This is a genomic window from Nocardia nova NBRC 15556 (assembly GCF_001613005.1).
Lineage (GTDB): Bacteria > Actinomycetota > Actinomycetes > Mycobacteriales > Mycobacteriaceae > Nocardia > Nocardia nova.
In genome coordinates, this window is record NZ_BDBN01000067.1 from 1 (window position 1) to 56,114 (window position 56,114).

The 56,114-nt window shown below is 66.1% G+C and carries 56 protein-coding genes (1 of these 56 running past the window's edge); 26 read left to right on the plus strand and 30 right to left on the minus strand.

The window, feature by feature from the left end:
* Positions 1 to 4 precede the first annotated feature (4 nt).
* Both NN2_RS24730 and NN2_RS24735 read left to right on the plus strand, forming a co-directional pair.
* Positions 5 to 370, plus strand: coding sequence for a MerR family transcriptional regulator (locus tag NN2_RS24730; RefSeq protein WP_063910865.1), 366 nt, complete (start codon positions 5 to 7; stop codon positions 368 to 370).
* Between the two features lie 2 nt (positions 371 to 372).
* Positions 373 to 588, plus strand: coding sequence for a hypothetical protein (locus NN2_RS24735; RefSeq protein ID WP_156511447.1), 216 nt, complete (start codon positions 373 to 375; stop codon positions 586 to 588).
* Between the two features lie 187 nt (positions 589 to 775).
* Here the strand turns inward: NN2_RS24735 and NN2_RS24740 are convergent, their stop codons facing one another.
* Positions 776 to 1,045 carry a hypothetical protein gene (locus NN2_RS24740; RefSeq protein WP_156511448.1) on the minus strand — a complete coding sequence of 90 codons (270 nt, stop codon included), beginning with the start codon at positions 1,043 to 1,045 and terminating at the stop codon, positions 776 to 778.
* A gap of 55 nt (positions 1,046 to 1,100) precedes the next feature.
* Here NN2_RS24740 and NN2_RS24745 point away from each other — a divergent pair, with 55 nt between their 5' ends.
* Both NN2_RS24745 and NN2_RS24750 read left to right on the plus strand, forming a co-directional pair.
* Entirely contained in the window at positions 1,101 to 1,340 is a 240-nt protein-coding gene (locus tag NN2_RS24745; protein WP_063016305.1) for a hypothetical protein, read from the plus strand.
* 54 nt (positions 1,341 to 1,394) lie between these two features.
* Positions 1,395 to 1,589, plus strand: a complete 195-nt coding sequence (locus NN2_RS24750; protein WP_063016307.1) for a hypothetical protein — start codon at positions 1,395 to 1,397, stop codon at positions 1,587 to 1,589.
* 722 nt (positions 1,590 to 2,311) lie between these two features.
* Here the strand turns inward: NN2_RS24750 and NN2_RS24755 are convergent.
* From NN2_RS24755 to NN2_RS24770, 4 genes are all read right to left on the minus strand, one after another.
* A complete protein-coding gene (locus NN2_RS24755) occupies positions 2,312 to 2,746 on the minus strand; it encodes a hypothetical protein (RefSeq protein WP_156511449.1) in 435 nt (144 codons plus the stop codon).
* Between the two features lie 125 nt (positions 2,747 to 2,871).
* Complete coding sequence (locus tag NN2_RS24760) at positions 2,872 to 3,231, minus strand: hypothetical protein (RefSeq protein ID WP_063016311.1); 360 nt, start codon at positions 3,229 to 3,231, stop codon at positions 2,872 to 2,874.
* Positions 3,232 to 4,327: 1,096 nt separating this feature from the next.
* Positions 4,328 to 5,158, minus strand: coding sequence for a glycosyltransferase family 2 protein (locus tag NN2_RS24765; protein ID WP_063016313.1), 831 nt, complete (start codon positions 5,156 to 5,158; stop codon positions 4,328 to 4,330).
* Positions 5,159 to 5,244: 86 nt separating this feature from the next.
* The gene (locus NN2_RS24770; RefSeq protein WP_082857236.1) at positions 5,245 to 6,204 is read right to left on the minus strand and encodes a glycosyltransferase family 2 protein; all 960 of its coding nucleotides are present in this window, start codon (positions 6,202 to 6,204) and stop codon (positions 5,245 to 5,247) included.
* Positions 6,205 to 7,477: 1,273 nt separating this feature from the next.
* On the opposite strand from NN2_RS24770, the gene NN2_RS24775 reads away from it, so the two are divergent.
* The gene (locus NN2_RS24775; RefSeq protein WP_063016315.1) at positions 7,478 to 7,870 is read left to right on the plus strand and encodes a hypothetical protein; all 393 of its coding nucleotides are present in this window, start codon (positions 7,478 to 7,480) and stop codon (positions 7,868 to 7,870) included.
* A gap of 67 nt (positions 7,871 to 7,937) precedes the next feature.
* On the opposite strand, the gene NN2_RS24780 is transcribed toward NN2_RS24775, so the two are convergent.
* The 3 genes from NN2_RS24780 to NN2_RS24790 all read right to left on the minus strand — a co-directional run bounded on the left by NN2_RS24780 (position 7,938) and on the right by NN2_RS24790 (position 10,736).
* On the minus strand, positions 7,938 to 8,423 hold the full coding sequence (locus tag NN2_RS24780; protein ID WP_063016397.1) for a pyridoxamine 5'-phosphate oxidase family protein: 486 nt from the start codon (positions 8,421 to 8,423) through the stop codon (positions 7,938 to 7,940).
* 412 nt (positions 8,424 to 8,835) lie between these two features.
* Complete coding sequence (locus NN2_RS24785) at positions 8,836 to 9,432, minus strand: SMI1/KNR4 family protein (protein WP_063016317.1); 597 nt, start codon at positions 9,430 to 9,432, stop codon at positions 8,836 to 8,838.
* A 26-nt stretch (positions 9,433 to 9,458) separates the two neighbouring features.
* Entirely contained in the window at positions 9,459 to 10,736 is a 1,278-nt protein-coding gene (locus NN2_RS24790; protein ID WP_156511450.1) for a DNA/RNA non-specific endonuclease, read from the minus strand.
* Between the two features lie 244 nt (positions 10,737 to 10,980).
* On the opposite strand from NN2_RS24790, the gene NN2_RS24795 reads away from it, so the two are divergent.
* A complete protein-coding gene (locus NN2_RS24795; protein ID WP_063016399.1) occupies positions 10,981 to 11,382 on the plus strand; it encodes a hypothetical protein in 402 nt (133 codons plus the stop codon).
* A 144-nt stretch (positions 11,383 to 11,526) separates the two neighbouring features.
* On the opposite strand, the gene NN2_RS24800 is transcribed toward NN2_RS24795, so the two are convergent.
* Positions 11,527 to 11,844: a hypothetical protein gene (locus NN2_RS24800; RefSeq protein ID WP_063016321.1), complete on the minus strand. Its 318-nt coding sequence runs from the start codon at positions 11,842 to 11,844 to the stop codon at positions 11,527 to 11,529.
* A 135-nt stretch (positions 11,845 to 11,979) separates the two neighbouring features.
* Here NN2_RS24800 and NN2_RS24805 point away from each other — a divergent pair, with 135 nt between their 5' ends.
* The 6 genes from NN2_RS24805 (at position 11,980) to NN2_RS24830 (ending at position 18,158) form a co-directional block, all read left to right on the plus strand.
* Complete coding sequence (locus NN2_RS24805) at positions 11,980 to 13,551, plus strand: DNA cytosine methyltransferase (protein WP_063016322.1); 1,572 nt, start codon at positions 11,980 to 11,982, stop codon at positions 13,549 to 13,551.
* A gap of 42 nt (positions 13,552 to 13,593) precedes the next feature.
* Positions 13,594 to 13,953 carry an ASCH domain-containing protein gene (locus NN2_RS24810; protein ID WP_245658840.1) on the plus strand — a complete coding sequence of 120 codons (360 nt, stop codon included), beginning with the start codon at positions 13,594 to 13,596 and terminating at the stop codon, positions 13,951 to 13,953.
* 287 nt (positions 13,954 to 14,240) lie between these two features.
* Positions 14,241 to 14,888, plus strand: a complete 648-nt coding sequence (locus NN2_RS24815) for a hypothetical protein (protein WP_063016324.1) — start codon at positions 14,241 to 14,243, stop codon at positions 14,886 to 14,888.
* Positions 14,889 to 15,067: 179 nt separating this feature from the next.
* Entirely contained in the window at positions 15,068 to 15,874 is an 807-nt protein-coding gene (locus NN2_RS24820; protein ID WP_156511451.1) for a hypothetical protein, read from the plus strand.
* Positions 15,875 to 16,157: 283 nt separating this feature from the next.
* Positions 16,158 to 16,655 (plus strand): hypothetical protein, encoded by a 498-nt coding sequence (locus NN2_RS24825; protein WP_156511452.1) that lies wholly within the window; start codon positions 16,158 to 16,160, stop codon positions 16,653 to 16,655.
* Between the two features lie 18 nt (positions 16,656 to 16,673).
* Complete coding sequence (locus NN2_RS24830; RefSeq protein WP_063016330.1) at positions 16,674 to 18,158, plus strand: ROK family protein; 1,485 nt, start codon at positions 16,674 to 16,676, stop codon at positions 18,156 to 18,158.
* A 5-nt stretch (positions 18,159 to 18,163) separates the two neighbouring features.
* Here NN2_RS24830 and NN2_RS24835 read toward each other — a convergent pair whose 3' ends face one another.
* On the minus strand, positions 18,164 to 18,490 hold the full coding sequence (locus NN2_RS24835; RefSeq protein WP_063016332.1) for a hypothetical protein: 327 nt from the start codon (positions 18,488 to 18,490) through the stop codon (positions 18,164 to 18,166).
* Positions 18,491 to 18,875: 385 nt separating this feature from the next.
* Between NN2_RS24835 and NN2_RS24840 the strand changes: the two genes are divergently transcribed.
* Positions 18,876 to 19,184, plus strand: a complete 309-nt coding sequence (locus tag NN2_RS24840; RefSeq protein ID WP_063016334.1) for a hypothetical protein — start codon at positions 18,876 to 18,878, stop codon at positions 19,182 to 19,184.
* A gap of 177 nt (positions 19,185 to 19,361) precedes the next feature.
* Here the strand turns inward: NN2_RS24840 and NN2_RS24845 are convergent, their stop codons facing one another.
* Complete coding sequence (locus NN2_RS24845) at positions 19,362 to 20,324, minus strand: tyrosine-type recombinase/integrase (protein ID WP_245658841.1); 963 nt, start codon at positions 20,322 to 20,324, stop codon at positions 19,362 to 19,364.
* 415 nt (positions 20,325 to 20,739) lie between these two features.
* Between NN2_RS24845 and NN2_RS24850 the strand changes: the two genes are divergently transcribed.
* Positions 20,740 to 21,531: a TetR/AcrR family transcriptional regulator gene (locus NN2_RS24850; RefSeq protein WP_156511453.1), complete on the plus strand. Its 792-nt coding sequence runs from the start codon at positions 20,740 to 20,742 to the stop codon at positions 21,529 to 21,531.
* Positions 21,532 to 21,792: 261 nt separating this feature from the next.
* Here NN2_RS24850 and NN2_RS24855 read toward each other — a convergent pair whose 3' ends face one another.
* Positions 21,793 to 22,437, minus strand: coding sequence for a hypothetical protein (locus NN2_RS24855; protein WP_156511454.1), 645 nt, complete (start codon positions 22,435 to 22,437; stop codon positions 21,793 to 21,795).
* Positions 22,437 to 22,745: a PadR family transcriptional regulator gene (locus tag NN2_RS24860; protein WP_063016340.1), complete on the minus strand. Its 309-nt coding sequence runs from the start codon at positions 22,743 to 22,745 to the stop codon at positions 22,437 to 22,439. The genes NN2_RS24855 and NN2_RS24860 overlap by 1 nt, the downstream gene beginning before the upstream one ends.
* 78 nt (positions 22,746 to 22,823) lie before the next feature.
* On the opposite strand from NN2_RS24860, the gene NN2_RS38240 reads away from it, so the two are divergent.
* From NN2_RS38240 to NN2_RS24875, 3 genes are all read left to right on the plus strand, one after another.
* Complete coding sequence (locus NN2_RS38240; RefSeq protein WP_063016343.1) at positions 22,824 to 23,369, plus strand: hypothetical protein; 546 nt, start codon at positions 22,824 to 22,826, stop codon at positions 23,367 to 23,369.
* Positions 23,366 to 24,412, plus strand: a complete 1,047-nt coding sequence (locus NN2_RS36550) for a pentapeptide repeat-containing protein (protein WP_218022057.1) — start codon at positions 23,366 to 23,368, stop codon at positions 24,410 to 24,412. The genes NN2_RS38240 and NN2_RS36550 overlap by 4 nt, the downstream gene beginning before the upstream one ends.
* 209 nt (positions 24,413 to 24,621) lie before the next feature.
* Complete coding sequence (locus NN2_RS24875) at positions 24,622 to 25,260, plus strand: nuclease-related domain-containing protein (RefSeq protein ID WP_063016347.1); 639 nt, start codon at positions 24,622 to 24,624, stop codon at positions 25,258 to 25,260.
* Positions 25,261 to 25,302: 42 nt separating this feature from the next.
* Here the strand turns inward: NN2_RS24875 and NN2_RS24880 are convergent, their stop codons facing one another.
* Positions 25,303 to 25,971, minus strand: a complete 669-nt coding sequence (locus tag NN2_RS24880) for a GNAT family N-acetyltransferase (protein ID WP_156511455.1) — start codon at positions 25,969 to 25,971, stop codon at positions 25,303 to 25,305.
* Positions 25,949 to 26,752 carry a hypothetical protein gene (locus NN2_RS24885; RefSeq protein ID WP_156511456.1) on the minus strand — a complete coding sequence of 268 codons (804 nt, stop codon included), beginning with the start codon at positions 26,750 to 26,752 and terminating at the stop codon, positions 25,949 to 25,951. Before NN2_RS24885 ends, NN2_RS24880 begins: the two co-directional genes overlap by 23 nt.
* A 276-nt stretch (positions 26,753 to 27,028) precedes the next feature.
* Between NN2_RS24885 and NN2_RS24890 the strand changes: the two genes are divergently transcribed.
* A complete protein-coding gene (locus NN2_RS24890) occupies positions 27,029 to 27,583 on the plus strand; it encodes a hypothetical protein (protein WP_063016353.1) in 555 nt (184 codons plus the stop codon).
* 225 nt (positions 27,584 to 27,808) lie between these two features.
* Here the strand turns inward: NN2_RS24890 and NN2_RS24895 are convergent, their stop codons facing one another.
* Together NN2_RS24895 and NN2_RS24900 are read right to left on the minus strand one after the other, a co-directional pair.
* Complete coding sequence (locus tag NN2_RS24895) at positions 27,809 to 28,030, minus strand: hypothetical protein (protein ID WP_063016355.1); 222 nt, start codon at positions 28,028 to 28,030, stop codon at positions 27,809 to 27,811.
* Between the two features lie 24 nt (positions 28,031 to 28,054).
* On the minus strand, positions 28,055 to 28,414 hold the full coding sequence (locus tag NN2_RS24900) for a hypothetical protein (RefSeq protein WP_156511457.1): 360 nt from the start codon (positions 28,412 to 28,414) through the stop codon (positions 28,055 to 28,057).
* A 287-nt stretch (positions 28,415 to 28,701) separates the two neighbouring features.
* On the opposite strand from NN2_RS24900, the gene NN2_RS37410 reads away from it, so the two are divergent.
* Positions 28,702 to 28,875 (plus strand): hypothetical protein, encoded by a 174-nt coding sequence (locus tag NN2_RS37410; RefSeq protein WP_156511458.1) that lies wholly within the window; start codon positions 28,702 to 28,704, stop codon positions 28,873 to 28,875.
* Between the two features lie 85 nt (positions 28,876 to 28,960).
* Here the strand turns inward: NN2_RS37410 and NN2_RS24905 are convergent, their stop codons facing one another.
* The 9 genes from NN2_RS24905 to NN2_RS24945 are packed head-to-tail and all read right to left on the minus strand — an operon-like array spanning position 28,961 to position 38,214.
* Positions 28,961 to 29,254 carry a hypothetical protein gene (locus tag NN2_RS24905; RefSeq protein WP_063016359.1) on the minus strand — a complete coding sequence of 98 codons (294 nt, stop codon included), beginning with the start codon at positions 29,252 to 29,254 and terminating at the stop codon, positions 28,961 to 28,963.
* Complete coding sequence (locus NN2_RS24910; protein ID WP_156511459.1) at positions 29,251 to 31,413, minus strand: hypothetical protein; 2,163 nt, start codon at positions 31,411 to 31,413, stop codon at positions 29,251 to 29,253. The genes NN2_RS24905 and NN2_RS24910 overlap by 4 nt, the downstream gene beginning before the upstream one ends.
* Before the next feature lie 12 nt (positions 31,414 to 31,425).
* Positions 31,426 to 31,665, minus strand: a complete 240-nt coding sequence (locus tag NN2_RS24915; RefSeq protein ID WP_063016364.1) for a hypothetical protein — start codon at positions 31,663 to 31,665, stop codon at positions 31,426 to 31,428.
* 29 nt (positions 31,666 to 31,694) lie between these two features.
* The gene (locus NN2_RS24920) at positions 31,695 to 34,646 is read right to left on the minus strand and encodes a toprim domain-containing protein (protein WP_063016365.1); all 2,952 of its coding nucleotides are present in this window, start codon (positions 34,644 to 34,646) and stop codon (positions 31,695 to 31,697) included.
* Positions 34,643 to 35,389, minus strand: a complete 747-nt coding sequence (locus NN2_RS24925) for a DUF4913 domain-containing protein (RefSeq protein ID WP_063016367.1) — start codon at positions 35,387 to 35,389, stop codon at positions 34,643 to 34,645. The genes NN2_RS24920 and NN2_RS24925 overlap by 4 nt, the downstream gene beginning before the upstream one ends.
* A complete protein-coding gene (locus NN2_RS24930) occupies positions 35,386 to 37,290 on the minus strand; it encodes a type IV secretory system conjugative DNA transfer family protein (protein WP_063016369.1) in 1,905 nt (634 codons plus the stop codon). Before NN2_RS24930 ends, NN2_RS24925 begins: the two co-directional genes overlap by 4 nt.
* Complete coding sequence (locus NN2_RS24935; protein WP_063016371.1) at positions 37,290 to 37,775, minus strand: WhiB family transcriptional regulator; 486 nt, start codon at positions 37,773 to 37,775, stop codon at positions 37,290 to 37,292. The genes NN2_RS24930 and NN2_RS24935 overlap by 1 nt, the downstream gene beginning before the upstream one ends.
* A complete protein-coding gene (locus NN2_RS24940) occupies positions 37,772 to 37,996 on the minus strand; it encodes a hypothetical protein (RefSeq protein ID WP_063016373.1) in 225 nt (74 codons plus the stop codon). The genes NN2_RS24935 and NN2_RS24940 overlap by 4 nt, the downstream gene beginning before the upstream one ends.
* Complete coding sequence (locus tag NN2_RS24945; RefSeq protein ID WP_245658842.1) at positions 37,996 to 38,214, minus strand: hypothetical protein; 219 nt, start codon at positions 38,212 to 38,214, stop codon at positions 37,996 to 37,998. Before NN2_RS24945 ends, NN2_RS24940 begins: the two co-directional genes overlap by 1 nt.
* A 311-nt stretch (positions 38,215 to 38,525) precedes the next feature.
* On the opposite strand from NN2_RS24945, the gene NN2_RS24950 reads away from it, so the two are divergent.
* Both NN2_RS24950 and NN2_RS38075 read left to right on the plus strand, forming a co-directional pair.
* Positions 38,526 to 39,377: a P-loop nucleotide/nucleoside kinase family protein gene (locus NN2_RS24950; protein ID WP_369689971.1), complete on the plus strand. Its 852-nt coding sequence runs from the start codon at positions 38,526 to 38,528 to the stop codon at positions 39,375 to 39,377.
* Positions 39,374 to 40,651 (plus strand): hypothetical protein, encoded by a 1,278-nt coding sequence (locus tag NN2_RS38075; protein ID WP_174555011.1) that lies wholly within the window; start codon positions 39,374 to 39,376, stop codon positions 40,649 to 40,651. The genes NN2_RS24950 and NN2_RS38075 overlap by 4 nt, the downstream gene beginning before the upstream one ends.
* A 2,342-nt stretch (positions 40,652 to 42,993) precedes the next feature.
* Here NN2_RS38075 and NN2_RS36560 read toward each other — a convergent pair.
* Positions 42,994 to 43,800, minus strand: coding sequence for an inositol monophosphatase family protein (locus tag NN2_RS36560; RefSeq protein ID WP_218022059.1), 807 nt, complete (start codon positions 43,798 to 43,800; stop codon positions 42,994 to 42,996).
* A gap of 157 nt (positions 43,801 to 43,957) precedes the next feature.
* Between NN2_RS36560 and NN2_RS38715 the strand changes: the two genes are divergently transcribed.
* Positions 43,958 to 44,104 carry a DUF6011 domain-containing protein gene (locus tag NN2_RS38715; protein ID WP_245658844.1) on the plus strand — a complete coding sequence of 49 codons (147 nt, stop codon included), beginning with the start codon at positions 43,958 to 43,960 and terminating at the stop codon, positions 44,102 to 44,104.
* Positions 44,105 to 44,163: 59 nt separating this feature from the next.
* Here NN2_RS38715 and NN2_RS24975 read toward each other — a convergent pair whose 3' ends face one another.
* Both NN2_RS24975 and NN2_RS24980 read right to left on the minus strand, forming a co-directional pair.
* Entirely contained in the window at positions 44,164 to 45,033 is an 870-nt protein-coding gene (locus tag NN2_RS24975; protein ID WP_063016383.1) for a ParB/RepB/Spo0J family partition protein, read from the minus strand.
* Entirely contained in the window at positions 45,033 to 45,740 is a 708-nt protein-coding gene (locus NN2_RS24980; RefSeq protein ID WP_063016385.1) for a nucleotide-binding protein, read from the minus strand. The genes NN2_RS24975 and NN2_RS24980 overlap by 1 nt, the downstream gene beginning before the upstream one ends.
* 507 nt (positions 45,741 to 46,247) lie before the next feature.
* Here NN2_RS24980 and NN2_RS38080 point away from each other — a divergent pair.
* From NN2_RS38080 to NN2_RS25000, 4 genes are all read left to right on the plus strand, one after another.
* Positions 46,248 to 48,008: a hypothetical protein gene (locus NN2_RS38080; RefSeq protein WP_174555012.1), complete on the plus strand. Its 1,761-nt coding sequence runs from the start codon at positions 46,248 to 46,250 to the stop codon at positions 48,006 to 48,008.
* 310 nt (positions 48,009 to 48,318) lie between these two features.
* Positions 48,319 to 48,819 carry a MobC family plasmid mobilization relaxosome protein gene (locus tag NN2_RS24990; RefSeq protein WP_063016387.1) on the plus strand — a complete coding sequence of 167 codons (501 nt, stop codon included), beginning with the start codon at positions 48,319 to 48,321 and terminating at the stop codon, positions 48,817 to 48,819.
* Positions 48,820 to 48,826: 7 nt separating this feature from the next.
* A complete protein-coding gene (locus NN2_RS24995; RefSeq protein ID WP_063016389.1) occupies positions 48,827 to 50,563 on the plus strand; it encodes a relaxase/mobilization nuclease domain-containing protein in 1,737 nt (578 codons plus the stop codon).
* Between the two features lie 301 nt (positions 50,564 to 50,864).
* Entirely contained in the window at positions 50,865 to 52,097 is a 1,233-nt protein-coding gene (locus tag NN2_RS25000) for a hypothetical protein (protein WP_156511460.1), read from the plus strand.
* 83 nt (positions 52,098 to 52,180) lie between these two features.
* Here NN2_RS25000 and mobF read toward each other — a convergent pair whose 3' ends face one another.
* Positions 52,181 to 56,114 carry the 3' portion of a MobF family relaxase gene (gene mobF, locus NN2_RS39000; protein WP_063016393.1) on the minus strand. It continues 800 nt past the right edge of the window, so the window shows 3,934 of its 4,734 coding nt (coding positions 801–4,734); the start codon falls outside the window, past its right edge — the gene reads right to left on this strand; the stop codon is at positions 52,181 to 52,183.

The following is a 56,114-nucleotide window of genomic DNA, read 5'->3' on the forward strand; positions in this document are numbered from 1 at the left end:
TCTTGTGCAACTACCCAACCCCCACCCCGCCGACGGTCCCAAGGCCGCCGACAAACTCGACGACGACGATTACCCCGCCTATTCGATGGGACGCGCCGCGGAAATCCTCGGTGTCACCCAAGCGTTCCTGCGTAGCCTCGACGCCGCGCAATTGCTGACCCCGCAACGATCGGGCGGGGGGCACCGCCGTTACTCGCGCTACCAGCTGCGTATCGCCGCGCGCGTGCGTGAACTCGTCGATGCCGGCAACGGCCTCGACGCCGCGTGCCGCATCGTCATCCTCGAAGACCAGCTCGCCGAGGCCCGACGCCTCAACACCGAACTGCAGCACACCCTCGATCAGCACAGCAACCCCACAGAGACGACGTGAACGTGCCCGACACACGCACCGGCCACATGGATGTCTTCCTCCCTCAGGCGCTGGAACCCGCCGTCCTCGACGCAGTGATCCGCCTCAACGTCACCTCCGCCCTGGCCCGCACCGGCGAATCGCCCGTCACCATCGAGTACGGCACCGGCCGGCCACATTCGCCAGGGGTCACCTGCTGGCCGGTCACCTACACCACCGACACGGAACAACCCCGCTGACAGTCGGCAGCAGCTCCGCACACCTTCTCGGTCGGACAACGAACTCGGGTCAGATGCCGCCCAACTCTCGCCCTCACCGCAGGGCGAGCACTGCAACTGCGGGCTCGCGCCACGGCCGGCGAACCCGGAAATCGACGCTGGCCACCGAGTGCAGCATCAGCCGCGAAACCGCGAAAAATCTGCGCAGTTACGTGGGGCTTTGGTTGGTGTCGACGAATTCGAGGTCGGATTCGCGTTCCCATGTCCAGAGGTTTCCCGGCCACCACACCACGACCCAGTCCGTCCCGCCGGTAGGCGGGGTTTTCGACCACACCGCAACGAGTTCGCCGGAGGTGTGGTCGAAGTCTGTGCGCACCACGGCGGCATGCCCGGCGGGGGCGACGTAGCCGACCCGGTCGGCGGAGGCCAGGCCGGCGCGCGACTTCAACCGGATCCGGGTACGCGGCGCAACGGGCATCGGTTGAGCTTGTCACCTGCGTCCGCGGCGAGGCTCGGGTGGGATAGTCGCGGGTATGGGCGAGGAGATCGCGGTAGGAGATCGCATCCAGTGGTGCGCTGACATCGACGGCCGTCCCGTCGAGCCCGGCGATTCCGACGCACGGACGTACAACGGGACCGTCGACAGCGTGCACCGGCATCCGGACGACGCCGGCCGGATCGTGGCCTATCTCGTGCGTTGTCGGGGCGGGGTCAGCGGCACCTATCTCGCCACCGTGCTGCCGGAGCATCGGCCGACCGTCATCGAGTTGTAGACGTCCGGCTCGACGCTGGACAGACCGTCCAGTCGGGTCTCGTATTGTTGACGTGTGCTGGAAGTGGGTGCCCTGGTCAAGAAGTCGGCAGACAGCGACCACGTCTTCGAGATCGTGGAGATCGAAGACGACGCGCGGGCGCTCATCGCCCCGACCGGCGAGACCGCTGATATGCCGGGTTCGTACGCGTATTGGTGGCCGCTGCGCCTGCTCACCCCCGCCGAGGGCGACGCCCCACCGGGACAGTGAGTTCCCGACTCCGCTGCGCGCGCAGCCGGTTTCGGCGCGCGATCTGCGGCCGCCCGTAGATGCGGGCCAGCAGGTTGCGCATCCGGGCCTGAGTCCAGCGTTCGGCGACCTCGGGGTGTGGTTGTGGATTGGTCATGTCCGTACGACGCCGTGCGGGCGGAACTGGTTGCCCGCCGTCGACAGACGCACCCCGTTCGGGCCGAAATCATCGAGCCGGAGCAGCGGAATGGGTTCGGCGCGAACGCTATACGCGCTGAGGAGACGAGGGGCCCGGCGGCTCGGATCCGCCGGGTCCCTCACTTGTTCACCGTAGAAGATGGCCATCGGCTCTGCGGGTGAAACCGGTAGTGCTGGTGGCGGTTGCGGGTGCTGTGAGACTGTGCCGGTCGAGGGTTTGCTGACTCGGTGCCATGCGCTAGGTTGTGGAGCGTCACAACATCACACGCTGTCGGGGCGGCGCTTTCGCCGATGTTTGGTGTGTGCCACGGGTTTCCGCGGGCCGGGTTTGCCCAAGCCTGGCTTGTTGTGCCCTCGAGGTCCTCATTGAGCCGGGGAATCGAGGGACCGGAAGGCCCGGTGCCGGCGAGGGAGCCCTGCCACTGGTCATCTCACGCCGGCACCGTGTCCAGCCGGGAAATCGCGGGCCACGCTACCACTTCCACCTCATCGCCGCGGATGGCCGCGCAGCCGCGGCCGAGATGGTCTCTTTCGCCCGGTGCGCTCTACATGAAGGGCCACAGGTCGGCGTCGCGGTGGGTGTCGTGTCGCAGTCGGGGATCGTCGGGCGGGCGAAGCCACCGGACCGGTACCTGGATGGTCTCGAGTGACGGGACACGGGCGGGGTGTCCGGTGTGGTCGACCAGCATTCCGATGACCCGGTAACCGTGTCCCGGCGAGATGCCGAGGGCGGTGGCTTGGGTGTCTGTGAGCGCGATGTCGGTGTGGGCGCGTTCGACCAGCCGCAGCCCTTGAACGGTCACCGGTTTCGTGTCGCGGTCGATGCTGGTGACGGTGATCTGGAACCGGGTGCCGGCCAAGAGCCGGGCCACCCACATCGGTGTCCCTGGCAGCTCGCGTTCTGGGTAGCGGGCGATCGGTAGCCGGTGGGGGACTAGGACCACGTAGGTGTGCCCGATCTGCACGTCACGGGCTCGCACATCTTCCAGAGTGGTCTTTGCCCGTGTGAGGGCGCAACGACGCACCAGATTCCACCTTTATGCTGAGCGATGCCGGGCCCGGCCAACATGAGCGGAACTCTCGGTGCCGGGCCCGGACCAAACCTTCAAGCGCGGCGGCGGTAGCGGTCTCCGGCGTCGAACCAGTCGCTGAGCCACAGCGCGGCGGTAGCAGCATCGGTCCCGGCCGATAGGCCGGTCTCATGCCACGTGCCGGCATCCTCGTCGCGGCAGCGGTAGTGCCAGCCCAGAGCGTCGTACATGACGACGGCCAGGTACTCACACGCCGGGGTGCGGGGCGCGCAGGTGACGGTGAAGAATCCGCGGCCGGCGCCGACACCGGGTGGGAACAGCCCGACATCGAGATCGCGGACGCGTAGACCGAACGCGGCCGCGATCGCGGTACGCGCCGCCAGCGCCTTCTTGGTAAGACTCACCGCGACCACGATCACCACCGTCGCGTCCATGAACCGGCTAACCCCGCGCGGGCGGCGGGTGCGCTGCGCCGCAGCAGGGTCGCGGCGGCTCCCCCGGCGGGGGTGTTGGGGCCGGGGGAGCCGCGCTTTCTCCACGGTCTCGCTCCGCGCGAGCGGGACCGGAGTGGTGAGTCGGAGATTTGTTCCGACCTCCTTCGGGCGCCGCGGAACACAGGGGGTAGCCATGTCGCTGGGCCCGGGGCTACTCACGAGCCCGACCCGAGAGGGTATGCGCAGCAACCGCCCCGCGACTATGAGGCAGAACACAAAAATAGACAAATGTGGTTGTACTCACTCGATTCTGGCGATCAACTCGCCCCTGCGGAAGACAGTGCGTCGGCCGCCGAACGGCGGTGTGCGGGATGGGGCCTGCCACGCCACGTGCTCGGGGGAAGCGTCGGCCCCGGCAGGCCCCAGCGTCGAGTCGCAGGCGGCTCACAGTGCCCGTTTGCGACGCCGATGCCAACGTGACAAGTCCCTCCTTCACGCGGCGAGCCGACCGTATATCGGTGCTCGCACATCCGTCCAAAGGCTCAGCCACTGAGCGCCAGGCGATTCGCGCTGCGAAATGTGGTCCAAACAGGCTCTACGCCACAAGGATTGGTGCCACGTTTGTGAGAAAGATCGCCCGAGACCTCACTCCCGCCGGGGCCAGGCGAGTAGGGGGCGAAGTGGTGCGCTACCTGGTTGCGGCTACACGTCGGTGCACACGAGTACGGGTCCACCTCACCCGGCGTTCGCTGGGCGCTGCGGCTCGGCAGGGCGTCGCTGTGGGAGCCGCTAAGGCTGGGTCGGCGGGGCGGGCGGGGTCGACGGTGTGGCCCCGCCCGCGCGTCGGTGTCTGGCCTCGCCCTGGATGGAGGGGAGCTGGGCGAGGTGGGGTCGTCTGGGTGACGGCCCGCGGACACAGGAGCCGAATGCCACGTATCCGGCGATTGAGGAAACCGGCGCACACCAGGTGTGCGTGGCACCGAGCCTCAGCTCCCGGACCGCGAAACTACCCGCATCGCCGCATCGGCGCAGCCGTTTCGGCCCGGATCCTGCGCTGAATTCCCACGTCCCCGTGGAGGATTGGCTGGTGGCTGGGTCAGTGGCCGGTGGCCGAGATCCTTTGGGCGCCGGGGCGCAGCCGGAACCGGTGGTGTTCGAAGTCCCAGAACCGGTAGATCGGCCATTGCAGGGTGTGGGACAGGCAGGCGGCGGCGATGATCAGCCGGTGCTGGGGGCGGATGCGGAATCCGTGGTGTTCGATGGTGGCCAGGCCGATGTGGTGGAACTGCCATTGCCGGCGGGGGCTGGTGCGCCGGCGCCGGGCGGAGGTCTGCGCACGCATCGAAGTCAGCTGGTCGATGCGCAACCCCCGCAAGGTCAGGCACAACGCCAGATCCAGGTCCTCGGCCACGTCGGCGCGGGTCTGCACCGCATCGCGCACCTGCTCCCATGCCTCGCGGCGCAGGGCCATGTTGGGGCCGTACATGTTTCCGACGGGGCCGCCGAGTTTGCCCAGGCGCAGCAGCAGTTGCTGGCCGAACCGCAGGAAGAACCCGATCGGGGAATCGTGGTAGGTGCACAGCCCGGTCACCGCAGCCGTGTCCGGGTGGGTGGTGAGGTAGTCGCGGATGGTGGCGGCCCAGTCGTCGTCGACGAGGGTGTCGGCGTCGGTGCGGGCGATCACCTCGCCGCGCGCTTTGTCGAATCCGGCGTTGCGTGCCGCGGGGATGCCGCGCACCGGTTCGTGTAGCAACTGCACCTTCGGGTGGCGGCCGGCGAACTCGTAGACCACCTGGGCGGTGCCGTCGTCGCTGCCGTTGTCGACCACGATCACCTCGTCGACAGCGTCCTGGGCGACCAGCCGGGACAAGGTTCGCTCGATGACGCGAGCTTCGTTGAGAGCGGGAACTACCACCGACAAGATCATCGAACATCTCCTGGTGCGAGGAATGGTTGGACGAATCGAGGAAGGGGATCGGCAGTCACGCGGTCGGGCGGGTGTGGGGTGAGTTCTCAGACGGTCATGCCGAGGTCGGATCCGTTGTCGCTGTGGTGGTTTTGCGGGGCCGAGCGGGTGTGCTCGGTGTGGTGGGCGGCGCAGTGGGGGCAGCCGTGGGCGCGGTGGTGGTGCACGGTGGAGGTGCGGGGAGGCGAGGGGTGCAGGGTGAAGCGGCGGCGCCCGAAGTTCCAGAACCGGTAGATCGGCCATTGGAGGGTGTAGGCCAGCCACGCTCGCACGATGAGCACGTGGTGCCCGGGCCGGATGAGGTAGCCCTGGTTGGCCAGGGTGCGCAGTCCGCACTGCTGGTATTGCCACCACTGGCGTGGAGGGGTGCGGTATCGGCGCGCGGAGGTGCGTGCGTGCATGTGCACGGGGCGGTCGATGCGCAGGCCGTGCTTGCTCAAACACAGCGCGAGGTCGAGGTCTTCGACGATGTCGGCGCGCATGCAGACCGCTTCCCGGACTTGTTGCCAGGCGCTGGCGCGGATGGCCATGTTGGCGCCGAACATGTTGGCGACGGTGCGTGCGGGGCGGCCGCGTCGTTGTTGCAGTCGCACAGCGGTTTTCAGGACGAACCCGACAGGTGAGTCGTGAAAGCTCAGCGGACCGGTGAGGGCGGCGGTGCCGGGGTGGGCGGCCAGGTGGTCGCGGATGGCGCGAGCCCAGCCTGGTGCGACGAAGGTGTCGGCGTCGGTGCGGGCGATGATCTGCCCGCAGGCGTGGTCGAAGCCGGTATTGCGCGCCCACGCGATTCCCGGGCGGGGCTCGTCGAGCACAACGATCCGGTCATGGCGGCGGCTGTAGTCGGCGGCGATCGAGGCGGTGGCGTCGGTGCTGGCGTTGTCGACGACCACGATTTCGTCGATCTCACGCTGCGCCAGCAGCCGGTCGAGCACCGCGGCGATGGACCGTTCCTCGTTGAACGCGGGAACGACGACCGACAGCACCGGCGTGGAATCTGGCAGGGGCACAACAGCTCCTGATCTGTCTGGGTACAGGGAAACAACACGCACCAATTGCACGGCAACGCGTTTCGGCGCCGGCTCCCGAGCACCCGGCGCCCTCGCGGTGAAAGGAGATCCCCACCGTCATGCACGTCCAACCTGTCGCCGCAGGCTCGAACTGCCACGGCGCCACAGTCATTCGCTGCTGCTCAGCGCATGGATCGGTGCCGTTTCCCGCCCGGCCGCACCAGCCGGCACCTGCGGTCGGATTCGCGCCAAGCCCACTTGCCGGTAGGTGACCAGCAGGGGGCCGGAACCGACCACAGACCCGTAAACACCACCCACACACCCGATCCCGGCCCGGGCGAGGTGGTCAGCAAAAAACTTCGCACACAATTTCGCTGTGTTTCTTCGACACCGAACACGGATAGTGGCGATCTCCACAGGAACGAAAGTTCATCGCAGCGTTGGCGAAGCGTGGAGCAGGTGCGGAAGTCGCGTCGAATAGGTGTTCGCGAGTCATTGTTTAGGCTTTCCGGGTGATTTTTGATTCCTGGAAGCTGTGTGTAATGTTCCGGCTCGGGCTCAGGCAGGAGCTCCACTCGCAAAAAAGCATCAAGTCCCTCGGAGGGGGTGATTACCCGTGATTCTCACTTTCGTCTTCAACCTGCTGCACTCGCTGCTCGGCATCGTCGGGCTGTGATTGCGAAACCGGTCGACTCTCACTCCAGGGGACACGGCCGGTCTTCTCCCCGAGCAACATATGCGCTGTTCAGCTCCTCTTCTGCTGGTGGGGCGCAGCGTGGTGGCAAACCAACCAGGGGCCTTCCACACCCCTGAGTCACCGAATGTTCAACACACACCGGAACGCAGTGCACTGATCGAATCCGGCGGTTTATCAGCACTGCATTCCGTTCTCTCTGCAACTGAACTTATCTACCGGTAACCCTTATCCCCGGTAAATAATTCAGTTGCCAAGGCCGGGGTGGCTTTTTCGGGATCCCCTTTTCTTTTTCGCGCGCGGGTGGCTAATCGGCGAACACCACACCTGTGCCGGAATTGATTCGGGTAGATTCGGCACCTCCGCCATTCGGTAAAAGAGGTCGGGTGGCGCCGCGGCTGGACGATCCGCAGCCTCGGCGCCCCTGCCTCGCCACTCGACCGCATTCGGACTCGACACCGAAGCACCCCTGGCACAGAAGGGGATCCCCAGGTGAGACCGCGATCGAGATCGGCTGCCCGCCCGCACCCCAGCTCCCGCGAGCAGAGATGGCAGTTCACCGATTTCGGTGACACGCTGATGATTTCGATTCCCCCGGGCACTGCGACCATCGAAATGACGGGCCCGCTTGCTGCGGCTGTCGACCTATACCTGCACGCCAACCGGCTCGACGGCCCCACCGCCCTGATCGGCGACGACAATCCCAGCCGCCTCTACCTGGTGACCGGTCTCGACCGCACCCGGCTGGCCGCCTGCTACCTCGAAACCACCGGCGCGCGCATCCATACCGGCACCCACAGCATCCATATCCCCCCGGCCGGGCCGCGGCGATGGTGCATCCGGGAAGGCACTCGCGACTGGGTTCCCCCCATCGTCGCTCTCGCAGCCGCCGCCCGCTGCGCGAGCTCTCAGGCCCTCACCCGCGAAACCCACGCCCCGGCCCGCCTCACGCGCGAAGTCAGCCACGTATAAGGCTGCCGCCGTACCACCCGGCAGGGTATCGAGGTGGCGAAAGCGAGCTGAACGCCGCGAGGTGCGCTCAGCTCGCTTTCGCGGCCAGCTCGGCGAGGAACTGCGGCATGCGGCCGATGCCGAAGTCGTAGTACCGCGCCCACTGCGGCTCGAGTGCGATCCGTGCCATCCGGTCGTACATGGCCCGGCAGCTGCGCTCGAACTCGACCGCGAACTCGGGATCGAAGTTCTTTCGGGCGGCCGCGAGATACTCCGGAACCACCCCGTCGACCATTGTGAGGTGCACGATGCCGCGCACCGACAGATTCTTCGCCGATCCGGGGGTGTCCCCGGCGTCGATGGTCAGGGCCACCTCCGGCCGGGCGGACAATGCTTCGACCTTGGGAGCGGTGGCCGCGGTGGACATGACGATCTCCTCGCCGGTCCAGAAGATGCCGATCGGGACGACGCGGGGCAGTCCGTCGAGTCCGTTGTAAGCCAGCCGCGCCATCGACGCCGTCTCCAAAAGCTCACGGGCGTCGGCGAATTCCTTCTCGATCTGCTTGGTGTCCATATCCTCTTCCTCGAGGTTGTGGGTTGATTTGCCAGGCTTCAGCGCCGGACCGGTTTCATTGGTCGTAGCGGTTCCCGACGTCGGATGCTGCAGAACCCGATGGGTATGACCGGCCGTAGCGGTCGAATTCATCGGTGTGGCGCCGATTCTGGGAGAAGGACCTCGGCGAAATGGTGGACGGTGTGGTGTTGGGGTACACCCCACACCGACAGCTCGGACTTGCTGCCAGCGGAATAGCCCGCTCGTCTCGTAGGTTGTATGCGCTGTCGGCGTCCGGACAGCCCCGGGCCGCACCCCATTTGTCGCTTCGAGCGACCACTCGCCGAGAGGCGCATGTTGGACGTCGGCTCACCAACACAAACGCCGCCAGGTATCACCTGGCGGCGTTTCGGCCTGTCCCCGCAGGGACAGGTCAGTGGACGGCGGCGTCGATGCGGTCGGCGACCGCTCCGGTGAAGTCGGTGGGGTCGTAGATCTCGGCGAACGGTGTTCCGCCGCCGGGCAGGACGGCGTCGAGTCCCCACAGCGGGATCGGTGCGGTTCGGCCGGTGAGCCAGTCGAGCAGGTATTCGGTGACGGTGCCGGGGTAGAAGCCCCAGTCGAGTTTGTCGATGTCGGTGAAGACCAGCGTCCACTTCTGCGGGTCGGGGTCGTGGGCGTCCCACAGGCAGTAGTCGCCGCCGAAGGAGCCACCCCACTGGATCAACGTCGACGGATCGATCGACACCCCGGCCGGGATCTCGGCTGGTGGTTCTCCGAATTCGGTGTCGGCGAGGGGGTCTCGCGCGGCGAGGGTGACTGCGGCCAGGTCCAGCCACGGGTCGGTGGCGGGCCGGTACAGGCGCAGCGCGTTGCAGAACCGCACATCCCCGTACACGCTGAGCAGGGCCTTGAAATCCTCGGGGAGCGCGGTGACGCCGAGCTGCTGCTCCACCGCGGTCCAGTCGAAGGCCCGGCCGGCGCCCTCTGGGGGTGGGAGCAGTCGGGTGAGCTCGTCGAGTGCGGTCATCGTGCCGAATTACCCCTTCGCTGGTGTCAGAAGTTCTGCACGTAGGTCGGTGGCAGGTTCCAGCCCTGGTCGCCCCACGCCTGAAGAAGGTAGTAGTCGGGGATGACTTTGTCGTCGGTGTAGATCGGCACCTTGATGTAGGTGACGTTCTGCGCCGGCACCCCGGCCGCCTGTCCTTGCACGACTTGGCCGAGATACCGCTCGTAGACCCGCATCGCGCCGGTGTTGGTGGTTCCCAGTTCCGGGGCCAGGAACTGCGGCACGTTGCCGGGCCCGCCGTACTGGTTGGGCCACAAATGCCCACGCTGGTAGGCACCGGTGGCGCCGGGCACGTTGATCGTCGGCACCCCGGTGCGCGGGCTCTTGGCGCCGGCGGCATCGAGGTAGCCGTAGGAGCCGGTGGGACGGCCGAGCGTGTCGAGCGGGCCCGCGATCGCGCGGGTGTTCCCGGGCCCGGCGTAGAGGGCCGGACCAGAGTTGCTGATCGCGCCGCTGCCGGTCAGATCCGGCAACCGGTAGATCTGGCCGTTGCCCGAATTCGATGGTGTCGGTACTGCTTTGGCCACATCCAGCAGCCGCGGCGCGGAAGCAAAGAATTCCTGCTGCGTGCCGGTCATGCCGGGCTGACCGGCGGGGGTGTTGAGTCCAGGTGCCTGCATCGGTTCCGTCGGTGCCGGGGTGAAACGCGGATTCGTCGCCGCGCTACCGGGCAACGGTGACGGCGCCTTGAGCGTTGCTCCGGCCGCGGTGGCCGGGTTGTAGGCGGTGCCGGGCCGGATCGTCGGCGGCGACAAGATCTGCGACGGGCGCACCGGAACCGGCAACGGCTGACCCACCACCGGTGCCGCGGGCGCGGCCGGCGACGCCTTCAACCCCGGCGCGCCACCACCCGGCGGCAACGCCGGAGGGGCCGGAACCTTCGGCGCCGGCGACGGTGCCGGAGGTTCCGGCCCCGGTGAGGCTGGCGGCGGCGCCGGGCTCGGTGTGTTCGGCGGCCCGCCGACCTGGGGTACGTCGTGGCCTTGCGAACGGCATTGCTGGGCTTGAGCATCCAGCTGCGCGGCCTCGGCGTTGCCGCGGTCGGCCTCGGCGTTGTAGGCCGCGACCGCGGCCTGATCATTCGGATTCGGCGGGTTCGCGTTGTGGACCGCCGCCGCCTGATTGTGCGCCTCGATCTGCGCGACCAGAGCATCACAATCGACCGGATCCGCGACCGCCGACGGTGCCAGCAGACCGGCCACCGCGGCCAGCCACACCAGCACGACGATGAACGCGCGCGCGAAACGCACAGGCAATGAAGACATTTGGTTCCCCCCAAATTCCCCCGAACTTCGTGCCGCCAGCCAAACAGACCGACACCAAACCGGTCAAGACCCGCACCGAATCGTTACCACGCGCGGCTTCCCGCGGAGCGGACCGATCCCCGCGTCAGGTCGCCATCAGCGTGCTGTCAGCCAGGCCGGACACAGTAGGTCCATCGAACACCATGACCCCCGGACATCGACCCGGTGACGGGGAGTGCCACAACAGATTTCGAAGGAGACCATCATGTCCGCCACCCTCGCCCTGACCGCCCAGGACCAGCTCACCGTGCGCACCGCCGCCTACGGCGCGGTCTCCCTGCTGGCCGCCGGATCGAACAAGCCCCACAAGGCCGCCACTGCGGGATCGACAGCACTGCTGTCGGCGACCGGCACTGTCGGACACGTCCTCGCGGCGAAATCGAAGGACATTACACTGGCGGGCAAGTCCGTCGCCGAACTCGCCGACCAGGTTCTGCCCGCCCTGACGGCCGCGGTCACTCTGCTCGAACAGTCCGATCCCGCCGAGGCCGACAACTTCCGCACCACCGTGCAGGTCGCGATCGAGGCCGCCACAACCGACCTCCGCCCCGGCCCGGTCACCACCGAGATGATCCGCAAGATCACCGCCGCCCTGCACGCCGCGTAACTCGCTGACAAACGCTCGCCGATACACACGCCGCCAGGTATCACCTGGCGGCGTTTTGACTTGTCCTCGCAGGACAGGATCAGAAGACCGCGGCGTCGAGGGGCCCGCGTCGCCGGTTCGACCGGATCGGCGGATGGGACCGGCTCAGCGGTCGTCGGCAGGCTGGGAGGCAGTCCAGTCCAGCAGGGCGGAGGCAGGCCAGTAGTTGCGGCCGAGGAATTTCGACGGCGCCGGGAACGGGTTGGCCTTCGGCTTGCCGCGCGAGAGATAGCTGGTGATCGTCTTCGGCGCCACGCCGGTGATGACCGTGGCGCCGGCGGTGTCGACCCACACATCGCCGTCGAGGGCGGGCAGCCCGAACACCTGGCCGCCGGTGAGCGGCTGGCCGGCCTTCCAGGCAGCGCGCAGCTCGGCGACCTTGTCGGCCAACGCGACGGTCTCGATCGGGCTGTAGTCACTCACCCCCGAGACGGTAGCAGTTTTGCAACTGCCAGATCCGGCGAATCCGAACCACTGGCAGTTTTAAAACTGCTAGCCTCGGAAGTGGCAGTTTTAAAACTGCCACTTGTTGGTTCCTCGTCTGATCTGGAGCTTCGTATGAAATCGACGGTCTTCTTCGCCGGGTGGGGCGGCGATCATCTGGGCTGGAGCGCCGTGCCGGGGGTGGAGGACGGCATCGCCGCCAACCACAGCCCGGTCTGTGTGGCGGTGCACGAGCTGAATTTCCCCACGGTGGAACACCTTCCACCCGGCGATGTGCGCGACATCGACCTGGCGCGGCTGCCGGCGACCGAGCTGTTCTGGGCGAGCCCGGCGTGCCCAGCCTGGACCGACGCCAAGGGCGAGAAACGCTACTTCGATCGGTCTAACCAGTACACGATGTTCGACGAGGAACTCGGCGTCATCGAGGACCCGGCCGCAGCGCGGTCGCGGGCGCTGGTCGAGCAGATCCCGCGATACCTACGGGCGATGGCCGGGCGCGGGGAGCCGGTGCTGGCCGGGGTGATGGAAAACGTCGTCCAGTGCCGACGCTGGGACCAATGGGACCGCTGGATCGGCGAGATCCGCACCCTGGGCTACGAAACCCGCCTCATCGCACTCAACTCCGCCCACGTCATGCCCCGCACCTGCCTGCCCGTGCCGCAGTCACGGGACCGGCTGTATGTCGCCTACTGGCTGAAATCACTCGGCCGCCAGCCGGATTGGGATAAGTGGCTGCGGCCGAAGGCGTGGTGCGGCAGCTGCGAGCAGGTCGTCGACGCGGTCCAGTCGTGGAAGAAGCCCGGCGTCGAGATGGGCCGCTACGGCGTGCGCCACGGCCAATACGTGTATCGGTGCCCATCGAAGGCGTGCCGGTTCGCGATCGTCGAGCCGATCACCACACCGGCATCGGTGGCCATCGACTGGACTCTCCCGCCCGGCGCCCGCATCGGCGACCGCGACGAACCCCTCGCGGACAACACCCTGGAACGGATCCGGATCGGGCTGGAGAAGTTCGCGGGCGCGGCGATGCTCACCCCGGCCGGCGGGACCTGGCGCACCGGGGCGACCAGCGTGGGCGAGCCGATGCCCACCCGCACCACGCGCGAGACCGACGCCCTGGTCGTGCCGCCGATGGTGGTGCAGACCAGCGGCCGCGCCGCCCCGACCGCGGTCACCCCGGTCACCCGGGAACTGCCGACGCAGACCTGCCGACGCGAATTGTCGGTAGTAATACCGCCGTTCATCGCCGAGCTGCGCGGCGGCGGCTCCAAGAAGAGCGCCCGCCCGCTGACCGAACCGCTGGCCACCTTCGCCGCGAGTGGGTTCCATCACGGTCTCGTGCAGCCCCCGGCTGATCCGGACGCGCATCTGCTGGTTCCGTACTTCCGCACCGGGCGCGCGCACCCGACCGACCGGCCGTTGGGCACGCTTACCACCCGCGACCGGTACGCGCTGGTCGGCGCCGACGCGGCCCGGCTGATCGACGAGTGCACCTTCCGCATGTTGGAACCCTCCGAGATCCGGGCCGGGATGGCGTTCCCGGCCACGTTCAAGGCATTGGGGGACAAGCGGACCCAGGCCCGCGGCTACGGCAACGCCGTCACCCCGGCCGCCGCCGAGGTGATCGGCTGCGCCCTGGTCGAAGCCATCACCGGCACCGACATCGAACGCACCGCAGTGGCATGACCGCCGCCGCGCCGATCACACCCACCGAGTAGGAGTTAGCCCATGCCCCGTCTGATGTCGGTATCGCTGACCGAACCCCAGGTCCGCGACCGCAGCAAGACCGTCACCCGCCGCGCCGGCTGGATCAGCTTGCAGCCCGGAACCCGGCTCACCCTGTGCCGCAAGGTGATGGGCCGCCGCCGCGGCGAACCCCTCGTCCAGATCGTCGACGTCGAAGTCCTCGACGTCTGCCGCGAACGCCTTGACACCATCACTGCCGACGAGGTCCGCGCCGAGGGCTTCCCGGGGTTGACGCCGGCGCAGTTCGTCGAGTTCTTCTGCAGCACCCATACCGGCTGCACACCGGAGTCGACGATCACCCGGATCGCGTGGCGATACCCCGATGATCCGGAATCGCCGTAGCGCCAACGCCGACGAAAACAAAGGAGGACCCCGCCGTAGGAGCCGGCGGGGTCCTCGTTCGTCACGGTAGGTCAGTTGCATGCCTGCTGGAATGGGAACGCCGCGCTGGCGGGTCGCCACCGACGGTCGTGCTCGATACCGGACACCTTACCAAATATATGGTGGGCCACCACATTTTGACAGTGCATACCCATCATGTTTAATCTGGTTGTCAGCCGCACGAAGCGGCTCGTTGGGACCACTCGCCTTGACGGCGAAATGTCCCGGGACAACAGAGAGGAACCGAGATGGCTACGACCGATCTGCAGCGCATCCGCGTCAGCGGGGACACGCGGGCGATGCTCGATGAGGCCAGCGAGCGAACTGGGCACAGTTACGACACCCTGATCCAACTGTGGGGGACAGCGGCCGGTCGCAATGCCGAGGCCGCGGCAACGGCGTTGAAGGCGCTGAATATGCGAGCGGCTACTCAGGAGGAGATGCGTCAGGACCTGGCAGGCTGTGCGCCGAATCTGCGGATCACCGCGATCCGGCTTGACCAACTGCATTCATCCCCGAGTGCGCGCGATGCCGACGGGTACGGCTTCGAACGCGAGTGCGGGGGCGCCGATTTCACCACCGACGGGGCTGAGCTGTGGCGATCGGTGCGCGGTTACTGGGTTGTTGGGCTGCGCTCGAACGCGATCGCGGCCTTCCGGCTGGGCAAGTTCCGCGCACTGTACGCCGGTGTCAGCTGGAGCGCGGCGAAGAACAAGCGGCGTTACGCGCTGACCGGATACCGAATCGAGGGCCGCAAGCGCCTGGATCCGGACAGCGGCACCGTCATCGGCGCCGCCTCCGAGGAAGAGATCACAGCCCTGGAGTACCTCGAGAACCACACGCTGGGTATGCCACCCGGGGCGGCCAACCCGATCGCAAACCTGTTCTCCGACTAAATCATTGAAGTTCCACAGCAGCCGGCGGTTCGCATCATGCACATGGCGCGAACCGCCGGGCGGTGGGCCGGCACCCGGGCCCCGTATCCGGTGGTCTGTTTTCGAAAACGCTGCCGTGGGTTGGCGGGAACTACAGACTTGAGACGACAAGTCTCAGGTCTGCGACGGGGGTGTTGGAAATGGTCGGTGAGCGAAAGCAACAGAGGAAGCGGACGGCTGACGCGCCTTCGCCGCAGCGTCGGAAAAACCTGTCGCCGGAGGAATTGAAGGACCGGATGCTGACCGCGGCCGTCGGCGAACTGGAGGCGGGCGGCCTGCCGGTGACGCTGAAAACGTTGAATGTGGCCGCGTTGATCCGTTCCGCGGACGTCCCTCGCGGGTCGCTCAAACGGCTCTGGCCGAAGAACGAGGACTTCTACTTCGAGCTGATGACCTTCGTTGTCGATCCTGCGCGCGTGCGAGACGAGATCTTGAACGACAAGACTCTTGCTCGTGCGGTCGCGATCAGGACGAAGCACGAGAAACTGATGGGTGATGCGGAAGGCCGGCGCAAGGTCATGGCCGAAACCGTCCGAGAACTGGTGGCCTTCCATTTCGAATCCACGCACCGCTCGTCGGCTTGGCGCACCTACGCGGTGCTCACCGCCTCGTTGCCCTCTCTGGGCGAACCGATTCGGGACAAGGCGCAGCAGTTCCTCGCAGTAGCTGACGCCGAGACCCTTGCGAGTATGTCGGAGTTCTACGGCGGAATGCTCAAGGGTTATGGGTTGCGGTTCAAAGACGGCTACAGCGCAGAGGTTTTCGCCGAGACGGCGATGGCATTGATCGGCGGTGCGGCCATCCGCTACTCCATCGGTCACCAGGAGAGCGCCATGATCCAGATGCACGGTGCCGACGGCGAACTGGTCGATTGGCACCCAGTGGCGATCGGATTCCTCTCGATCATCGAGGGGATGACCGAGCCGGACCCCACTTTTTCCGGCTAGAGCTCGGCAGTGCCTATGGGCGCTACTCGAACTTCCAGTTCCTCACTGGGCCTGCCAGATTCGTGACTGTCACAGGGTATCGCGGCGACCCCGTTCCGGCATGTAGCAGTTGGTAGGGCGTGTCGGGTTAGTGTGACCTCGCATGCATAAGGGCTGATTTGTGGCGTACGATAATGGATACACATTTTCAGAAAACATGAGGGTGACCTCACGTTTTGGAGGAGTGGTCGAAAAAGTTTCGGAACAGGACCACTCGGTACCTTCCCTGGGAGGTGAGGTTGCTATGACCAGCCCGAACGCTGCACATGAGCGGGAGCGACCTGCGCCTGTCGGAGAAGCGGTATTGCCCCACATCGACTTTCTGCTGAGCCGCGATCCTGGCGAGGGGCTCTCTCAGGTGCAGACCCTGGTTGAGCGGGGCGCGAAGCGCTTTCCCATCCTGAGGAAGGCCGCGAAGATCACGGTGGATCAGTTCGAGCCTATCTGGGACCGCATGGCGTTATTGCGGGAGATGGATGCTCCGGACAACACCGTGGCCGGCGGGATCGCCTGGCTGGCCATCGCATTGCGGGACCTGGATCATCCGCGGTGGTCGGTGGATGTGCACCGTGCGGCCGGCGCGGCGGCGTTGCGGCTGGGAGTTCTTGACAGCGGCTACTGGTTCGGTTCGCCGGATCGACGACCGACGGTCGATCTGGTGCTGCACCCGATGATGTTCATCCAGATGGCGCAATACAACCTGCTGCGCAACACGTTGGTCAATGTCCTGGTCCCTCGCTAGATTTCGAGGTTGCTCCCTATGGACGAATACGCCCGGCTGCTGAATCCTCTGGTCGAACTTGCCGAAGGCGGAAAGGTCGGCGCCGGAATTCTCGGAGCCGTGCTTGCGCGCACAGCACGCAAGGGGGCCCAGGCGACCACGCGCGGGGAACTCGGGCGGGGGCAGCCCGGTGCCGTGCGGGTGGTCGATCGCCACACCATTTCGCAGGGCACGATCAGCAAGGCCGTGGCCCAATTGACCAAGGACGGCCTGCTGGCCGGAGGGCACTTCACGAAGGAGGGCTCTCGTGCGGTCGAAGAGATCCGGCTGGGGTCCGGCTTCGTCACCGCGGCCGCTCACGTCGTGCAGCACGGGGGGCGACCGACCGGAATCACCACGATTCTGTGCGATGTCGGCGGTCACAGGATTCTCGGCGAGCGCACCACGAGGAGGATCGCCGTCCGGGTGGGCGAAGACCCATGGAAGGTGCTGGCCAGCACCATTTTCCAGCACGTTACCCATCTGCTGGACAGACTCGGCGCGCAGACGGGGGTGACTCCCCGGCTATTCGGCGTCGGGGTGGAGGTCGGCGCGCCGGTGATCGACGGCGAGGTCACAACGACCGACGCGAGCACCGAACGCACAGCGCCGCTGGCGGAGTACCTCCGTGCGGAGTTCACCTCGGTGGTCGCCAGTCCGTACCCCGGGGTTACCCCTGCGATCCTCGTGGAGAACGATGTCGCGTGTCTGGCGATGCTCGCGTTCCGTGAATACGGTTACGACACTGCAGATCTCGCGGTCGCTGCTGTTCTTGAGGACGGCATCGGTGGCGGCCTCATCATGGACGGGAGACTTCGCCGCGGTCACTCGGGGCGGGCGATGGAGATCGGACACCTTCTCGTCGGGCGCCCACCCGGATGGCGTGCGGAGCACGAAGGAACCGACACCGATCGCGACGCTGCTGCGGCCAGATGGGTTGGCAAGGATGATCCGCTTCTCTGCTCATGCGGAATGGTCGACCACGTCGACGCATTCGCGACGGTCGCGAGTCTGCGGCGCGATCTCGAGGCCACCGAGGACGACGATCTCGAAGCAGCAGCACAACGATTGGACCCCCACAAGGCGCGGGAGATTCTCTCCCGGGCGGGCTCGTGCCTTGGTCGCGCGCTCGCCCACGTATGCAACGTCGTCGATCCGGGGATGCTGATCCTCTACCTGCCGCGTGAGCTTGCCGATGTTTCAGGTACTCGCCGCACTGCGGACTACCTGGAGTGGGTTCGTATCGAGGTCACCCAGGCATTCGCTGTAAAGGGGAGCCGCGCAACAGAGTTCAACCACCAATCGTTGCCGACCGGTAAGGCTGAGCTGGCACGTCTGTTGGCTCGCTCGGCCGCCGTGTGCCTGTTGGACACCGTGGTGGAACAGGCGCTGGACTACGACGAATACCGCTCCGACAGAAAGTCTGTTGCGTCACGGTACGAAATGACCGGTGCCGGCGGCTCTTCCCGCCGGATACCTTCGTGAGTCGGTCAGCGCTTGGTGGTGTCGCGGGTCGTGAACTGCGCGGGATTATCGAGGAATTCGCGCATCGCGGCGTACTCCTCCGCCGCGCGTCGCTCTTCCTCGTCCATCTGCTTCCGCAAGGCATCGGCCTCGAGCATGAGCTCGCGCGTGATGAGCTCGGTAATGAAATCGTTCAACGTCATCCCACGCTGGCGCGCCAGACGTTTCGCCCCCACCGCCACCGTGCGCGGCACCCGCGCGTTGAGCTGCATAACGTCCGGAGCGGTGGCGTCGCCCCGTAATTTCCCCGTGCGCTGCGGTGTGTCCGCAGCGGCGGCATCGTTGTTCGTCATCTCGGGCCGCCTTCAAATGTGAGATGCGGCACATCTAGGAAAGGCGGAAGTGATGTGTCTCCCGCGCAATTTTCCCGACGGTGCCGTACTCGCTTGGTCCTAGGAATCTTCTACACCTACAAAAGTAGCGCATGAGACGCTCAGTCTCAAGGCGACACTTACACCGTACTTGCTGCGAGTTTCCGGATTCTTACGTTCGGCGAACTGCAAGTTACCTCACCCGCACGAGCTACGAGTGCGTTCGGTGATATTTGCTAGAAGCTAATTAGTTAGTAGTACTAATTACTGTCGCGAACGTGGTACGAACGCCATCCGCTGGAGATGTAGCAGCTAGCAATTGCTAGACTTCTCGACGAGGGAAACACCCATCAATCGAGGAGGCAGAATGAAGATTCGACTCGGCACAGGTTCGGTGAAGGCGGTGTGCGAACTGATCGGGAAGGCGATCAAATCCACCAGCTCCATGGCCCGATTCATCATCGTGATGGTGGCGCTCGGACTGATCGCGGCAGGCCTGCTGGTGATCTATCTGCGGTACGGCGGCGCAGGGCCCGACCCGACCCCCAGGCACCAACATACGTCCCATTATGCAGGACAACCTAACTTCGGAACCTGCACCGATTCGAACCCCCCACCAGCACCCCAGTTGCCGCCGCCGCGGTCCTACCCCCCACAGGGGGGCTACCGCCGATAATTCCGATTGCATACCGAAGGCCCCAGCTGGAACCTAGTTCCGCTGGGGCCTTCGGTATGCAATCGACCAAATCGGTGGACACCACCTTCCTCGATGACCGGCGCCGTGACGCGCAACGTGCCGCGGTTCCGTCTTGGCCAACCGACGCTGCACCGGCCTCGGAGAGCGTTCCGCCTGTCACCGACGCGGGCCACCACGGGCCCGCCGCGCCACGCGGATCTCCGCGTCGGCGACCTTGTCGGCCAGCAGCGCGTAGATCTGGGTGGTTTCAGTGGAGGCGTGGCCGAGGCGTTTGCGTACGACCTCGATGGAGACGCCGGCGTTGATCAGTTCGGTGGCGTGGGAGTGGCGCAGCTGGTGGATGTCGATGTCGACTCCGGCTGCGGCGCAGTACTTCTGCCACCGGTGGTGCGCGGCCGAATACGACAGCGGCCCGCCGGTGCCGTTGATGCTGGCGCGGAACATCGGCCCGGCGGTGTAGCCGGTGCGCGCGAGGTACAGGCGCAGCAGGATGACGTAGCCGCGGTCGTCGAGCAGCACGGTGCGCACGCTGCCGCCCTTGCCGTGTACGCGCACGTGTTCGTCGTCGAGGGTCAGGTCGAAGTCCTCGACGTAGAGGCCGCAGGCCTCGGTGGCGCGGGTGCCGCACTGGTAGGCGGTCTCGAACAGCAGCCGGTCGCGCAGCACGTCGATCGGCACCGACTTGCGGGGCCGGCGCGCGCAGATCGCGTCGAGTACGCGATAGATATCGGCGGCCGGCGCCGGGCGCGGTAGGGATTTGGGCACGGTGATGGTGCCGACCTTGTCCATCGGGTTGGCCGTCATCCGGTCGTGGCGCACCGCCCACCGGCAGAACGTGGAGACCGCGGCGCGCTTGCGTTTTCGCGTCGCCGGCGCCTGGCCGGAGATCTCGGACAGGAACGCGCGCACCGGATCCACGCCCATCGCCGCCAGGTCGCCATCGACGTGCTCGGCGAAGGCGGTCAGGTCACCGCGGTAGGCGCGGATCGTGTTCGCCGGGGCGTTCATGTTGCCCAGATCGGTGAGGAAGTCGGCGATATGCACATCGATCGGCACCACGGCCTCCGGATCGCCCATGGTCACCTCCGGATCGTCGCCCACGACGGTGCCGCTGCGCACGGTGGTCTCCTCCCGATCGGCAAAGTTGCCCGATAACCCGGAAACGAACGCCGGGCGGCGGAATCGGTTCGGGCAGCTCGGATCCGACGATCATAGCGATAGTTGCCCGATAACCGTAGTTATCTGGCAATCCGTACGAGGCGTCGCCCTAGGCCTTCGCCACCCATCGGATTCGTCAACGTAGAGCGGAGCGATCGCCGCGTCAGAAAGAACGAGCAACGGGACGGGCGGGCCCGTTGAGCACCGCGACGGTCGACGAGCGAGAACTCCGTCGAGGCCGTACCCGCTCCTCGGAAGCGCTGCGGTGTACCGACATCCGGCCACGCAGACCGACTCCGCTGTTTTCGATCTGGCCCCGGCATCGGCGCCTTGCGGTCAAGATTGAGATGAAGAGTCTCAACCTGACGAGGGGAAGATGTCGAACGATTGCGGTAAATCAGACGAAGGTGATGAGCCGAAGAAGCGGCGACGGCGGCAAACCAGGGCCGAGGTGCGCGAAGCGATGCTATCAACCGGTCTGAGACTGCTCGTGCAAGGTGAGTACCAGGCCAACCTGGACCACTTGAATTACGACGACATAATTAAACGTTCAGATGTGAATCGAGGGACGGCGTATCGAATATGGAACAACAAAGCCAAGTATTATCTTGATCTGCTGGAAAAAATAACCGACGAGGAGGGCCTGACTGCCTCGCTATACGACCAAGATGCGGTCGACCTCGCTCGGGATCTGGTGGACAGATACCGCCCGTACGACCTAAAGCCATCCGAACGGCAGGCTGTCATACGTGAGATCGTCCGCCAATGTGTCGAGAAGAATTTCGCAGTGACCCATTCGTCGACCGTGTGGCCCGCCCTGGCCTCCTTGGCAGCTGCTATACCATCTCTGAACAGCGAGGATTCCGCCACAGCGCTGGAGATACTCGCCTCGGCGGATGACCGATACATCGAGCGGATGACTTTTGTGTACCGCTCACTGATGCCGCTGCTAGGAATACGACTCAAAGCCGGTTTCACGGAAAATATGTTCGCGTCCGCCGCCGCAGCTCTCATCGGCGGAATGGTAATCCGCCGATTCATGAATGAGCAGGCATTCACGCCCGTAAAGCTACCTGCCATGGACGAACAACCAGCTCCCTGGAGCCCGGTCGCAGTAGCCTTCCTGGCATTAATCGACGGCATGACCGAAATCTCCCCAGACAAATGACCAAAGCCTGAACGCGTTCTGAGCGATTCAGCCCGTCGCCCTCTCAGTGACGCCGACGGGCCGAAGTCACAACGGCGCAAGGGACCGAACAGGGCCGCCGAGACGTCCGATCTCGGCGGTAGACCCTTCTCGACACGATTCATCGACACCGCCACCTTCTACGCCGCCTGGGGTTCGGCGAAACGGGAACGGGTGTCGGTGAATCGATCGATTTACGACAACTGATCGCCGTACTCGGCGCGACTGGCCGGAGGCGGTGGGTCACAGCCTGGTCTTGATCCAGTACCGCAGGCCCGCAGCTAAGGTTCGGCTGAGCCCCGCAAAGTTCTGAATGGTGATGTAGAGCGGATACCACCGTTGATTGTCCTTGTCGCGCTGCCAATCCTCGACGCACGCCGACAGTCCCTGGTCCGTGAGTAGCATTTTGAAACTATCGTCCGACAACGCTAGGAATCTGAGCGTTCGAGGGTCCATGGTGAGAGGGAAATGCCGCTCGGGAGCCCAATAGTGGATGCCACGATGGTCGGCGACTACTCGAATCGCATCCGGACTTCCCAATCCAAACAGCTTGTCGGCCACGAGCAGGTCAGCGTGTGTGATGGTCGAGGCAGTCTCCTGGTTCCTCGAAAGACGCCGGGCGTCCCGACGCGTCTTACGGCCGCTGCGACGCAAACTAAGGCCTTCGTGAAGTGCCGTCTCAAGCTGTGCCGCTACCCATATCGGCCGCATGACGTAGGCGATCGCGTACAGCTCGGCGATAATCTCGGCCCGCCGCGGGTGGCCCTTCGGATACATACGGACGATCTGGCGCAGGATGAGCCCGGGGCAAAACCCGAAAATCAGGACTGCGGTGCCGAGAACAACCAGAGCTTGCTTGGACGCCACAAGTTCGATCAGTTCGCCCATCACGCCCACCCCAACTCGAGTGCGGAGAACCGCCAATCTGAGCGAGCTGCGCGAAGAGTGGCCCCCAACTCGCGCTTCCCGGATTCGGTCAACTCGTAGTAGCGACGCGGTGGGCGCTTTTCGGTGATCGTCGCTGGATCCTCCCAGCCATCGACCACCCAGCCCTCATCGAGCATCTTGGTGAGCATTGGATAGACCACAGCCGATCGCTCGCCGGAACGCTTGATCAGGTCATAGCCCCAATGGCGCGCATCGGGTTCCGATAGCAGTACGGCCGCGACCTGGATGAGACTGCGTGTCTTCCGCATGCCGGTATCTTACATAGGTCATATACGACTTATGTAAGAGGGGCTGACCCACCAGCCCTGGCCCTTCGATCTGGCAACATGTTGCTGGACCGCAAGACGATTCGGCGGCCCCTGACCACCGCGATGGAGCACGGACTATCCAGGAGACCCACGCTCTACGCGGGAGGCACCAACGAATCGATTCTCGACACTGCTCCACTGAAGGACATGTCCACGCCTTCCACAACAGATCCGGCGCTGGCGGCTTATCGTTGGGGTATGTGGCTGTATGCCGTATGGGGGTGCATTGGTGCAGCCGTCAACTGCGGAGTGGTGTTCCTCGAAGCGTCCAAGCGAGTGAAGGGGTGGCCCTGGGTTGCGCCGCGCGGACCGGGCGGTGGCCCTTATGCCGCCTCGATTGTGGTGCAGTTGGGGATCGGAGCGGCTACCGCTGCAGGGGTTCTCGGTTCCGGACTGATCGCCGCGAATGTCGCTGCGAACGGTCTAGCCTTCGGGATCGGCACGGCTACCCCGGTTGTTGTGAAGAAGATAGGCCAGTACGTGGAATCGCTTGTCCCTGGGGAGAAAGACCCCGAGGACGGTCACGAGGGCGAAGACCGTATCAACCAGGAGTCGAAATTATGAGCAGCAGTTGGCCATTCAGCCGCCGACTGCTGGCGGCACTGGCTGGAACGACACCAGCGTTCACCATGCCTGCAAGCGAGGAACAGCGAAGCAGTGCTCATCGATTCCTGGCGGCACTGGCTGGGACGACACCAGCATTTTCGGCGGGGCATCCCGACGAGTACCGAGGGTACGGCGCCACGAAACCGGCCGCCAACCTCGCCGACTCCGCAGATTCGGACTCCACCAACGGGACGAAGCAAACCTGGAGAGTGAAAGCGCAGCGCAGCTTGCTTTTTGCTGCGAAGACTCTCCGCGTGCCGTTGTTCGATACAGACCTCAGCGGCGCAGATCTGGCCGGCGTGGACCTAACCGGTGTACAGATCAACGGTGCGGATTTGAGCAGTGCAGATTTGACCGGCGCCAAGCTGGTCCACGCCAAACTACGCGGCGCAAATCTGCGTCGCGCGGTCCTCTACGAAGCGAACCTGCGGGGTGCGGATCTGACCTACGCGGACCTGAGTGGCGCGATCCTGACCTACGCCAACATGGTTGGCGTGAAGCTGCACATGGCGAAACTGAGGGATTCGCAGACAGCCAGGGTAAGCCTGAGCGGCGGGGATCTGTCCTTCGCGGACTTGAGCAGCGTGAACCTGGACGGCGCGGATCTACACGGAGTGAACCTGCACGGAGCGCGCCTGGTTCGCACGAGCCTGCTTGTCGCGGATCTGAGTGGCGCGGATCTCTCCATTGCGGACGTCAGTGGCGCGAACCTATGCGGTGCATACCTGCGCAGTGCGAGCCTGCACCAGGCGAGCCTGCGCAGCGCAGATCTGTCCGGCGCGGACCTGTCCGACACGGATCTGGTTGCCGCAGACCTGCGCGGCGCCGTCCTGCCGAAAATGGACATGATGGCCGACGTGACATGGTCTGTCGACACCCAGTGGGGACGTAAAACCGAGGAAATCCGTGCGCGGTCAATACGGCAGGGCGACGGTGTTTACATCCTGAATCCCGGCGGTGACCAGCCAGCTACAGCCGACCGGCCCGCAGTCTCCGCTTGAACCGAGCGCCCAGGACCGCGGCCATCCATGGAAGCACGCGCCTATCAGCCACGACGAGGTGGTCACACAACAGCTACCCCTGCTTACCCGCTGCAGAAAAGCTGCTGACGCTCCTCTCGTGAACCCCCTCCCGCGTTCGTAGTCCGTTGCGGCAGGAGGGTTTTCGCTATCGTTGACAGGTCGGCGTAACGCTAACGGAGGGGGTCGTTGTGCTGTTGCTGATCAACGAGCAGACGGAGTTGTCGCCGGCCGAGCAGCGGTTCGCTGAGTGGGTGCAGTGGAGTCCGGCGCAGGCGGGCGTGGTGCTGCTCAACGTCGATGTCCCTTATCGTGGCCGCACTCGCCAGATTGATGCGTTGATCTGGACGCAGCAGCGCTGCATCGTGGTGGAGGTCAAGGGATTTCGTCGCCGCCAGGACGGCACCTTGGTCGTTCCGCCGAACGGGCCGTGGCTGATGAGCGATGGCCAGGTCGCCGATATCTACGGCAACAGCGTCGACCACAATCCGATCACCCAGGTCCGCTCCAATACGCTGGCGATGAAGAACTGGGCCGGCCAGATCACCCGCCGCAACCGGTTCGTCTACGGGCTTGTGCTGGTGATGCTGCTACCGGGGCAAGACGTTCCGTCGCTGGAGGCCGCGGCGCATCCGGAGAAGACCGACATCGTCGTCGAGGACTTCGACGTGTTCCGCTACTACCTGCACCGGCTGCGCGGCCACCAGATCCAGTGGAGTGCCGACACGGTTGACACCCTCATCAACCGCCTCGGCCTTGCCCACCTCTACAACTACGACCGACGCTTGATCGCGGCCGCGCTCAAGGACCCGGTGGCCCGCTACGCCTGAAGTTCGCGTAGGACTTGATCGACTGCGGTGTGTGGGTCGGAACTAGGGGAGATCTTCGCCGCGCGCAGCGCTTCCACCCTCCGGGGCAGTCGTGGGGCCCCGGTACATCCAGCGATTGGCGCCGGATCTGCGAGAGTGGGAGTTGTGGAACGTGGCGCCTCCGCGCCAGTACGCCGCCATGTGTTCACAGACGCGGTCGGTTTCGGTGTCGGTGTAGTCCTCGCCGGTGCGGTCCGCGATCAGCAGCCAGAAGCTTTTCGCGCCGGGTAGGTGCAGGCTGGTCCGCCACGTATAACCAGGCACCTGCCTGCGAATGTGGGCCAACGCGTGGGAGGCGATGCCTTGGCCCTGGTGGTTGGTCTGCACATCGATGTTGCCGATGAACCCGCGCTGGCATTGGTGACAGATCAGATAGCTGACCTTCCCGACCGGCCACCCCGCCTGGTCACGATGAAAGAACGTGATCGTGCGTTTGTCGATGGCACGGCCTTCGGCAATTTCCGGTCCGAAGAACTCGAACCTGATCCTGCGTAACGTCTTGTGCCGCTGCCACGCCCGGCGCGGATTCAGTCTCCGCAGAAGCGGGTGCCGCGGCCGCGGCCGCAGGTGCTTCGCGTACGGGTCCTCGACAGCGTCGTCGGAGATGCTCTGTTCATCGTGTACCACAGCCGCTCGCCCCCTTCGGTTTTCACCGATTGTCGCGCCTGACACCGACAAGGCTGGAGCGCAGTTCAGCGATCTGGCTTGTGTCGAACAGATACTCCCGGAGGGGAGGCCCTGGTTCGCCGAAATTCTGTCGCGACTCTCGCTGCTGCTCGCGATGCCACGCCCGTAGATGGGTGAGCACCATGTCCTGTGGATGCCCTTCGCCTAGCAGCATCGCGACGACTTGGTCCCTGCTGAATTGCGTTGCCACTCGCGCCGCGGAGGTGCCCTCAGCAGCCAGCGGCAGTGGCGCGCTCCTCTGCGGTGAGGGTCGCGATCGCCGTTGGCGGCGGGCGCGTTTGCGGACGGGCACTTCGATCCTGAGCACATCGGTGTACCCGGCTTTTGCTAGGACGCGCTGCAGCAGTGCGTCGTTCAGCTCGTGGACCAGGCCGAGCCGGTTCTGTTCGACGTAGTTGGCTCCGTCAGGTGTGATTCTTGCCATGACGGCCGGCCGCACAGGGGTGTAGGTCGACCGGTATGTCCGCTGTAGCTGGTCGAGTTGGACGACGAACTTCGCCGATTCGGCATACTCCCGTCGGGTGAGCCCGTCGACCGCGCGCCGAAGGGAAGCGCGGCGACTGCGTTTGCTCTCGCGCTCGGCGAGGCTGGTGTCGTCGCCCTCGCCGAGGTCGAAATCTCCATTGTGCAAACCGATTTCGGCGACCGAGAACCACCACTGCTCATCCTCGTCAGCCCGGATATGCCAGCGCTTCCACGGGCCTGCCGCACCGATATAGAGGGCCGCGAGCACGCGACGCTGGTCTCTGCCCAATCCCCTCGACACGCCCAAATATTAAGTGTATCCACCGTGTCGGTGGAGGTTGCTCTACTTGTACTGCGACCCCGGGAACCCCCGGGGTTGTCGTCTCCCCCGGGTACGAGCCGGGGAAGACGACTGGAACCAACGCAATACGAAAACATTCATCGGAGCCGGAATGAGCGTAACTGCTCCCCTCCACGGGGAGAACCGCCAGCAGCGGAATCGCTGCACCTGTACGACCGCTCGCGGCGGTGAGCTGGCCGCCTTCGTCGCCCGGACGTCGCAGGGAGTTGTGACGGCGTGCTGACCGCATGGGGGGACGAAAGCGGATCGCAGCCCGACCGTGACCCCGGAACCTATATCGTCGCCGCCGCGCTCATCGAAGAAGAAGACGTCGAGGCAGTCCGCAAGACGATGCACGACCTGCTGCTTCCCACTGAGACGAAGGTCCACTGGCACGGCAGCAGCCCCGAGCGGCGCCAGAAGTTAGTCGAGGTGGTGCTCGGGTTGCCCGTGTGCAGCGTCATCGTCGTGCACAACGATCCGGCCGCCAATGAACGCCGGCGCCGCCGCAAGTGCCTCGAACACCTGTTTCCCCAGCTGACGCACATGTCCTGTGGGGAAGTCACCTTCGAGTCGCGGGGCACGATGGACGCCAGCGATCTCGACATCCTGCAGAAGTTCCGCGCTCGCAAACTCGCACCCGCGGGTATGCGGTTGCACCACATGAAAGGACGGATTGAACCGGTTCTGTCGGTGGCAGACGTAGTGTGCGGTGCGCTTGTGCAAGCGCGGGTGGGAAACCCGGTCTACCTGCAGCAACTCGGTGGTCTGGTCGACATCCACCAGATCTAGTGCAGATACGACGCGAGCCACAGGCCTCGTCATCCGGCGAGTAATCCTGTGGCTCACTTCCAACCCCTCCGCGAAGGGGCGGCTATGCAATCGACTGTAACACAACAACCACCTAACACAACCTGTGTGATTCCTCTCTGAGCAGGGCTTTACCTTCCCTACTGTGGGGCACTGCCCGATACGCGATCAGACTGCCTCGTCGGCCTGCATGGCGGCTCTGGCTCTTTACCTGTCGTAGGCGATCGAGAGGGTGTACACGGTCTGCGTCTGGGGGCCGTCAAATTCTGGGAGCTCGCGGAAGCCAACGGCGAGGACGTGCCCGACTTCACCGTCGTTGGCTGCGAACCAGTCGGCCGCCACGCGGAACATCTCTGCCGGGGATCGGCCGCTGAACTCGATGTGATCCGATTTTCCCGGTCCGGTGATCCGATCGTTGTCTATCGCCACGGCACACAGACTAGGTGGATCGGTTCAGGGCGATAGGGGTTCGAGCATGGGGAAGTCAGCGATCCACCGTTCGAGCTGGGCAGCGTCACGCAGCTTCCTGACAGTGCTGTAGCAGAACTTGTCGGCCACAGCATCGACGAAGATCGCTCGTCGCGGCGCCTCGTTTGTAGCGGGGTAGAACCAGTGGGCGATCTTTTCCACCTTGACCGATATAGTCCCCAGTTCCGACTCGAAGACGATCCCTTCGCCTTCGCGTGGCAGGGCCAGTGCGTTGACCGTGAAACCGGGGTCGTCCGCGTTTTCGTCTTCGGGAACCTTGAGCCACAGGTCGTATCGCATCGGGCCGACAACAGAGCTGGGTGGCGAAGTCTCGTTGAGCGTCACACACCCATCCTGAACCGCTCTGCCCTCATCAGGCATGCGAAACCGGTTAGAGACCCGATCCCGAAGGGGGCGCGGTTGTCGGCGCCGGCGGGCATACTTCGGTCGCCTGAGCAAGTGTCGAGGAAGGGAGGGCGGCGGTGCTGCGGTACGTATGCACGAATCCGTGGTGCCTATACACGTCGCACTACACGACGACGTGCCCATGGCCGGGGCCGTCACGGGATCGCCCTATCCGGCGGCGGTATATCTCCGCGGGCGATAAGGCGGCCGCTCGGCGGTGGTCGAAGATGGTGGCGGAGGGCGATTTCGATCTGCGTCGCACGCCGAGCTACATGCGGGAACGCAACGACTCCGGTCCCGGGGCACGTCAGGACGGGCCTGGCCACGGGTGGCTGCTGGTGTTCGTTCCGGCCGCGGCGCTGATCCTGATGGTCATGGCTGTCTTGGTGCTGTACCTGTGACTCGGCCGCAAATCGTCGTGCCCCAGAATACGAGTGAGCCCCGCCGGATTCCGCCCGGCGGGGCTCACTCGCATTCTTGGTTCGATCAGACGGGTTCGATGTGGCCGACTCCGCCGGCGGTCCACCGCTGACCCCGTCGGGTGACGACCGGACCAGACCACGCCGTGGTGCGGCGATAGCCATGGGCGGCGAGCGTGGCGTCGATGTCGTCGACGCCGGGGACGAATTCCAATGCCTCCCAGCGGTCGCCGTGGTCCCATCCGAGGAACACCCCGTCGGTGTCGAAGAGGACCTCACCGGCGTGGATGTGGATGGCTGGGCCGTCTGGATCATCGGGGTGGGCGAGGATGACGATGGCTTCCTCGATCACCGTGATCACCGCTCCGCGCCTGCGTCGCGCAGGTTGCGGCGGCCACCGACCCGAGCCGGTGCCGCAGCACGAGCTTGGTTGATCGACTTGTCCGGGCGCGTGGTGCAGGCCCTGGACGGGGATGCTGCGGCCGTGCGCGCGGCGTCGTCGCGCATCATCGTGATTCGCTCGAACTTGGTGTTCCAGTGCTGGTCTCGTTCGGCAGCGTCGCGGCCGAGGTGTCCTGCTTCGCGGGCGCCGGCGTCGACTGCGCGACGGATTTGGCCGCGCAGCTGCTCGTCGGCCCCGACGGCGGTCAGGGCTTTGTCGAGTTCGTTGCGGCGTTGGGCGTATTCGCGGCGTTCGTGGTCGATGCCGAAGGTGGTGGCCCCGCGGGCGACGGCGCGCACCGAGTCGGCGACGTTGTCCACTGCCTGGATCGCGTGGCGGGCTTTCATGTCTCGGTGGTCGGCGGTTACGCCGGTGGGTTCGAGCAACTCGGTCACCTGGGTCTTCATCGTGTCGGCCAGTTCGCGGGCCGGAACGGCGATACGGGCCTGGTCACGTTCTCGCTTGCTGCGTTCGTCGACCAGGAGGAGATCGGGCAGGTCGGTGAGGTTGCGGATGCGGCCGGTGTCGACGTCGTCGACGAGGGCGGCGATCTGGGCTTTCTCGATCGCGGCCAGTCCCTTGCCGTTCGTGGCCTGGGCCAGGAGCTGATCGCCGGTGTAGGCGAGTCGCTCGATCTGTGCGCCGATATCGTCGCTGACGCCGATCATCTCCGGGGAGTTTCCGGAGATGTCGTCATCGACGATGAAGTCGGCGGCCTGGGACAGGTCGTCGGCGTCGATGACGAACCGGTAGATATCCGCGGTCAAGGCGTCGCGGTTGACGTAGCCGGGCCAGACGTCGAGATTGTCGCGCTGACCGTTGCGGAACGCGGTCCACGCGTCACGCACGGTCTGCTGGTCGGCGGCGGTCATCACCGAGATCTCCTCGGTGATGCGCTGAGGCTGGAAGGTGCCCTCGCTCAAGCCTTTCAGCATTTCCTGGGCCCTGCCGCGGACTTCCTCGCCCGGATCGACATACACCGGGGACCGCAGCAGATCCACCGCCGAAGTGTCGCCGCCCAGGTAGTCGACGACGAATTCCACCCGTTCACGGTCGGCGCCGGTGACGCCGGCGGTGTCGAGGGCGGCGGTCAGACCGGCGCGGCGTTCGGCGACGGAGGCGAGGTGCCCGGCGGGGTCGGTGTCGATATCCTCGCCGCGCCAGTTCAGGACGGCCTGTGCCACAGCTGCTTTCGTGTTCTCGTTCATCGGTATCTTGGACACGGCGTCGATGGCGGCCGACTCGCGGGCGAACAGCACCGAGGCTTCGTCGCGGGTCTGTTGCGGGATCGGGTCGAATTGCGGATCGACGCTGACCTGCATGGCGTCGGCGTCGATGCGCACACCCCACTGCTCGGCAACGCCGCGGGTGAGTTCGGTCAGGTGTTCGGCGGCGATCTCCGATTCCCACCGCCAGGTCAGTGCGTCGGCCAGCGACGCCGTGAGCCGCCACCGGTTCACCCATGGGGCCGAGGTTTCCAGTCGCTCCTCGGCCGCGACCCGGGCGCGGGTGGAGCGGGTCTCGAACTCGGCGTAGGCATCGGGTCCGGCGTTTCGTGCCCCAGCAGCCTCGATATCGCGCTCTTTCACCGCGTGGCGGGCCTGGTTGACTCCGGCGACAGCGAGCAAGTGGATCATGCGCTGGCTGTGGCCGGTGGGCACACCGAGCTGCGGCTGTGCGGTGTGGTTCGTGGTGGTGGACATGGTGTTTCCCTCCTGGAGAGTGGTTTCCGGGGTGCTGTCCCAGCCCGGACCTGGGTTGTCGGTGCGGGTGAGTGCGTCGCGAGCGATGCCGCGGCGTTCAGCGGCGCGGGCCTGGTGCTCGCGAACCGCGTTCGCAGCGGCGGCGAGCTGGGCGGGCGTCGGGGGCTTCTTCGGGGCGGCTTTGCCGATGTCAAACAGGTGCGCCACCAACCGGCGGCCGCGCCTGCGGCCGATCATCAGGGCGGCCACGGGCTGCCGGTTGGGCTGAAGACCCGCCGCCCGGAGCTGACGGCGGGTCTTCAAGTGCGCCGGCGCGAGACGCCACGGGTATTCCTGGGGTTCAGGGACTGTGGCGGGAACGTCAGCGGTAGTCACGAGCCGGGAACCTCACGCTCGGTCGGCCAGCAGCTGGCGGTAGTCGAGCTGCAGGGTGGCCCACTCTCCGGCGACTTCACGCAGCTGTTCGTGCAGCTGGTGGGCGCGGGCGGCCAGGCGCAGCATGGCGGCCGGGCCGTAGAGCTCGGCGATGTCGGGTGCGTCGAGGATGGCGTTGGCGAGCTGGTCGACGTCGGTGTCGTCGACGGTCGCGGCGATGACCTCACGGACCTGGATGGCGGTGGTGGACATTGGTGTTTCCTCTCCTTGTGGGGTTGGGGTCAGCGGCCGTAGCCACGCTGGTCGCCGCGCCCACGGTGGTGGGTGCGGCGCACACCCTGGCCGGGTGCGGTCCTGCGAGCGCCCTTGCGGGCGCCGGTGTTGCGGACGGCGGCCTGCGGCGGGTGGGCGTGCCCGGCGTCGGCGGCCATCCGCGCCGCGACCCCGTCCTCGGACACCCCTTTCGACCGCAGGTGTGCCTCGGTGGCCTTGCGCCGTTCGGGGCTGTCGTAGGGCACGGGCTTGTCGGTCGCGGCGCGGCCGGCGGCGACCAGATCGCGGCGGTCGGTCCACTTGTCGGCGATCCGGTTGGCCTGCTTGCCGGTGATCGCGGCATCGGTGGAGGCCCGGTCGAGGTGTTTGCGGACCCGGTTGCACACCTGATCGGGCACCCCGGCCGCCGACAGCCGACCCAGCAGCTTGGCCTCGACGCTGGTCTCCTCGTAGTCGCCGAGGCTGATACGCCCGGCGGCCAAAGAGGTCTGGGTGTCACGAAGATTCGCGACTTCCTCCCGCGCTTCACGCGCTGCCCCGGGCGCGGCCGCCGTAGCCAGCAGCTCGTTGAGTTGACGGTGGTGATCGGCGGCGACGTCACGGGCGATGGTGTCGCTGCGTTCGCGGTCGACGGCGGCCGCGGTGCGGTCGTCGGCGAAAAGCTGTGCCGGGACTTCGGTTTTCCCGGCCTCGACGTCGGCGAGGACCGCGCGCAGCTGGTCACGCTCCAGGTCGATCAGGCCCTCGCCCTTGGTGATGGCGTGCTCGATCTCCTTGCGGAGTGTGGTAGCCCGTTCGCGCTGCTGGGCAGCCCACTCGGCGTCGACACCGTCGTCCTTGACGGCGCGGATGTCGACCACCGGGGCCAGTGCCGCGTACATGCGGATCTTTTCGGTCAGGGCTTCACGGTCGATGTGGTTGGGCCACAGTGGCTTGTACTGCCCAGCGGGGTCCTTGCGGATCTCCACGCCCCGGTCGCGGGCGATCTGCTGGTCTTCGGGGGTCATCACCGCGACGGCCTGGCCCAGCTGCTCGCGGATGCCGGTGACGTCCAGGCCGTAGCGCAGCCGGTCCTGATACCGCACCAGCAGCTGGTCCACGCGGGGCTTGGCCTCCTCACCGAGGTCAACCAGCGGCTCTTCCATGCGCCGCAGCTCGGTCGTCGCCGAGATCGCGACGCGGGCACCCAGCTCCTCGCTGGGGATCTCCTCGCCGTCGGGGGTGCCGAGATAGACGGCCACGAACCGGATCTGGGCGCGGGTCTTGTCGGAGACCTTCGAAGCGGCGACCTTCTTCGACAGGGCATCGAGGCTGTGGCCGGTCGGGTTCTTGCGCCACTGGTCGACCTCGGCGATCAGAGTGGCCTTGGCCGACTCGTCGAGGCCTTCCTCGGCGCTGATGAGTGACACGATCCGGTCCTGGGCGGTGCGCACCCGCTCCCCGGCCACTCGGTCACGTTCGGCGGCGGTGAGCTGCTGCACCAGCTCCGGGGCGTCGACGGTGACGTGGCCGGTGCCGGTGTCGACGTGGACACCCCACCGGCCGCGGATGTGGCCGGCCAGCTCGTTCATCGCTCGCTTGGCGGCGTCGCTGTCCTCGGACCACACCACCGCATCACGCATGGCGGCGACGATCTCGCTGCGCGACATGCGATCCCAGCCGTGCTTGCGCATCCCTGCCAGCCGGGCCTCGACGGCCTTCTGCTCGGCGGCGCGTCGCTCGTTGTGCTCGCGGATCGCGGCGATGTCGTCGGCCATCTTCGCTTCCACCGCGCGGCGATTGCGTTCGGCCGACTGCTGCGCGAAGGTCATGATCTGCTGCATCAGCAGCTGCATGATCCGCGAGAAGTGCTGGGCGAAGTGGTCGACGGTGTCGTCGTGGTGCAGTGTGTCGTCCTGCTTGGTGAATACGGGTTCGCCCATGGCGCTCTCCTGAGGTGTGGTGGTGGGTTCCGAGATCGGTTGCGTGGCAGCACGGCCCGCGTTCGCGGCGATCTGCTCTGCGGACACAGCCGCAGCCGCAGCCGCGGGGGTGCCGATGTGAGGGTCCAGGTACGGGACGGGTTCGAGCTCGTCGAGGTCGTGGCCTGCTTGGATGTGGTCGGTGAGGTCTTTTCCGGTGGCCGCGCGCAGCACCCGCACCGACCCCACGCGCCCGGCCAGGCTGTCCATCACCTTCTCGGCGCGGCGGTAGCCGGGGGCGTCGTGGTCGGCGACGATGACGACCTCCCCGGCGCCGGTGAGCCATTTCGCGTGCTCATCGGTCCATGACAGGGCGCCGCCGGCGTTGGTGGTCGCGGTCAGACCGGCGGCCTCGGCGGTCAGGACGTCTTTTTCGCCCTCGCAGATGTAGATCGGCTCACCGGCTTCGATCGCGGCCAGGACCCGGGGCAGCTGGAACGGGATCGGTTCGAAACCGCTGTCGTCCCAACCGGTCTCGGTCCACCGCCGCTGGAAGAACTGCTTGTCGCGGCCGTGCTCGAATCGCGCCTCGCGGCGCACGACCTCACCGGCGACGGTTCCGTCTTCGCGGGCATACGGGTAGCTGGCGACCGGCTTCCACGCCGAAAGCTGGCGGCCGTAATCGGTTTTCGCCTTCCGCAGCGGCAGCCCGGCCGCGTCGATCGCTCGCTCGGCGCGGGTGACCTTGCGCGGTGCCAACCGCGGCGCGGCCCGGCGCTGGCCCCGGGCCCGCTCGATCGGGTTGTCGAACAAGTCGCGGACCTGCAGGTGAAGCTTGTCCAGGACGTCGCGGTCATCGCATCCGGCGAAGCACTTCACCTTCGTGCGCTGCTGGTTCGCGTCGTACTTCACCGCCAGCGAAGGGTTATGGCGGCCGCCGCCGGCCTCGTGAACCGGACAGCAGTACTTGATCCACTCGCCGGACTGACGCCCGGGACCCATCTCGCGTTCGAGGGCGGCGTTGATCGTGGCCCACGATCCTTGCGGTGCGCCGGTCACGGGAACTCCAGCACCACTTCACCGCGTCGCTGGGCCGCGCCGGTGAGGACCACGAGACCGGACTCCAGCTGCTCGAACGGCTGTTCCCACGAGCCCTGCGCGGCAGCTTCCAGCGGCAGAGGCTTGAGCTTGCCGCGGTATCCGTGGTGGCCCTTGGCCACCGAGCAGTACTGGAAAGCTCCCTGCGGGCTGAGCAGTTCGGCCATGTGGTGGTCGAGGTGATCGCGCCAGAACGACGACATCTCCGCGCCGGTGCCCTGCCGTGCTTCCTCGAAGGCGCGGAACAAGGCGTTGAAGCGGGCCACCGCCTCGGCGTGCTCGTGCCACTCCGGGCACCAGCGGATCTCGCCTTCACGGCCTTCCTTGGACACCTCACGCGCGTAGCAGGGCGCCACGTAGTCGCGTACGAACTCCTCGACCGTGTCGAACTTCAGTTCCGGTTCGGGCCCTTCCTCGGCCTCCTCCGGCTCCGCCGGCGGGGCCACCGCCTCGGCGGCGGCCTCCCGCGCGGTGGCCTCCATACCGGCGATGACCTCATCGGTCAGCGCCGCGTCGAAGGCGGACTTGGCGATGTCCTTAGCGAGACCGGCCATCTGGGCGGCGATGGCCTTGCGGACCGCCTCGTCGAGAGCCGCGCCCAGGGCCTGCGGGTTCACCGCAGCCACTCCGGCGGCAGCCGCCGCGACGGCGGCCTCTTCGGCAGCAGGGGTCGTGGATGCGTTGGTGTCGTTGGTGGTGGTCATGCGTTGTCGCCTTCCTGGTCAGGGGTGGTGTCATCGGCCGGGGCCGGTTCGAATCGGTTCTGAGAGGCTTTGATCGCGTCGGCGTAGGGGCGCTCCCACCAGGGCACGAGCTGGATCAGCGCGGGGCGGCGGCCGCTCGACAGCAGCACCGCACGCCCGGACGGCATAGCGGCCAGATCGCTGGCGGTCATGGTCGGCTCGGTGATGCGCGACCACGACGTCGACGTCGAACGACCGTCCTTGGACTGCGAATTCGACAACGAGGACACCTGCTCGTAGTGCTGGCCGATCAGGTCGGAGATGTCGCGCAGGAATCCGGCGTCGGCCAGGCCGGGGCCGAGGACGCGGATGTTGGCGGCCGACCACAGCGCCGACATGCCGTCGGAGCCCCAGCAGCGCACGCCCTGGGCCCAGCTCTGCAGGATCGTCATCACGACGATTCCGCGAGAGCCGAAGTGGGAGTACTGCTTCGGCAGGTCAGCCCAGCGGACGATGTTGGCGGCCTCGTCCAGGCACACGAGCATCGGAACCGGCAGCCGCCCACCGGCGGCGCTACCGGCAGCCGCGGCCGCTTCCACGACCGCTGCGGTCAGCGCGGTGATCAGCGGGCCCGCGGTGCCCGCACCTTCCAGCGACAGGGGGTACAGGGTGTCGCGGGAGCGGGCGAAGGCCTGCACGTCGAAGGGTTCGCGGTCTGCCTCACCGTCTTTCGGCGGGCACACCCACGGCTGGATCTTGGAGTACTTGAGGCAGTTGGCCATCTTCTTCGCGGTGGAGAAGATGCCCGCACGCTGGCGGTCCGGGGCCTGGTACTGGTCGTTGAGCGCGGCGGCGACCATGTCGTAGCCCGCCTCACGCAGCACGTCGATCGGCTCCTCGTCGAACGGCGAGGTGATCCACGTGAACACCTGCGTCACAGGCTTTTTCGAGACCGCAGCGGCCAGAAACAACCCGGCCAGCATGTCCTCGGCCTCGGTATCGAAAAACGAATCCTTCCGCTCGTTCTCACCACCGGCGGCGAAATGGCCGGCGAGCTTGGCCGCCCGCTCCTGAGCGTCCGCACCACCGTCGACACCGGTACCGGCGACCCACCCGATCGGATCCCAGTACCACCGGCAGGGCTCCTTGGCCACGCCCTGCGGATCGAACACCCGCACCGTGCCCAAGCTGCTGCGGTGCAACCGGGTCGCGTCGACGACGTCACGCTTGTTCGAGGTCGCGATGACCGGGCCGATCGCCTCCATCACCGCCGGAATCACCAGCGAGCTGGACTTACCAGCACGCGGGCCCATCAGGTCGACATGCAGGTCTTCATAGCTGGCATACAGCGGCGTCGGTTCCAGAATCGCCTGCCCGAGCGACACACCCGGGGCGTCGTTCTCACCGCGGCGCACCCCGAGGCGGGCGGCCTTGGCGACCATCGCCTCATAGGTCAGATCGGCCAGCTCAGCGCCCTGGGCCATGTACCGGGCCTGCGCATCGATCGCGTGCTCGACCTGCTGCGCGATCCGCGCATACCCCACACCAGCAGCCTTCTTGGCCTTCTTCACCCGCCGGGCCTCACGGTGGCCGGAGCGCAGATCGCTGCAGCGACGGCACACCCAGCCCGCCGCCAGCACCGATCCCGCCACACCCGCGGCCGCACCGCCGAGCACGGTCGCCAGACCGGCCCACGCCTCACCCGACCACGCCAGCGAATGCGTGCCGAACAAGTCCCAACCCAACAAAAGCGGGTTGGAGAACTCCACCGACTGCTTCGGCCCGCCATACATCGGGGCCACCCACGTGGCTGCGCCGGCAGTCTCGATCAGAGTCGGGACACCGACCATCAGCCCGAAAATGCCCTTGGCTTCTCTCCATTGGTCGAGATCGGCGCCCGGCGCCTTCACCGTGCGATCCATCAGGCCACTTCCTCGGATAGGGCGGCCTCAGCGGCTCGGTAGACGTTGAGGGCAGTGATGTAGTGGCAGTTCAGGGCGCGCCCTATGTCGGCCCAGCTCATGCCCTGCACGTCCCGCAGTTCGACGACCTGGCGCTGTAGTTCCTCGCGGGTGCCGTCGAACTTGAAATGCGAAAAGTCGTGCAGCGGTGCGGGTTCGCCGCTCGCAGCCACCAGGCGCAGCTGCTCCAGTGCTTTCTCGCGGTCAACCTGTGCTGCGTCGCAGGCGGGCATCAGCACCGACGCGAACACGCCATCGGTGGCGCGTTTCGGGGCAGCGAGCGCGAAACGCGCGCAGCGAGCGAGCAGCGGGCAGGCCTGGCAAATTCGTTGTGCGTCATGGATATCGGCGTGCTTTTCGCTGAAAAACAGATCCGGATCCTCGGTGCAGTCCACCGGCGCCCAATCGACCGGGTGATCGGTGGCAGCGGGAAATACGCGGGTCATCGCTGTGCTCCTTCGACAACGGAAGTGGTAGGAGTGACGGCGCAGAACGGCTCACACGGCCGGTCGTAGTAGTGGTGCCGCGGAGTTGGGAAAGCTGCGGTGACCAGCAGCAACACGATCAGCGCGAGGCCGACCACAGAGAAGAAGATCAGCGCGACCGGGCCGACGCTCGGCGCGGCGAAAACGACGAGCGCGACCGGGCGGTCATTCTCGCGGGCCATCACTGCACCACCCCGGCCGTCGAAAAGGCGCGAGCCTCGGTCGCGGTCAAACCGAGCCGAGATGCCCACTGGGCCACCTCGATCCGGTCCGGAGCGGCCGCAATACGAATCGCGTCGCGGGCCTGCTCTCGGGTCAACTGCCGCCCTGGGAGGAAATCGACCACCCACCTGTCCGAGCCGACGTAATCGGCGTGATGGGAGGTCTGGTCGCTGGTCATGTGCCCGCCGGCTTCCTCCACCGAGGGGATCGCGGGCGCCGCGGCACTCCGCCAGCGGTTCCAAACAGTTGGGATATTCATCGGTTCACACCCCACCGAATAGTGATCATCTGAACAGTCCAGTTAGTGGAAGGAGTGCGCGTTTCTGCGGCATCCGTTCCGGGGAGATGTAGCTCACTCCCGGTTCAGAATGTACAACTGAACTGTTCAGATGTCGATAGGGTTTGAGGGTGAAGACGAGTAAATATCCAGATGCGCGCAATGCTCGGCGCCGGAACTGCAACTGCTACCGTCAAGCTGGCAACCAAGATGTGGCCAGAAGAGGAGTAGTTCCGTTGTCTGAACCGACCAGTGAGGCCCGGCGTCGGCAGATTGCGCGCGAACTCCGATCCGACATCGAAGCTGGACGATTGAGGCCTGGCGAGCGACTGCCCTCAAGTCGCGCTCTCGCGAGTCAGTGGCATGTGGGCGTCGGCACCGTCAACCAGGCGATGGAGGAGCTCACGAACGAAGGACTGGTGGTCAGTCGTCCTCGTTCCGGTCGTGTGGTTGCTGAACGCCCCGAAGCATCGGCCGCCCGCGTCGTTACACGGCCGAGGGCGGTTCTAGTTGGTGGCTACGCAGGATCTGGGAAGACGGAGGCGGGACGGATTCTCGCTCGTCAGACGGGCTGGGCGATGATCGACAAGGACACCATCACGCGGGGCGTGGTCGATGCCGCGTTGGTTCAGATGGGCTCATCAGTGTCCGATCGGGAGTCGGCCACGTACATAGAGGTCGTCCGGCCGGCGGAATATCAATGCCTCGAAGCAACGATGCTCGAGAACATCTCGTGTGGCGTCAGCGTCATCGCAACCGCCCCATACTTGAGAGAGTTCACCTCGGTTGCGTGGTTCGAGCGGCTGCATGCAACTCTCGCCGGTCTCGGCGCTGATCTGTCGGTTCTATGGCTTCGCGCTTCTCCTGCATCCATGCGGTCCTATATCGAGCGGCGCGGAGCCGCGCGGGACAGCTGGAAACTCGGGCACTGGGACCAGTACGTCGCGAGTATCGACGCCGACTTTGCGCCGCAGTGGCCCCACACAGTCATCGATAACGACCCCACGGACGAGCCGCTGCAGGGACAACTCGCAGCGTGGCTCCGCACCCTGGAGTCCGCATGACCCCGACACCGCCACCCTCAGGGATCATCCTCTACGGCCCCCCAGCGGCCGGAAAAGACACGGTGACTACGGCTTTGGCGGCGCTTGACCCGCGCTATTCGCTTTTTCGACGGTTGAAAGTCGGTCCGGGAAGGACTACCGGGTATCGCATCGGTACCGAGGCAGACATTGCCGCGCTGGAGTCTGCTGGGGAGATCATCTACGCAAACAGTCAGTATGGTGCGACGTACGTCATCGACCGTCCGGAGATCGAACGCCTCCTAGTCGCCGGTCTGACACCGGTGGTGCATCTCGGCCAGGCTGATGCAGTTGACATCCTTATGGCTGCTACCCCAGCCATCAATTGGGTGACGGTGGATCTGCGGTGCCCTCGTGACGTTGCGAGAACCCGGATAGACGCGCGTGGCACTGGGGACACGACTGATCGGCTCCAAGTCTGGGACCGGACACCGCCGTTGGTTCGGTCAGACCTCAACATCGACACCTCAGTCACGCCGGCGGCGAGTGCGGCTCGGAGTATCGACATAGCCAACCGACAAGGTTCCTGGCGCGTGATCGTTCCAGTGCTCACCCCCGTTGGCGAAACCGGAGTGCCGGATCTCGCTGCTGTGCGACGCTACGCCACTCTTGCGGCAAAGACCTGGACTGACTACGTCCTCGTCAACGGATCCACTACGAGAGGTGACCTACTGTCGCCGACCGATCGCACAGCAATCCTTGATATCTGGATCGAGGAATTGGGCCCCGGACGGGTTCTAGCGTGCTCGTGGAACTCCGCAGACATAGCGGCAGCCGTTGATCGGCGGGTGACGCCTATGGCCGTGCTCCGATCGTCCGGAACCCCCACCTCCATGCTGGACTTCCTAGCGGAACTTCCCAGGGCCTCGACGATATACAGCCATCCGATGTACGGGTCCACGTTCACCGCCGAACTCGCACGACGCGCCTCCCTCGCCGGGTGTCTACCACTCGGGGGCAAGCTCGCGAAGGTCAGCTTGAGCGAGGTCGCCGAAATCAGAACTGCGACACCGAAATTCCAGGTTTGGGATGGGTCTTCTCGACACATACGCGCCTCCATAGAGGCCGGTGCTAGCGGCGTTGTTGCTACCCCGCTGGCTCCCCTGCTGGCCTCGCCAAACTCCCTGCCGCCCAAGGAAATCGACGCACTCCAGGCCGTTTTGGACACAGCCCAAACTGATCTCGACCGCTTACCTGACCGCGAGGGACGACGGGCCGCCCTGCTCGCTCAACTGCGAGCGGCTTTCCCGGCCTGAGCTCGAATTCCGCACCAGCTGTGTGGATCTGTCGGCGTGTCGATCGCACCTGAGGCAAGATCGCTCATTAACGTTAACGGCATGGCCAGACCTGTGACCATGCCACCGTCCAAGCTCAGCGGCGTGCGGTTATCGATCGACCTCCTGGAGGAGTGCGAACGTGCCATGCACGAGCGAGGTCTCACGAAAAGAGAGTTTTTCGAACGGGCCCTTCGGCGAGAGCTTGAGGCCAGGACGCCAGACACAACTACAGACGGCCAAGAAGCGCTTGACTTCGATGTGAACCGGAAGGACGTCGCCTAGACCTCATCGTGCCCCGGCGCGTAGCCGGACCCCATAACCCCATAAACGCGGAAAACCCCCGACCTGGTACGTCGGGGGCACCGCTCTCCAAAAGGAGATTCAGTCTTTGCGAGACGGATCTCAGGGTATCGCACGCGCGCAATCGGGCGCGCCCCGACACGCCCTGTTACAGAACTGCAGCCTGCCAAACCACTCTGGCCGGGGCTTTCGTCACCGGTCCTACCTCGCGGCGATGGACGCAGCCCTGTTCGTCGGCCGCTACGTGCTGCTGGCCGCGGACAACACCTCGCCGATGCGGGTGACCACGTGCCAGGAAGCCCATGCAGCCCTGGCCGCGGGTGAATGCGCCTCAATCGCTGGTCGGCTGGCTGATGGCCTCCTGGGCGCGGATATCGACGCTTCTCAGCCTGTAATCGGTGATGCATGTGCAGAGGTGCTCGTGGCATGGTGCATCGAGCACGGACTCCCGTATGTGGTACGCGAGAGCGGCCGTCCCGGAGGGCGTCACGTGATCGCTGTGGTCACTGATCCGAAAGTCCCTGTGCGTCAGTGGCCGAGGTTGTGCCGTCGCCTGTCTAAGCGCTACGGCACGACGGTGCAGGACCGCACTGGCCAGCACCTGAGGCTACTGAGCGCGCCGCACCGCATCGGCCTTCCGGCGCCGGTGATCGCATGCACAGCAACCCCAGCCAACGCGCTGGACGCAGTCGCGATCATGCGGAAGTCTCGCGGCCCGAAGAAGTGCCACGGGGGCCGGCGGGTGCCCCGCCCCACCTTTACCGGGGCGCTCGACGGTAGTCGGTCTGCAGTCGAGTGGGGGCTGTCGTGTGCAATGGCTCGGGCGGGCTATAGCACTGCCGATGCATGGACGACGATTGCAGAACTGAACGGTAAAGCCAGGGAGCAGGGACAGCGTTGGTGGCGTCGGTACGTCTGGCTTTCAGCAGTTACGACAGTCGCCGCCGAACGTGGTCTTACCGAGGATGCCGCCTGGGATCTCGTGCGGCAAGCGTGCCCTGCAGAGTGCCTTACCCGTGGCTATGACTGGTGGCGAAACGCGAAGTGGGAGCCCGCTCTGGCAGAGGCTCAGGTAGACAGGCCGCGGCGATACCGACTCGACGACACTGACGAAACCAGCGATCTGCCCACCGAGGTCCTAGCTGAAATCGAAGCCGTGCGAATAGGTTTCGAGGCCGCGGTCGCGGAGAGACTGGCTGGACTTCATCCACAACGACTGCGCAGCGTGCGCGCCGTACTGAGCGCACTCGCACGAGCGGTGGTGACGCGGTCCGGATCGATATCGACCCGGAGTCTCTCGCTACGGGCTCGATGCGACCGTAAGACCGTCCAGCGAGCGCTCGCGACCTCGAAGGAGTCGGGGATCCTGGTCGAGCTCCACGCATACGCGGGGGGGTCAACGGATTGCAGCGCGTACGGGATCGGGCCTGCAGCAATCGAATACGTATCTGCCGCTCATACCCCTATTTCCCCCACTAGGTGTACCACCCCGCCCCCCACCGGCCGCGCCCACCTCCCCCGCCTCCGCGGTGAATACCTACGCGATCGCACCGCTTGGGCCGCCCGCTGCGACGTTTTAGCTTCTCTTGGACCAGGCGAGCGACTGGCTGACTCCTCTCATCCGGTAGCGAAGCTTCTTCGCTCAAGGCACTTTCAGAAGCGATGGTGGCAGTCGCTCACGACGGACGAGCAAACCTCGCGTCAGGAGACGCGTCGGCGCCAGTTGCGAGCGATGGAGCATTCTGAGCGTTCAGCCTGGTTCACCTGGCTTGCGCGCCGCGAGCTCATCTGCAACGCCGCAGATCGGCTGCTGGCCGGGAACGCGGCGGCGAACGACCTGGCGACTCTCCGTGCTGCGCCGCTGACGATTCATCGGGGCATGAGCGATCCCCGGTGGCTGGACGGAGGTACACCAGCCTCAGCGGCCGCGTAAGAGCGTCACCTGCACCATGTGTGGTGTGTGCGTCCGTGCTGGTGCAGCGTTGCATCGAGATCTCGACAACCGCGAGAGGAGGCTGTCGTTAGTGATTTCGGCCAGTTCCTGGCAGTACTGCTTGTACGGCTCGGCAGCATCTTGAGTTCGCCGCATTCAGCAGCGGCCCGTTTCTGCCGTCGGTGAGTCGATAAGGCGTCCCGTCAGGTCGAACCGTTACGCCACCAGCCTCCGCCAACAGCAGAGTGCCTGCCGCATGATCCCAGGGCAACGATCGCTGGTACAGAACAAAATCGGTTTCGCCGTTAAGGAGTCGCGTGTAGTTGACCCCTGCACTCAACGCGCCCGGTCCTAGGTTCGCGAATCGGGTGCCGGCGGCTGAGAGCTCTGCACGTTCTTGCTGGGTCAGGCGCTTCGTCGGGGCGGCCCCTCGCAGGCTCCCGATGTGGATCGGAGGGGCGAGATGCGGGATCCGAGTGCCGTTTCGGAAAGCTCCGGATCCACGTTCGGCCACATAGAGTTGCCCAGCCTCAGGCAAGACGATCCACCCGACGGCAGGTTCGCCCGTGCGAAGCAGTGCCGCCATCACCGCATACTCTGGCCGGCCTGCCACGAAGTTCGAGGTTCCATCGACGGGATCGACTATCCAGCAGAGGTTTTCATCCAAGGCTGCCAGACCGCGCGGATCATCTGCGACAGACTCTTCTCCGACAACTGGGATATCGAGAATTCTCCGCAGTTCTCGTGAGATCAGCTGCTCGGCCTCCCGATCGGCCACGGTGACTAGATCGCCAGGCGCCTTCTCCGCAACATCTCCCCCGGCCAGCCTGCCGAACCGAGGCCGGATCGCGACTTCGGCCGCAACAATCAGAACTTGCGCCACCTCATCGATCACGCCGTGAGAGTAGCCGCAGTACACCATCTGAGTCTCAGGTGAGGTAGCACCGACTGTGTCGGTGCCCCGTGCGACCATCGGAGCGGAGCACGTCCATCCGGCCGATGAGGAGATGTTCATGGCCGTCGCCGTCACCGATCGCCCCGTGGTCCGCCTTATGGCGCAGTGTCGCCGTTGTGGCGGTTGGTTGTACGCACCCGCCTCGGTCGCAGCGTCAATCGGCCCGACCTGCGCTGCTCAAGAGCGAGCTGAGCAGCTGTCGGCAGGCGTGCGCCCCCTCACTCTGTTCGACGTCGCAGCCTGACACAGACTTGCGTTTACCGCGGTAAACGATGCGCCTTCGCTGTTTACCGCGGTAAACAGCTAGCTGATCCGAAGAGCGTCGACGAGTTGCTCCAGCTGAGCGGGGGCGAGATATTCGCGCAGGGCTTCCGCGAGGATTTTTGGTTCCGGCTCAAACCGACTCAGCGCCTTGGTGATTCGTGGTGTGGTGGCAGGTAGGCGCTGCGGTTCCGGCCGGGGTTGCCCGTCGGTGGGTTCCTTGGTCGATTCCCGTTCGAGCTCAGCGCGCCACTTGGCCACTTGAGCCTCTTTGGGGACCTTGGCCAGGCTGCGTGCGACCCGCACGGCGAGTTCGCCGGCGCGGAGTGCCTCCTGCAGTTCTGGCGCCAGCTGCAGGAGCGCCCGGCGTTGGGAAACCCAACCTTTCGACTTCTTCAGCCGTTCCGCCGCGACGCCGGAGTTTCCGCACTCCTGAACTAGCCGCTCGACCGCCTCGGCCTCCTCGATGACATCGAAGTCGCGGCGTCCGATGTTCTCGTCGATAGCCGCCGTGAGGAACGTAATTCGATCCCTGGCAACTTCGTCCTTCACTACGATCTCAAGATCGCTCCGGCCGTAGCGCCGGGCCGCAGCTTCGCGTCGGCAGCCGTTGACGACGACCCACCGGGCTGTACCGATCCGGTCGGCGTCCTCCGGGTACAAACGTAGGTACGCGTCGGCGGTGACAACCAGTGCCGACTGCAGCTGCATTTCGGCGATCGACGCGAGATCGCTGAGGTCGCCCAAATCGCGACGCGGGTTTCTCGGGTTGGCCACGACCTCCGAGAGGGGAGCGGACGTTGGTGTCCCGGTGGACGGCTCGGGCCTTGTCTGGTCTCCGTCGACGGGTGACTTGTCGCCGACCGAGTCGAACAGGTCGGCCAGGTTCTTTCTCGTTCCTCCGCGAGGCATCACGCCACCCGCAATTCGAGCGCCAGCTTGTAGAAGTCCTCGCGAGCTCGCAAAGACGTTCCACTCGAGGGGTATTCGGTGACGACCTGCCCGTTCAGGGACGCTCGTGTGTGCAGTTTGTAGCGGCGGATCACTGTTCGCGCTGCGGGCCAGTCGTTGCGCCGGATGAATTCGAGCGTCTCGTCACGGTCGGCCTCACCGTCGCGTGGATCCCAGGCGTTGACCACGACCCTGTACTTCAAGCCTCGAGGCTCGATCACCTTCCGGATCGTCCGCGCTGTCGGATCGAAGGTCAGTGGCTCTGGAGTGATCGGCACGATCACAACATCCGCACACTCCAGCACGGCCCGCAGCGCGTCCCCCGCAGGTCCAACGCCCAGAGGGTCTTTCGCATCGGACTCGTCGGCCATATCCAGCCACCCCGGCGTATCGACGAAAACGTGGTCAATCCCCTTCAGCTCACGCAACTTCCGCAGCCGGTCGAGGTCCGAATGAGCTTGGACCACATGGAACGGCAAATTGTCGACGCGAGAACCCCACCAGACCGCTGAGCCCTGCGGATCGATGGAGACCGCGGCGACGGGGGAGGGGGCATCCGGATCGGCGCCATCGCCGGCAACCTCCGCGGTCACCGCCGCGAGGTTCACCGCCAGCGTGCTCTTGCCAACCCCGCCTTTCTGGTTGAGCAGTACATACACCAGTGCCATAAATCTTCTCCCGTGGCTTCACCCGCCATGGCGGGCTACTCGGACAGCGCCCGCAGCATACGGCCGAGCCACCGGATCGTCGCGACGAAACACCGCTGTCGCCAGGACAGACGCCCAGATCACTGTGCAACCCCTCTGAACTGGAGATTCGTACTGATTTACTGATATACTGATAACAGTAAATCAGTACTATTTGGGAGGTAATATGCCCCGAGTGACTGCGGACTTGTCCGCCGAGCTGCACCACGAATTGCGAAGTTGGCTCGCCGATTCGGCGAAAGAGCTTGCTGTACCTCGGGTGACCTGGCAGTCCGTCGCAGAAGTCCTTGTGCGCCAACTGACAACAGACCCTGTTCTCTCACAGGCTGTGCGCAATCGGCTGGCGGATCCCGGCGCAGGGGAGTAGCCAAATGACATCCCTCTGCCCCCATCGAGCCCGGATCTGGTTCTGTCCCCGACCCAACTACCGCTCACGACAGGCGCTTTCGTTCGAGAGGACCCTCGCCGATGTTTGACCGACTCAAGCCGACACCCAAATCGACCGATCCTCTGACCACTGGAGAGCTGACTCATCGCGTGCAGGTCGCAGAGACGCGACTGGCGCACCAAGGCAATCCAGCACTTGTGGCGGCACTGTCGGAGGACGAACTGTCCGCAGACCGATTGGTGGCCGAGCGTATCCGCGAACACGATCGCACCGAGAAGCTAGCGGCGATCGAGGTAATGAGGACCACCTCCGCGCATGTGCGCAAGGCGACTTCGGAGCTGGTACGCGCTGATGCGAGGGACCTGCTACTTGCCCGGCGCGCGTTGGCCGACCATCACCGCGAAGGGAGCCCCCACGCGCAGCTGGCCAAGCTGTACACGATCCGTAAGTGGTGTACGCGCGCGTTGGCCGGCGTCGTGATCGCCGCCATGCTGTTCAGCGCAGTCAACGTGCAGCACAACCTCGCGCCCGGCGGACCGGGTGAACCGCTGTACTGGGCGAGCTACGCCCTCGAGGCGCTCATCTCCACCGTGCTGGTCGTCTTCATGGTCTCCGGCAGCGCCGTGGCGCGGTGGGGGATCACCGAGGGAGAGGACCTCATTCGCTGGACTGAGGCACTGCTGCTGGCCGCATCGATCGGACTGAACACCTATCCGTATCTCCGCGCCGGCGATTGGTACAACGTCGGTGTCCACTCAGTCGCGCCGATCATGATCGGTGTGGCCCTGGTTGGCCACGACGCGGTCTCTCGTCGACTGGGCCGCGCTATCGCTCTCGCGTCGGCCGAAGCACCCGCGGTCGACGATATCGCCGACCGCCTCGCCGCCCTCCATGAACTCGGCGCCACCACCACCCGGCACACCACACCAGTCCCCACCGACACCGCCCAGGCGATCGATCACACGGACATGGGGGAGTTCGAGAGCGAGTTCGCCGCAACGCGCGACGCCGACCCCGATCACACTGCGCGCACCCCGATCGTGCGCGCGCAGGATGAGGCTGGGCCGATCGCGCGCGAGGACACCGATCGTGCCCCGATCGCGAGCGAAAACATCGATCACTCGCGAGCGGACGAGGGCGGTGTCCCCGCTCCGAGCGCTGAAGAGGCGGCAGTCGTCGGGGCGCTCGCGCGCGCGACCGATCGCGCACCGATCGCGCGCGACGATGAGTCCGCGCGCGGCGGCGTGGCGGTTGAAACAGAGCCGATCGCGGCGGAAACCGCTGTGGTCGATCGCCCGTTGATCGCCGCGCACAGCCCTGCTGAGCTGGGAACCGATCGCGAGTCGATCGCCGATCACGACACCGATCCCGAACCCACCGACGATGAGGCGGGCGAGTCCGCGCGCGAGGACACCGATCACGCGCGCGCGGCGGTGGTGACCCTCGTTCGTGGTGATTCCACGCGACCGCTCGCGCGCGACATCCTCAGTCGCGCGCACAGCGATCGCGCGCCGATCGCGCGCGAGGCGGCAGTCGACGGGGCGCTCGCGCGCGCGACCGATCGCGCACCGATCGCGCGGGACACTTCGTCTGCGACCGGGGTCGATCGCAGTCCGTTCGATCGCGAACTGACTCGCGCGCAGGCGCTCAGCTACGCGCGCGCGGTGGTTGATCGCGGGCTGTCACGCCAGCCGATCGAGATGCTCGCGCGCATATACGAGTCCCGCTCACAGGGGCACACAGCCAACCACATCGGCAAGCTCGTCGAGCTTCCGCACTCGACAGTCGGCCGCGCGATCGGTGCCGCCGCCAAGGTGGCCGGCCCCCGCCCGGTGGACTGACGCTCAGTCGCCAGAGACGCGACGAGAGCCCCGGCGATCCCTAGTCGCCGGGGCTCTCGTCTGCCCAGACACTACCGGTCCGACGCGGGCCGCCAGTGCGGCCACGCCGGCTTCTGGCTGCCCTCCGCCGGCGAGGACCGGCCGCCGAATCGCGGTGTGTGGTCCCGCGTTTCGGCTTCGACGCCGGTTGTCGTGCCGCCGCGTATTCGCGATTCAGAATGAGTTGGAGCGAGCTAGAATTTAGGTGCACTAACGTGCACCCCGCCTCAGGTGTGGGCGGTCGCTGCGCTGGGCATGGAGGAGGCTGCGGATGGCAGGGGAGTCGGCGGATCGCCGGTCGCGGGCCGCGCGGGAGCGGCAGGCCAACGTGGCCGGAGGCCGACCACACCGGACGGTGGTGAAGCTGTCGGACGACGAGCAGTCCCAGCTGGCGGCCAAGGCTGCCGCGGCGGGGATGTCGGTGCCGCGACTGTTGGTGTCGGCCGCGCTGAACCGCGAGGGTGGAGAGCCGGGGCGTGCGGCCGCGGCGGCTGCGGTGCTGGACCTGGACGAGCAGGTGCGCCGGATCGGCAACAACCTCAACCAGCTGGTGCGCTACGCCCACCAGCAGCGCGAGCTGCCCGAGGAGGTCGTCCCGGCGTTGCGGGCGGTGGTGCGTGTCTCGCTGACCCTGGACGAGCTGGCGCGGTGGGTGATGGGCAAGGCGCCAGCGGTGTCGGCCGCGGTGCTCGACGGTGTGGATCTGGACGTGGAGCTGCCGCCCGACGATGACGGCGGTGCCAGTTCGTGGGCGAGCCAGATCGACGGGTGATCCGGCGATGATCCCGAACGTGGTCAAGGGCTCCGACATCAAACGGCTGCTCTGGTACTTGGCTGGGCCGGGCCGGTCGAATGAGCACACGAACCCGCGCGTGATCGCCGGGGATGTGGTGTCGATGGCGGTGTTCGGGGGCGCGATCGATCAGCGGCGGGCGTGGGAGCTGGGGGCGTTGCTGGACTCGCCGCGCCAGACTCTGCTGCGCGGTGAGCCGGTGCTGGCGACGTCGTACAAGCAAGCCCGGCAGCTGATGAAGGAGGGGATGTCGCGGGCCGCTGCATACGAGGCGGCGACGAAGGATGAGAACACCTGGCATTGTTCGTTGGCGATCGGCCGCGACGAGGGGGAGCTGTCGATGGAGAAGTGGGCGGCGATTGCGACCGACTTCATGCGGGAGATGGGATTCATCGACCGCGACGACGGCGCCCCGGACGTGCGGTGGACGGTGGTGCATCACGGGCTGAGCAAGAACGGCAACGACCATGTCCACATCGCGATGCCGGTGGTCCGTCCGGACGGGTCGCTGGCCGATGTGTTTCGCGACCAGCCGCGCTCGCAGGCGGTGGCGCGGGTGTTGGAGGAGCGGTACGGGCTGCGGGTGCTCTATAGCCGCGAGCACGGCGATACCGAGGTGGCGACCAAACCCGCTGAGCGGGGACGCGCTGAGAGGGTCGGTGCTCCGGAGACCGATCGGGAGGCGCTGCGCCGGCGGGTGCGTGGCGCGGCGGCGGCAGCGGAGTCGGAGGCCGAGTGGCTGCGGCTGCTGCACGAGGAGGGCATCATCGTGGCCCCGTATTGGAGTGCGGGCGGGATGGACGAAGTCACTGGCTACTCGGTGCAATTGCCGGCGCAGCGCAATTTGACGACCGACAAGTGGGAGAGGTCGATTCGCTACGGCGGTGGTCGACTCGGCAGGGACATGACGCTGGCTGCGATTCGGTCGTGGGCGCCGTGGGATCAGTCGGTATCGGCCCGGGAGGAGGCGCTGGCCGAGTGGCGGCGCATCACGGTCGGCTCGGGGGCGCGGCCGAAGGCGGTGGATCCGGTTTCGGAGAAGGAGGCGATCGAGGAGCTGCGGCAGTGGAGCGACGTGGTCTCCCGGATCCCGGTCACCGATCGCGCCGGGTGGGCGCAGGTGGCCTCCCAGACGTCTGGGTTGTTCGCTGCGGCGTCGTCGCGGACCGAACGCAAACCCGGGCCGCTGGACCGGTTGTCGCGGCAATTGGCTCGTGCGGGCCGGATCCCGGCCCGCGAACGGCGCCGCCACGCCGGCACCGAGAAGGAGAACATCCGGTCGGTGGCGCGCATGTTGTGGGCGGCCTCGAATCCGGAAGCTGCCGGTCTCGCGCTGATCTACGCGCTGACCGAGCTGATGATGACCGTGCAGGCGAGCCTGGACACGGCCGGCCGGGCGGCGGCCGCGGCCGCGATGGCCAGCGAAGCGCGTCGAGCGCTGACCGAGATCCACATGCGCCGTGACGGGATTGACCCGTCCCAGCCCTTTGACAAGACCGAAGGCTCCCCGGCCTGGGCTGCCGCCATGCGGTCCTCGGCGGTCGTCGACAGGATCGACCGGAACGAGGTCGAGAACCGGATCCGGATCGCGCGTGTGCGGCGAGCGACACACCCTGCTCAACCCGAACGGGGGGCCCGCCCGACGTGGCAACAGCCATCCTCGCCACAGCGTCCTCGGCGAGGTCCCCAGGAGCGCGGCCGCGACGGCGGCCTCGAGCGGTAGAGGCGCTGCCGCGGCTCCCCCCAGCCGCAGAGGAAAGTACCGGCTGCTCGCGATGCGGCGTGCCACGATGTCAGACCATGAAGATCAATGTTCCGCCAGAGATTTTCGGCGGAAACCCCGCTGGCCTCATGGATCGCCTTGGTCTACATGTGGACCGGGCTCCCTCGTCGTCGGACGAGCTTTGGGAAGTGTCAGCGAATCCGACCGATCTCATCGACGCCAAGACCCTCCATGGGCCAGGTCTCAAGCGCAGCCGATTTGATCTATGCACCCCGCCCACTCCCAACGTACCGGGGGGGGGATGTCAGCTGACCTGGTAAACGTTTTCAAGCAGCACGCTGCAGCGCTTGACGCAACCCCCACGCTTCCATCCCGGTTTGACCGAATCATCCAGACGCTGATGGCAGTCGGTGATCATGACGTCCCCCAAGCGATCAAATGGGGAAGCGACACGCTCGCAGGCCTTTCGCTGACACACGCTGATGAATCGTCCGAGCCGTTGTTTCCAAACCAGTCGGTCCACGACATTCGCCTGAAGAGCGTCGTCTACAGCTGGACGAAACTTCCGCAGGTTCTATTCCGGCTTCGCCACAGCACTGTTCCGGAGCTGGTCGAGAGTTCGGAAAAGGATCCAGACAAGCTCCCGTTCCAGTCGTCCGCTGCGCTCCTGGAGGGGCCGGTTTTCGGCGGGCTCTACTTCGCGCCGCTTCTCGGCAACCTTTTTCCCAACATGTGGGGCTTCGGCGCGGCGCGGGTCGAGCAAATCGTCATCTACACGTTTGGCCGACAGATCGGTGGGCGAGGTCTGGGTGCCAGCCGTGACGCTATCGACTCACTGCGGTCTCTGATCCACCATTCCCCTGCTCAAGACTTTGACGTGGACTATCTCGACGACTCGTCCTTGCACAAGGCCACGTATTCGGACGCGGTCGATTGGTGGGCCGGGAGGATCAATGACACGTTGCGCGACATCTACGCCCCGACAACTTATGTCAACAGCCATGGTTTCTACGTTCCTGAGGCTCATCAGCGGTGGATGTTGAACCTCGAACAGCTTCTGACCCGCATCAGCGCGATCACTCGTCATCCTGGTGATGGGGCCGCGCAACTGATGCTCATGTTCCCCGCGATGGACATCCTCGCAGACAGCTTCCTCGGCAGTAACGGCATCGGTCAGCTCATGAGTCCTAAGAGAATCCAGAAGCGGATCACCGCAATCGAGGAGCGTGTACCTGAACGCATCAAACCACTGATCATGGCACCGGCCTACCGTGCGCTGAATGCTGCCATCCAGGTCTCCGACGGGTTCTTCGTTCCCAGCCCGGATCCCGAAACGACTACTGAATCCCGGCTCCTGAACCTGTGGAATGCGCGGCGAAACACCACTCATGGTTTCAACAGCAATGCTGAGATCCTCTCCGAGCACAGCGGACGGTTGCCAGCTGATATCGCCCTGGTCCCGATGGTGTACCTACTTGACCTACTGACCGACAGGAAGCGCCTCGTCGAACGGATACAGCGCATGTGTCAGTAGCCGCCTGCACCGGCCATCTGCATGGGGCGGCAAGGCTCCCCGTTGAGGGGAGCCGCGGCAGCGCTTCGGAACTGGGGAACGGTCTACACGTCCAGCCCGTGATCGTGGCTGGTGTCGTGGTTCATGCCGAGGTACCGCGATCGGGTGGCGTCGTCCATGGGGTCGACACCACTGTGCTGCTCGGGTTGTGCTGGTTCTTCCCCATAGAGTTCGGTGCGGGCGCGGTTTTCGAGGTCACGCTGCGTCGGGGTGAGCGATTCTCGGCGGGCGGTTTCGGCGTCGATCTCGGTGAGGTCGTCAGCGAGTTGTTGGCGCTGTTGCTGGTATTCGCTCATGTCCTGGTCGAACTCGCGGTCGCGTTGTGCGGCGTCGGCGATTCGGCGGGCGTGGTCGCCGGTGTCGGTGGCGCGGGCGAGGATGTCGTCCCATCCGTGCTCGGGGCCGGCGGCGAGCACGGCGTCGATTTTCACGAGCCGGGCGGCCTCGCGCGCAGCGGTTGCCGCGTCGCGGGTGTCGTTGCAGGCCTGGCGTAGTGCGGTGAGGCGGGCTTCGTGTTCGGCGCGGATGCGGTCGGCGTCTTCGCCGAACGGTTTCCACCACGGGACCGACACGGTTGTGCCGCGTTCGGTGCTCCAGTCCTGTTCGGCTTTTCGTGCTGCTATTTCCGCGTCACGGGCGGCGACGCGTTTGTCGCGGACGGCGTTGATAGCGGCAGCTTGTTCGGCGAGGCGGGCGGTTTCGGCATGCGCCCGGTCGACGTGGCTGCCGTGCTGATAGCGGTCGTTGTACTCGCCCCACAGTCGTGGCGCGTCCTCGATCAGTGAATAGCTGAGCCGGTTGCGGCGGTGGGTCGCTGCGCGTTCGAGTCGCCCGTCGTGGAGGCGGCGCCACGGGTCGGCGGCGATCTCGGCTTTCACCCGCGCGTAGTCGTCGTGGCCACGCACGGCGGGATCGAGGTGTTCGGTGAGTCGCCACCGCAGCGCGGCGGCGGGCTGCTCATCGGGTAGCGGGCGCGCCATCGCGGCGCGGGCGGTCTGGTCGACGTCGACCCCGGCCGCGTGCGCGATGTCCAGGCGTTCGGCCAGCACCGGCCAATACGGGTCACGGGGAAGGCGTTCGTCGAGTTCGCCGGCCACCGTCGCCCAGCGTCGGGCCGGGCCGTCGAGGTCGCCCACGGCGGCGGCGACGTCACGCGAAAGGTCCTGCTGGGTACGGCGTTCGACGACGGGGTAGCGGTCGGGCCCGGTAGGTCGCCGGTCGTGGTCGGGCACGTGCTGGGCGGCCCGCCACACCGCAAGGTCGGCGACCAGGTCGCGGTCGGCCGCCAGCAGCGGTTGTGCCCACCTCGGCGCCGAATCGGCATCCCACGCTGTGGCGGTGGCGCGGATGTCGGTGGCGGCCTGGTGGATCGCGTCGTAGACCTCACGCAGGTGCGTAGCCTCCGGCGTATCGGCGAGGGCGTCGGGTGCGGCGGGGATCCAGGCGAGCGGTCCGCCGGCTGGATCGGGTTGGTGGCCGGTGGGGTCGAGTCGCCAGTCCAGCACGGCGGCGATGTCGTCGGCGGTGCCGAGCTCGCGGGCGGCGGCCGCGGCGGCGAGTTCGCCGATGGGGTCGCGTCCGGCGACGGCGATCAGGGCCAGGTGCTGGCGCAGCACCGGCCACGCGTCGGCGTCGGTCACTCCGGGCGCGATCTGCTCTGCGGCGGTGGTGATTTCGGCGATCCTGTCGGGGCCGAGGTGGAATTCGGTGACGGCGCCGAGGGCGTCGATGTAGGAATCGACCACACCGGCGAGCTGACGACGGGGATCGGCGGCGTCGCGGGCGGCGGTCGCGGCGCTGGTTTGGGTGCCGTCGCGACCGAGGATGTCGGTCAGCAGATCCACCGCGGTCGGCGGGTGGATCGCGTCGTAGGTGTAGCCGAAGTGCTCATCGCCGCTGCCCGCGGTGCCGAGGTAGGCGTACGCGCCAGCGCGGGCGCGGGTCATCGCGACATACAGCTGGGCGCGGTGCTCGCGACCGGTGAGCACGGTGTGGCTGGTGTCCACCGTGAGGCCCTGGCTGGAATCGATGGTTCCCGCATAGCCGAGGGTGGTGTGGGCGGTCACGTAGTCGGCGGGCAGGGTGACCCGGCGTCCGGATCCGATGTGGGCGGCGGTGATCCGGCCGTCGGGATGGACTTCCCGCACGGTCCATCGGTACCCGTTGCGGACGTGGTCGGTGGTGCTGATGCGGAGTCGGTAGTGGTTGCGGCGGGTGGTGATCACGTCGCCGGCCGACGCCGAGAGTCCGTCCGAGAGCGTCACTTCCGGCCCGGTCCGGCGTTCGGCGGTGATCCGGTCGACGCGGGCGCGGGCGTTGAGGGCGCGGACCATGTCGCGGGTCGGGGCCAGCAGCACCGAATCGAGTCCGGTGGCGGTATCGGCGGCCCACGCTTGGTAGGCGCGTTCGGCGACGTCGCCGAGGACGCCGACCTGCACGCGGGAGTGGTCGATGTAGTAGCCGATCGCGGCCTGATCACCCTCCCGGAGGGCGAGGGAGGCAGCGGATTCGGCCGGGTCGGCGAATCGCATCACCTGGGTGAGCTCGGTCGCGCCGGCGGTGTCGATGATGTCGCGGATAACGCCACCGGCGGCGACGGAGGACAGCTGGTGATCGTCGCCGATCGCGCGGATCGTCGCACCATGCTCGGCGAGCCAGACAATGGCTTTGTCGAGGGTGAGGGTGCCGGTTTTGGCGATCTCGTCGATCACGACCAGCGTGGTCGGGCCGATCGCGGTGGCCCATTCCGGGATGTCGGTGATGTCGGTGCCGGCGAGGTATCGGTCGACGTGGGTGGCGAGCATGTCGACGGTGGCGGTGGTCGCGCCGGTGTCGGCGTGCAGCTGCGCGGCCGCCGATCCGGTCGGCGCCAAACCCAGGACCTTGCCGCCCTGGCTGGTCCAGGCATCGACGAGTACCCGCATCGCGGTGGTCTTGCCGGTCCCGGCCGGGGCGACCGCGACCTGAAAAGTCTTGCCGGAGGTGGCGAAGGAGTTCACCATCTCGGCCTGCCCCGAATTCAGGCCGCGCCCACCGTGATTGGCGGCGAACTCGACCTCCGCGGCCTCGATCGCCGAGATCGGGATCGTCGCGCCCCGGTCGAAGCCGGCGATATTGATCAGCCGCCGCTCAGCGGCGACGATCTCCGGCGAGGTGTAGAGGGTGGATCCGGCGGTGACATACACGCTGGTGCCATCCGCACGCGCCAATGCCGGTATCGCGGCGGTGGTGTCGTGATCGCCGCGCGGGATCGACGACGGCGGCGCGAGCGCGGCCGCCATCACCGCATCGACACCGGCCTGCCACTGGCTGGGGTCGATCCGGCCCCGGAGCTGGCGGTGGGCTTCGGCGCGTAGGTGGTGTTCTTGCCACGTCGCGCGCTGAGCGGACACGGTATCGATCACCGACGCTGCGATCTCGGCGGCCCACCGGTCGGTCACGGCCTGCCGGATCTCGGCCTGACGCCCCATCACCGCGGCGACCGTCGCGTCCACGGCCTGCTCGCCACCGAGAATCCCGGCGGCTTGGGCGCGCCAGTCGCGGCGCTGCTCGGCCCGCGATCGGGCGGCGTGTTTGCCGCCGCGGGTCGCCAGTGTCGCTTCCTCACCGAGCCTGAGCAGCTCTTTCGGTGTCGGCTGCCGGTGGTGCTTGGACTGGAATTCCGACGACAACTGAGCCAGCCGGGTGGTGATGGCTTCGGCGCGGGTCGACCACGCACGCATCAATTCCTCCGGCATTCCGTCGATCTCGCGGACGCGCCGCTTGTGCAGATCGACGCCGGCGGTGTCGACGAACCGCACGCCGAGGGCCTGCTCGAGGTGGTGCTCCAACCTCGTGTTGTACAGCTCGGACGCCGGGACGTTGTGCCGGTAGATCATCCGGCCGTCCAGTGACCCCCACTGACGGTCGCTGACCCGGCGGACCTTGTTGGCGATGACGACGTGGGTGTGCAGATCCGGGTCACCGGCGCGGGAATCG

Bases quoted from the DNA above. Each gene is read 5' to 3' on its own strand.
- NN2_RS24740 (WP_156511448.1), bottom strand. From the start codon at position 1,045: ATGCCCGTTGCGCCGCGTACCCGGATCCGGTTGAAGTCGCGCGCCGGC.
- NN2_RS24745 (WP_063016305.1), top strand. From the start codon at position 1,101: ATGGGCGAGGAGATCGCGGTAGGAGATCGCATCCAGTGGTGCGCTGAC.
- NN2_RS24760 (WP_063016311.1), bottom strand. From the start codon at position 3,231: ATGGACGCGACGGTGGTGATCGTGGTCGCGGTGAGTCTTACCAAGAAG.
- NN2_RS24765 (WP_063016313.1), bottom strand. From the start codon at position 5,158: ATGATCTTGTCGGTGGTAGTTCCCGCTCTCAACGAAGCTCGCGTCATC.
- NN2_RS24775 (WP_063016315.1), top strand. From the start codon at position 7,478: ATGATTTCGATTCCCCCGGGCACTGCGACCATCGAAATGACGGGCCCG.
- NN2_RS24780 (WP_063016397.1), bottom strand. From the start codon at position 8,423: ATGGACACCAAGCAGATCGAGAAGGAATTCGCCGACGCCCGTGAGCTT.
- NN2_RS24785 (WP_063016317.1), bottom strand. From the start codon at position 9,432: ATGACCGCACTCGACGAGCTCACCCGACTGCTCCCACCCCCAGAGGGC.
- NN2_RS24790 (WP_156511450.1), bottom strand. From the start codon at position 10,736: ATGTCTTCATTGCCTGTGCGTTTCGCGCGCGCGTTCATCGTCGTGCTG.
- NN2_RS24795 (WP_063016399.1), top strand. From the start codon at position 10,981: ATGTCCGCCACCCTCGCCCTGACCGCCCAGGACCAGCTCACCGTGCGC.
- NN2_RS24805 (WP_063016322.1), top strand. From the start codon at position 11,980: ATGAAATCGACGGTCTTCTTCGCCGGGTGGGGCGGCGATCATCTGGGC.
- NN2_RS24810 (WP_245658840.1), top strand. From the start codon at position 13,594: ATGCCCCGTCTGATGTCGGTATCGCTGACCGAACCCCAGGTCCGCGAC.
- NN2_RS24815 (WP_063016324.1), top strand. From the start codon at position 14,241: ATGGCTACGACCGATCTGCAGCGCATCCGCGTCAGCGGGGACACGCGG.
- NN2_RS24820 (WP_156511451.1), top strand. From the start codon at position 15,068: ATGGTCGGTGAGCGAAAGCAACAGAGGAAGCGGACGGCTGACGCGCCT.
- NN2_RS24825 (WP_156511452.1), top strand. From the start codon at position 16,158: ATGACCAGCCCGAACGCTGCACATGAGCGGGAGCGACCTGCGCCTGTC.
- NN2_RS24830 (WP_063016330.1), top strand. From the start codon at position 16,674: ATGGACGAATACGCCCGGCTGCTGAATCCTCTGGTCGAACTTGCCGAA.
- NN2_RS24835 (WP_063016332.1), bottom strand. From the start codon at position 18,490: ATGACGAACAACGATGCCGCCGCTGCGGACACACCGCAGCGCACGGGG.
- NN2_RS24840 (WP_063016334.1), top strand. From the start codon at position 18,876: ATGAAGATTCGACTCGGCACAGGTTCGGTGAAGGCGGTGTGCGAACTG.
- NN2_RS24850 (WP_156511453.1), top strand. From the start codon at position 20,740: ATGTCGAACGATTGCGGTAAATCAGACGAAGGTGATGAGCCGAAGAAG.
- NN2_RS24855 (WP_156511454.1), bottom strand. From the start codon at position 22,437: ATGGGCGAACTGATCGAACTTGTGGCGTCCAAGCAAGCTCTGGTTGTT.
- NN2_RS24860 (WP_063016340.1), bottom strand. From the start codon at position 22,745: ATGCGGAAGACACGCAGTCTCATCCAGGTCGCGGCCGTACTGCTATCG.
- NN2_RS38240 (WP_063016343.1), top strand. From the start codon at position 22,824: ATGTTGCTGGACCGCAAGACGATTCGGCGGCCCCTGACCACCGCGATG.
- NN2_RS36550 (WP_218022057.1), top strand. From the start codon at position 23,366: ATGAGCAGCAGTTGGCCATTCAGCCGCCGACTGCTGGCGGCACTGGCT.
- NN2_RS37410 (WP_156511458.1), top strand. From the start codon at position 28,702: ATGGTGGCGGAGGGCGATTTCGATCTGCGTCGCACGCCGAGCTACATG.
- NN2_RS24915 (WP_063016364.1), bottom strand. From the start codon at position 31,665: ATGTCCACCACCGCCATCCAGGTCCGTGAGGTCATCGCCGCGACCGTC.
- NN2_RS24925 (WP_063016367.1), bottom strand. From the start codon at position 35,389: ATGACCACCACCAACGACACCAACGCATCCACGACCCCTGCTGCCGAA.
- NN2_RS24930 (WP_063016369.1), bottom strand. From the start codon at position 37,290: ATGGATCGCACGGTGAAGGCGCCGGGCGCCGATCTCGACCAATGGAGA.
- NN2_RS24935 (WP_063016371.1), bottom strand. From the start codon at position 37,775: ATGACCCGCGTATTTCCCGCTGCCACCGATCACCCGGTCGATTGGGCG.
- NN2_RS24940 (WP_063016373.1), bottom strand. From the start codon at position 37,996: ATGGCCCGCGAGAATGACCGCCCGGTCGCGCTCGTCGTTTTCGCCGCG.
- NN2_RS24945 (WP_245658842.1), bottom strand. From the start codon at position 38,214: ATGACCAGCGACCAGACCTCCCATCACGCCGATTACGTCGGCTCGGAC.
- NN2_RS38075 (WP_174555011.1), top strand. From the start codon at position 39,374: ATGACCCCGACACCGCCACCCTCAGGGATCATCCTCTACGGCCCCCCA.
- NN2_RS38715 (WP_245658844.1), top strand. From the start codon at position 43,958: ATGGCGCAGTGTCGCCGTTGTGGCGGTTGGTTGTACGCACCCGCCTCG.
- NN2_RS24975 (WP_063016383.1), bottom strand. From the start codon at position 45,033: ATGCCTCGCGGAGGAACGAGAAAGAACCTGGCCGACCTGTTCGACTCG.
- NN2_RS24980 (WP_063016385.1), bottom strand. From the start codon at position 45,740: ATGGCACTGGTGTATGTACTGCTCAACCAGAAAGGCGGGGTTGGCAAG.
- NN2_RS38080 (WP_174555012.1), top strand. From the start codon at position 46,248: ATGTTTGACCGACTCAAGCCGACACCCAAATCGACCGATCCTCTGACC.
- NN2_RS24990 (WP_063016387.1), top strand. From the start codon at position 48,319: ATGGCAGGGGAGTCGGCGGATCGCCGGTCGCGGGCCGCGCGGGAGCGG.
- NN2_RS24995 (WP_063016389.1), top strand. From the start codon at position 48,827: ATGATCCCGAACGTGGTCAAGGGCTCCGACATCAAACGGCTGCTCTGG.
- NN2_RS25000 (WP_156511460.1), top strand. From the start codon at position 50,865: ATGTCAGCTGACCTGGTAAACGTTTTCAAGCAGCACGCTGCAGCGCTT.